Consider the following 54,148-nt stretch of genomic DNA (forward strand, 5'->3'; position numbering starts at 1 on the left):
TGGCGCGGCGGGCTCCGCTGCGGGCGCGCGAGGTTCAATCTCCACCGAAGCAGGCCGTGCGGCAGGCGTGCCGGCCTGTGCAGGGCTTGCGGCCGGACCGTTCGAACGCCATTCGATGATGCGGTAGAACGAAACTGCCTCGCCCGGGGAGGCGGATCCGGACCGGATCGGTCGCGCCGGAGGATGCACCGGCGCGGAGGCGGGGGATGGCGACGATTCGTTCAGGCGAGCCCGCGCCAGGCGCTCGGCGAGCAAGGGCATGCTGAATTCGAAAAACGCATCATCGGAAAGATAGGACCAGCGGAATTTCGGCGGCTGCGCCTTTTGCGCCGGAGTGGCGACCGCCCGCGGCGGAGCGGCGATGGCCTGAGGCGGCTTGGCGATGGCCTGCGGCGAGCTGCCGATGGCCTGCGGCGGCTTGGCCGGAGCAGTAGAGGGCGCAGCAAGGATTTCCCGGGCCGGCGCGACCGGCCGGGGGGCCGACGGCGCGGGGCGGACGGAATCGCCGCGGGAAGGCGTCGCCTTGGCCGGTGGTTCATCATCCGGCTGCGCCGTGGGCCGCTTGTCGGACTCCGGCGTGCGGGTGAAACGCACATTGGGCGCGAGGAAGAAATATTGCTGCCAGGTCGGGCGGCCGAACTCGCCGCCTTCAGTCGAATCCAACGAGGCGGCGGCGTCCGAATCGCCTTCATCGGCGGCTCGCAGCGTGACGACCTGCCCGGTTTGCCGCTGCGGCGGCGCGGCCGCGCCATGGTGCCGGGCATCTTCCGGATGACTGCCATCGTTGTCGCCGTAGGGGGAACCGCCGGAAGGATTGGCACGGGTAAAACGCATGGATGTCACACTCGAGATTCGTCGAACAAACGTGTCCCGAGACATAGGAACCGATGGTTAACAAGCTCTTCCGGCGAGCTCCGATCGACAGTCGATTTAGGCGGGAGCACGGACCTGCCCGGCGGACATCGAGGCCCGTTACGACGCTGTCTGCGTCGCGTCGTCAAGGCACGTCGATCCTTCGCAACCGCTCCGCGCGCTTCAGGTTTTCATGCCGACTGCGCCTGCTCCTCGGCCGCGAGCTTCTCGGTCCCGTAGGCCTTCAGGAACATGCCGACGCCCGACCTGACGACATGGTCGATCTCCTCCTGGCTGGGGGCCTTGGTGCGGTAGGAGAATATGCACTGCCGGAAAATACCGGCCAGGCAGAGTTCGGTGAACTGATAGGCAGCAAGATCGACATCGTCGATCTTGAGCAGGCCGCGCTCGATGGCGGCATTGAGGAAGGCCATGACCTTGTCATGGCCGCGTTTCGGGCCGCGCTCGTAAAACCGGGCGCCCATGTCGGGTATCCTGTCCGCCGCGCCGATCACCGTGCGCTGCGCCTGGATGACCTTGGCCGAGGTGATCTTCAGAGACAGCACCTTGCCGAACTTGACCAGTGTCTCGCGCAGATCGCCGGCGCGATCGAGCATCTCGTACATGTTCTTGAAGATGGTGCCGCGCTCTTCCTCGATCAGCGCCTCGAACAACTCTTCCTTGTTGGCGAAGTAGACATAGATGGTGCCCTTGGAGACGCCGGCCTCGCGGGTGATGTCGTTCATCGACGCGGCCTCGAAGCCCTTGTCGATGAAGACACGGCGCGCGCCCTCGATGATCTGGCTGCGCTTGACCGGATCCTGCCCGGCCGCCGGGCGGCCGCGACGCAGGCTGTCCAGCACGTCGCACTGGTCGTTGCCGGGGTCCGACACTGTTTCGCCCATAAAAGTCACACCTCGCAAAATAATTCGAACCAACCGGTTCGATTGCCTCTTGATATGGGCCTGTTTTAGCGCTAAGTCAATCTCCAGATCGAACCGAACGGTTCAGTATAACAGAATTTCATATAAACCTGCTGAGAGATATCATGTCCTCGAACGCGCCCGCCACCGCCGAAGTCCGCACGTTTCCCAACGCCAAGGTCCAACCATCGACCGAAGCGCCGGAAGCGCTTCCGCAGCCCGCCACCGTGACCCCTGCCGAGGCGCCCGCCAAGAAGAAGCGTTCGGTGCGCTCGCTGCTTCTGCCCATCATCGGGCTTGGGCTGCTCGGCGCCGCTGGCTGGTACGGCTACGACTACTGGACCGACGGCCGCTTCATGATCTCAACCGACGACGCCTATGTCCAGGCCGACATGTCGTTCGTGTCGCCGAAGATTTCCGGCTATGTCGACAAGGTCCTGGTGAGCGAGAACCAGCAGGTCAAGGCCGGCGACCCGCTGCTGACCATCGACGACGGCGACTACAAGATAGCCGTTGCCCAGGCCGAGGCGCAGATCGCCACGTTGGCGAAGACGCTCGACCGCATCGACGCGCAGACCAAGGCCGCCCAAGCGTCGCTGCAGCAGGCGCAGGCGTCGAAGGTGGCCGACCAGGCCGCGGCCGACAATGCGGCGCGCGCCCAGGACCGCGCGGCGCAGTTGCTCAAGACCCATGTCGGCACGCAGGCGCAGCTCGACGACGCGCAAACCGCGCTCGACCAGGCCAAGGCGGCGCTTGTCGGCGCCGACGCGCAGATCGCCGCCGCGCAGGCCAATATCGGTGTGCTCGAAGCGCAGCGCGCGGAGTCCGCAAGCACGCTGGCCTCGCTGCAGCTCGGCCGCGACAAGGCGGCGCGCGATCTGTCCTTCACCGTCCTCAAGGCGCCCTATGACGGCGTCGTCGGCAACCGCTCGGTCGAGCAGGGCGACCTCGTCAGCCCCGGCCAGAAGCTCGCCGTCGTCGTGCCGATGGACAAGCTCTACATCGTCGGCAACTTCAAGGAGACGCAGCTCGGCCATCTGGTGGCCGGCGAGAAGGTCCGCATCACGGTCGATGCGATCGACGGCCAGAGCTTCGAAGGCACGGTGTCGTCGCTGGCGCCGGCTTCGGGTGCGGTGTTCTCGCTGCTGCCGCCGGAAAACGCCACCGGCAACTTCACCATGGTGGTGCAGCGCGTTCCGGTCCGCATCGACGTGCCGGCCGACGTTCTGAAGACCGGCAAGCTGCGCGCCGGCCTGAGCGTCATCGTCGCCGCAGACAGCCGCACCGCGCCGGCCGCGACTGCCAACTAGGCACTTTTGGGGGGCGGCCCGGCGGCTTGTCGAGCGCCGGGCCGCCCAGCCAGCCCAAGTATTTGTTTTGACGCAATTCCGGACGGAAAGCCCCGCGCGCCTTTCCTGGAATTGCCGCAGGGAGGCCATGACATGGCAACCGCAACCGTCACCGCAGGATCGATACCGGCACGGCCGGCGGCACCCGCCCTACCGGCCGACCATATGCCGGTTCGCCGCGTCATCGCCTTCCTGGCGATGGTGTTCGGCATGTTCATGGCGATCCTGGACATCCAGATCGTCTCGGCCTCGCTGGCCGAGATCCAGGCGGGCTTGAGCGCCAGCTCGGACGAGATCCCGTGGGTGCAGACGGCCTATCTGATCGCCGAGGTGGTGATGATCCCGCTGTCAGGCTTCCTCAGCCGGATGCTGTCGACGCGGGTCCTGTTCACAATCGCTGCCGCCGGCTTCACCGCGGCCAGCGCGCTGGCCGCGACCGCCACCAACATCGACCAGATGATCGTCTACCGCGCCATCCAGGGCTTCATCGGCGGCGGCATGATCCCCAGCGTCTTCGCTGCCGCCTTCACCATCTTCCCGCCGTCGCGCCGCGCCGTCGTCTCGCCGATGATCGGCCTGGTGGCGACGCTGGCGCCGACGATCGGCCCGACGGTCGGCGGCTATATCAGCCACGCCATGTCCTGGCACTGGCTGTTCCTGATCAATGTCGTGCCCGGCATTTTGGTGGCGACGGCGGCCTGGACGCTGATCGATTTCGACAAGCCCAACCTCAAGCTGTTCTCGAAGTTCGACTGGTGGGGCCTCGCCGGCATGGCCGCCTTCCTCGGCTGCATGGAATATGTGCTGGAGGAAGGCCCCAACAACGACTGGCTGCAGGACCAGGCGGTGTTCATCTGCGCCGCCGTCATGACCATCGGCGCAGTGCTGTTCTTCTGGCGCGCCTTCACCGCCGAGGAGCCGATCGTCGACCTGCGCGCCTTCACCAACGTCAACTTCGCCTTCGGCTCGCTGTTCTCCTTCGTCGTCGGCATCGGCCTCTACGGGCTGACCTATCTCTATCCGGTGTTCCTCGGCCGTATCCGCGGCTACGATTCGATGATGATCGGCGAAGCGCTGTTCGTCAGCGGCCTGGCGATGTTCTTCACAGCGCCCGTTGCCGGCATCCTGTCGAACAAGATCGATCTCAGGCTGATGATGATGATCGGCTTCTTCGGCTTCGCCACCGGCACCTGGTGGATGACGCATCTGACCGCCGACTGGGATTTCTACGAGCTGCTCATCCCGCAGATCCTGCGCGGCTGCTCGATGATGCTGTGCATGGTGCCGATCAACAACATCGCGCTCGGCACGCTGCCGCCGGAGCGGCTGAAGAATGCGTCTGGCCTGTTCAACCTGACCCGCAACCTCGGCGGCGCCGTCGGCCTTGCCGTCATCAACACGGTGCTGATCGACCGCAACGCCTTCCACTACGCCAGGCTCGCCGAGCATGTTCAGTGGGGCAGCGCCGAAGCGCAGCAGAAGCTGCAGAACATGACCATGAACTTCGAGCAGACCGCCGGTCTCGACGCCACCAAGGCGGCGATCTCCAAGCTGTCCGGCATGGTCCAGCAGCAGGCATCGCTGCTGTCCTTCATGGACGTGTTCTACATGCTGACGGTGCTGTTCGCCACGCTCGGCCTGTTCGTCCTGTTCATCCGCAAGCCGGCCGACCAGGCCGGCGGTGGTGGCGGAGGCCATTGAGGCGCGCCGGAACCCCCGCCTGGCGCCCCTCGTGCATGACCCCGGAAATCGGCGACGATTCCGGGGTCATGCTTTAACTCCACCCGTTTGGCGGCGACGGCGTCGGTGGCGATCGTGCCCTGGATGAGTGCCACCTGACCTGGTTTCGGCTGAAGTGGTTTCAGCTAGAGTTCCGGCATGAACATCCTGATTCTCGGTGCGACCGGCTTCATCGGGTCCGCCGTCACAAGAAGACTTGCGGAGGAAGGCCACCAGGTCACTGGGCTTGGACGCGAGCCGGCGCGCGCGGCGCTGAAGATGCCGCAGGTGCGCTGGCTGAAGGCCGACCTCGCCGGCATGACGCGGAGTGTGGACTGGCAGACCGCACTGGATGGCCAGCAGGCGGTGGTCAATTGCGCCGGCGCGCTGCAGGACGGGCTCGCCGATGACCTGACGGCCACCCAGGAAAAGGCGATGCTCGCTCTCTATGAGGCTGCGCGCGACCGGGAATTGCTGATCGTCCAGATCTCGGCGGACACAGGGGGAACCGGCCGCGACCTGCCCTTTCTCGACACCAAGAGGCGGGCCGACGGGGCGCTCGCGGCAAGCGGCGTGCGCTATGTCATCCTGCGGCCGGCGCTGGTGCTCGGCCGCAATGCGCATGGCGGCTCCGCCTTGTTGAGGGCGCTGGCGGCCTTCCCGTTGGCGATCCCTCTGGCTTACGCCGACAGCCAGGTCACGGCGGTCGCGCTCGACGATGTCGCCGGCGCGGTCAGCGCCGCGATCGGCGGCGTCTTGCCCTCCGGCTCGGACCTCTCGCTCGGCGGCGATGAAGGCCTGACGCTGAAGGACCTAGTCCTTTTGCATCGCAACTGGCTCGGCCTGCCCCCGGCCCCCTGTGATTGCCGTTCCGCCGATGGCCGCACGGCCGGTGACGTGGCTGGCCGATCTCGCCGGCCGGCTCGGCTGGCGCTCGCCGCTCCGCTCGACCGCACTTGCGGTCATGGCGGGCGGTGTCGAGGTCCGGCGGCAGCCAGGCACAGGCCGGCGCCTTTCGTCGGCGGCCGAGACGCTCGCCGCCGCTCCTCCGGGCGTGCAGGATCTATGGTTCGCCCGCCTCTATCTGTTGAAGGCGCCGATCATCGTGACGCTGGCGCTGTTCTGGCTCATTTCCGGCCTCGCGCCGTTCCTGGCATTCGAGGCGGCGCGCAGCCATTTCGCGAGCTTCCTGCCTGGCCGCGCCGCGAGCGCGATGGTGGCGGTGACATGTCTTGCCGATGTCGCGTTGGGGCTTGCGGTGCTCTTCCGGCCCTGGGCGCGGCGCGCTCTGATCGGCATGCTTGTGCTGACGCTCGCCTACCTGCTTGCCGCGACATTCGCGGAGCCGGCGCTCTGGCTCGATCCGCTCGGCCCCCTGGTCAAAGTGGTGCCGTCGATCCTGCTGGCGCTCACGGCCCTTGCCATTCTGGACGAACGCTGATGGCGCTGGAAGACGTGCTGCGACTTGTCCATGTGCTCGGCGCGACGGTGCTGTTCGGAACCGGCATCGGCATCGCCTTCTTCATGGCGATGGCCGTCAGGACCCGCGACCCCCGCATCATCGCCCATGTCGCCAGCATCGTGGTGATCGCAGACACCGTCTTCACGGCGACTGCCGTGGTGCTGCAGCCGCTGACCGGGTACGGGCTGGCGCGCGTCGTCGGATGGCCGCTCAACGAAGGCTGGATCCTGCTGTCACTGGCGCTCTATGTGATCATCGGCCTGTTCTGGGTGCCGGTGGTCTGGATCCAGATCCGCTTGCGCGACATGGCCAGGCACGCAGCGGCGGAAGCGACCGCCCTGCCGCCAGGCTTCGACCGGCTCTACCGCGTCTGGTTCGCGTTCGGCTTTCCGGCCTTCTTCGCCGTCGTCGCCATCTTCTGGCTGATGCTGACCAAGCCCACCATCATGCTTCTCGGCCTGAACTAGGCGCGTCTCAGGCGGCGGCCGGCTTGAAGCTCAGCGCCACGCCGTTGATGCAATGGCGCAGGCCCGTCGGCGCCGGACCATCGTCGAAGACATGGCCGAGATGGCCGCCGCAGCGGCGGCAATGCACCTCGGTGCGGGTCATACCGAGCGAGCGGTCCGCGGTCGTGCCGATGGCCTTGGGAATTTCCTGCCAGAAGCTCGGCCAACCGGTGCCGGAATCGAATTTGGTCTCCGAGGGATAGACCGGCAGGTCGCAGCCGGCGCAGGCGAAGATGCCCTTGCGGTGCTCGTTGAGCAGCGGGCTGGTGCCCGGATATTCGGTGCCTTCCTTGCGCAGCACATTATACGCCGCGTCGGACAGGATGGCGCGCCATTCGGCGTCGGTCTTGGTCACTTCGAAGGTCTCGGCGGCGCGGGCGTCTGGCGCGCCACCAATGCGCAGCAAGGCAGCCGTGCCGGCCAGCACCGCGGCGGCCGCGGCGCCGCTCAGGAGAAGATCGCGACGGTTCATGGGACAATTCCTCCAATGCCGGTTTGCCAGATTTTCGCGCCAAGCGAAAATCAAAAGCGGTTGACGCCTCCCAACGAAAACTCCGCGCCGGCTCCACTTCACGTGGACGGCGCGGAGCAAGCGGTCAGTCGCACGGCCTACAGGAGAGGAGCCGCGCAACCGGGGAAGGCCTTTGCCATGTCTTCGCTGGCAGCGGCCTCTTTGTTACATCTTCGGCAGCAGCACCTTGTCGATGACGTGGATGACGCCGTTAGACTGCCGGACGTCGGCGATGGTGACATTGGCGACATTGCCGTTCTCGTCGGTCACGGTGACCTTGCCCTTGTCGGCCTTGAGCGTCAGTTCGCAGCCGCCGGCGGTCTTGACCTTGTGCGCGCCGCCATCGGCCTTGGCCATCTTGGCGACGTCGGCGGCCATCGCCTTGGCGGCGATGACGTGGCAGGTCAGGATCTTGGTGAGCTTGTCCTTGTTCTCGGGCTTGAGCAGCGTCTCGACCGTGCCGGCGGGCAGTGCGGCGAAGGCCTCGTTGGTCGGCGCGAAGACGGTGAACGGGCCGGCGCCCTGCAGCGTGTCGACCAGGCCGGCGGCCTTGACGGCGGCGACCAGCGTGGTGTGGTCCTTCGAATTGACGGCATTCTCGATGATGTTCTTCTTGGCATACATCGGCGCGCCGCCGACCATCGGATTGGCGGCAAAGGCGGCGGCACCGAGCGCGGAAAGACCAATGGTACCGGCGAGCAAAAGGGTGGCGAATTTACGCATGATTTCTATCTCCTCTGGATATCGTTGCCCGTCTTTGGGAACACCAGGAGATACGGGGTAGACTTTTAGGAGTTTCGTCGGGCTCTCAAAAAATTTTATCTGGCCTTGCGCGCGACGAAATTACGTTGATGAGCGCGCAGTCGGAAAGAAACTTTCCTCGCTTCAACCTGACGCAGGATAGATTTCGATTATTCTTTCAGGCAGATCTCCCGGCCCTCGAAGAGACTAGATGCCCTTCAGGTCGCCCGCGGCGACAACCGGCCCGGTCGGCTGGCCGGTCGGCGAGCCCCCGACAGGCTCCACGCTAACCGCGAGCACGGCGCCTTGCGCGAGCTTCTGCTCGACGGCCGGGGTGACCGCCATATGCGTGATCTGGCCGGCGGGGATGACGCCCATCGAGACCGGCGCGTTCTTGCCCTCGATCATCCACAGCTCGAAATCCTTGCCGGCGGCGCGCTCGCCGGAGACAAGGGAGAGGCCGACATCGCGCCGCGCCGCGTCGTAGACGACGAGATATTTGACGTCGCTGCCGTCGGCGGCCAGCGAGGCGACCAGCCGCGCCTGCGGCTCGACCACCGGCGGATTGACGTAGGGCAAGGCAATGGCGATCGCCAGCGCAGCGACCGCCGCGGCGGCGAGGCCGCGCCAGAAGGCGAGGCTCGACCAGAGGCCGGGGCGCGATTCCTGCGCGAACAGCCGGCGATCGATCGCCTCCTTGACCCTGATCGGAGGCTCGGTCTCCGGAAAGGCAGCGGCCATCGGCGAAAGGTGAACCTCCCAGCGGTCGACAAGGCGAGCGAAGGCGGCGTCTGCCTCGATGCGGCGGGACGCGATCTGGCGTTCGTCCGCGGCCAGGACGCCAAGAACGTATTCGGCGGCGAACAGGTCGTCGCCTCCACGTTCCGGTCCGTTTTCCTCTGCCAGCGTCATCTTTCCAGGCATTCCCTGAGTTTCAACAGGCTGCGCCGCAGCCAGGTCCGCATCGTGTTCAGCGGCACGCCATGGCGCTCCGCCAGCTCGGCATAGCTTTCGCCGTTCAGATAGGCGCCCCGGACGGCCGCCGCCCGGTCTTTCTCCAATTCATCGAGGCAATGGTAGATGCGCACGGATTCACCGCCCGCCACGGCCATGGCCTCCGGTCCCGGCGCCGGATCGGCCACGTCGAGCGCGGCATCGATATAGGCGGCAGGCTCTCGCCGCGCCCGGATGCGATCGATCGCATGATTGCGCGCAATGGCCACCAGCCAGGAAATCGGGCTTAGATCGGAGACCGCGAAACGATCCGCCTTCGTCCAGATTTTGACGAAGACCTCCTGAAGCGCTTCTTCCGCATCTCCCCTGTCCTTCAATACACGAAGGCAGACGCCGAAAAGTTTCGCGCTGGTCTGCCGGTAGAGCAGATCAAACGCTGCCCGGTCCTTCATTGAAGTCCGGACGATCAGCTGGCTGATATCCTGCGGCGCCATGGCGGCAAATTAGAGGATTGCCATACATTTGCAACGGCGCAGGCAATACTGTCCTCCTCAAAGCTTGCGATGATCTTTGCTGACGATGGGTTCGCGCGCCGTTGCCAAGCAAATCGGCTGCCGCTAGCCTCCGGGCCGGCGGAGGACAGCGGCGATGTCGGTCGAGCGGGTGCTGTGGGAAGAGGATGCGACCGGCCTGGCCGGCCTTGTCCAGAAGGGTGAGCTCTCGCCGCAGGAGCTTGTCGACGCGGCAATCGCGCGCGCCGAGGCGACGCGCCCCGACATCAATGCCATCGCCGAGCCGCTTTATGATGCGGCGCGGGCACGCGCCAGGACGGTCGACCGCACGCTGCCGCTCGCCGGCGTGCCCTTCGCGCTGAAGGACCTCGGCATCGGCCTGAAGGGCGTGCCGATCCATGGCGGCAGCCGCATCCCGGCTTTCACGGCCGACTACAATTCGGTGATGGTCGAGCGCCATCTCGCCGCCGGCCTGATCCCGATCGCCACCAGTACCTCGCCCGAGCATGGGCTGCGGCTGATGACGGAATCGGCGGCTTTCGGCATCACCCGCAATCCGTGGAATACCGGCCACACCACCGGCGGCTCGTCGGGGGGCGCGGCGGCACTGGTGGCTGCCGGCGTGGTGCCGGCGGCGCATGCCTCCGATGGCGGCGGCTCGATCCGGGTGCCTTCGGCCTGCAGCGGGCTGGTGGGCCTGAAGACCTCGCGCGGCCGCGTGCCGCTGACGCCGCTCACCAGCGAAAGCTGGTTCGGCATGGTCGTCGACCACGCGATCGCCCGATCGGTCAGGGATTCGGCGCTGTTGCTCGACCTGACGCACGGGCCGGATCCGCTGTCGCCCTACGGCGCGCCGGCGCCGAAAGGCAGCTTCGCCGCGGCCGCGGCGCGCGATCCCGGCAAGCTCAGGCTCGCCGTCTACCGCAAGTCGCCGCTCGGCCTGCCGATTTCGGCCGAGACGCTGAGGGCGCTGGACACGGCGATCGCGCTGGCGCGCGAGGGCGGCCATACGGTCGAAGAGATCGACCTGCCCTATATCGGGCGCGATTTCATGGCCGATTTCTGCAAGACGGTGACCTCGGCGGTGGCCGGCACGATACGCGCCGAGGCGTTGCGCGTCGGCCGCGGCGTTCTCGGCGAGCGGGCCACGCGCGTGCTTGCCCGCTTCGGCGATATCATCCCGGCCGGCGAACTCTATGAGATCCTGCAGCGGCTCAATGCCACGTCGCGCCGGCTGATCGCCGAGACGGCGCCGTACGACGCCGTGCTGATGCCGATCATCGCGCACCCGCCGCTGGCCTGCGGCGCCATGGACCCGAAGGGCGCCGACGAGTTGATCGAGAACCTGCTGGACAAGCTGCATTTGACCAGGCTGCTCAGGATCAAATCGTTCCTCGGGCAGCTGATGGACAAAAGCCTCTGGTTCACCCACTGGCCGGCGATCCAGAATGTCACCGGCCAGCCGTCGATCGCGCTGCCGGTGCATGTCACCGAGGCCGGCCTGCCGCTCGGCATCCAGGCGGCGGGGCGCCCGGGCGACGAGGAGACGCTTTTGTCCTTCGCCGCGCAGATGGAGAAGATCTCGGGCTGGCAGAAGCGGCGGGCGCCGCTGAAGGTGCCCGGCTAATTTCATAAATTGTGACAGCAAAGCCGTTTGCGACCCGAACCAATTCCCGCTAAGACGCGCGCCATCCTTGCCACTTTGGGAACGAGACCGATGACGGACATCGCCGCCACCGCCGAAATGCAGGCCGCGCTGCTTTCGCGGGCGCTGCCCTATATGCAGCGCTACGAGAACAAGACCGTCGTGGTGAAATATGGCGGCCACGCCATGGGCGACAGCGAGCTCGGCAAGGCCTTCGCTCGCGACATCGCGCTGTTGAAACAATCCGGCGTCAATCCGATCGTGGTGCATGGCGGCGGACCGCAGATCGGCGCCATGCTCAACAAGATGGGCATCGAATCCAAATTCGAAGGCGGCCTGCGCGTCACCGACCAGAAGACGGTCGAGATCGTCGAGATGGTGCTGGCCGGCTCGATCAACAAGGAGATCGTGGCGCTGATCAACGCCGAGGGCGAATGGGCGATCGGGCTGTGCGGCAAGGACGGCAACATGGTGTTCGCCGAAAAGGCGCGCAAGACCATGATCGACCCGGACTCCAACATCGAGCGGGTGCTCGATCTCGGCTTCGTCGGCGAGCCGGTCGAGGTCGACCGCACGCTGCTCGACCTGCTCGCGCGCTCCGAGATGATCCCGGTGCTGGCCCCGGTGGCGCCCGGCCGCGACGGCCACACCTACAACATCAATGCCGATACTTTCGCCGGCGCGATCGCCGGCGCCTGCAAGGCCTCGCGGCTCTTGTTCCTAACCGACGTGCCCGGCGTGCTCGACAGGAACAAGACGCTGATCGACGAGCTGACGGTTTCCGAGGCCAAAGCGCTGATCAGGGACGGCACGGTGTCGGGCGGCATGATCCCGAAGGTCGAGACCTGCATCGAGGCGATCGAGCGCGGCGTCGAAGGCGTCGTCATCCTCAACGGCAAGACGCCGCACTCGGTGCTGCTTGAGCTGTTCACCGAGCACGGCGCCGGCACGCTGATCGTGCCCTGAAGCGGCCTGCCGATCAGCCTGGCTGTTCTGTCAGGCGGGTTGAGGCAGGCGGGCGATGACCTTTATTTCGAAATCAAAGCCGGCCAGCCAATTGACGCCGACCGCAGTCCAGTTGGTGTAAGGCGGTTCGCCAAACACTTTCAACCGAACGGCATCGAACGCTGCCCATTGCGCTGCAGGATCGGTGTGGAAGGTGGTGACGTCGACAATATCGTCGAACGTGCCGCCGGCGGCTTTCAGCACAGCTGCGAGGTTGTCGAAGGCCAGCTGGACCTGCTTCTCGAAGATCGGCTCGGGCGAGCCGTCCTCACGGCTGCCGACCTGGCCCGAGACGAACAGAAGGTCGCCCGAGCGGATCGCCGCCGAATAGCGGTTGATTTCATAAAGGGCCTGCCTGCCGGCAGGGAAGATTGCGTCACGTTTGCTCATTGTCATTCCATTCAGATGTGGCAGACCAAATCTGCTGGCGATCCGGGCCTGCGTTCCATGGTCCGGGACAATTCACATACGCCCCGTATGCCTGAGATGGGTGCATACGTGACGTATGTCAATACGCATACGTTACGTATGTCTGTAAATGGCAGCGAACCCCTCAGGCGCCGGGTGAGATTGCAACGGTCGCTTCGGCCGGCTTGCGCGGCGGCCGCATGACCACCATCGATTCTTCCTCGGCGTCCTGCGGCGCGCCCCAGAATTCGGCGAGCGTCGGCCCGTCCGTCACGCGGCGGTCGCGGGCCAGAAAACCCCAGACTTCGCGAAACCAGACGCGGCGGCCCATCTTCGTGTACCAGCGCATCGAATGGCGCTGCTCGGGATCGCGGTGGAAGAGGATTCGCGCCAGCGCCTTCGGCCGCGACTGCACGGCGAGCTCGATCAGCTTGACGCTGAAGAACAGCATCCAGGGTTTTAGCCGCGTCATCCTCAGCACCTGGTGCTTGTAGTCCCACAGCCGGACGTCGCTCTGGATCACCGTCCGATCCTTGGCGATGCGGAAGAAAGGCGTCCAGCGGTGCGGCGTGACATAGAGCGCCTGGATCTGGTCGGGATCGTAGGCGATCAGCTGGCGGAAGCCGCGCCAGAGGTCGCGAAAGCCCTCGTCCTCGAAGCCGGCCACCCAGGTCGCCATCGACAATATGCCATGCTGACGCAGCAGGCGGATCGCCTCGCGGTCTGAAGCCGTGCTGCCACCCTTGCGGATCAATGACAGCGTCTCCTCGTCGGTGTTCTCCATGCCGAGCAGCCAGCGGATGACGCCGGCCTTGCGGTAAAGATGCAGGATATCGGCATCGCGCACGATGTCGTCGGCGCGGGTCGAGCCGACGATCAGCACCGGCACGTCTTCAGCGATCATGGCGTCGAGAAAGGCGCGCCAGGCTTTCTTCGACGAGGTCGGGTTCTCGTCGGCGAGATTGATCAGCTCGACGCCGTGCTCGCGGTGCAGCCAGGCAATCTCGCGCGCGAAGTTCTTGGGGTCGCGATGGCGCCAGCGGGTCCAGAAGCCGCGCTGGCCGCAATAGTTGCATAGATGCGGACAGCCTCGGGAGAACTGCATGACCACGGCGCGCTTGCCGCCCCAGTAGCTGTAGCGGCGGTGGTCGATCAACTCCCAGCCGACGCGGTAATCATCGAGCGTGGCGATGGTGCCTGCCGAACGGGTGGCGAACGGACGGCCGAGATCGTCGCGATAGGCGATGCCGGCCACATCGGCGAGCGGCCGCCGCCGGTCCAGCGCCTCGATCAGCGACACGATGGTCGCCTCGCCCTCGCCGCGCACGATGACGTCGAAGGCTTCCGTTCCCGCCAGTATGTCGCGCCAGTGATAGGTCGGGAAGATGCCGCCATACACCAGCGTCGCCGGCGCGCGGCCCTTGACCATGCGCGCGATTTGCAGCGCGGTCGGATGCGCCGAGGTGGAGCCGGAATGGCCGATCAGGATGCAGTCGGGACCGTCGCCCAGGGCATCCTCGACGAGCGCGGGAAGCGACATCGGCCCGAACTCGGCATCGACGAGGCGGACCTGATGGCCGGCATCGAGCAGCGGGCCGCCGAGCGCCAAAAGGCCGAGCGGCGGCAGATGGTCGTCCGGCACGCGGCTGCCGATGGCGGTGTGCGGCGGGTTGATCAGCACGATCTTCATGGCGGACCTTCCTGTTCGATGGTCCACCTGACCTAGCCGGCGATCTGGATGCCGACTTGGCCCTGTTCAGCAGTTTCGGTGCAGCTTTTCCGCAAAAAATGGCGCGTGGCTACTTCCTGAGATGCCCGAGCGGCACGTGGCCGGGCCCCTTGATGTTCTGCAGCACGAGTTGGGTGTGGACGTCGCGGACGCCGTCGAGCCGCATCAGCCGGTGCATGACGAAGGAGTTGAGCTCGTCGACCGAAGGCACCATGACATGCAGCAGGAAATCGTGGTCGCCGGTCATCGTCCAGCACGACGAAACCTCGTCCATGCGCTGCACGGCGGCGATGAAGCTCTCGGGCGAGCCGTCGCTGTGGCTGACCAGCCGCACCTGGATGAACACCTCGACCGTCAGGCCGACGGCGCGGCGGCTGATGACGGCGGCAAAACCCTTGATGATGCCGGCGTCCTGAAGCGCCTCGAAACGCCGCGCGCAAGGCGTGGTCGAGAGGCCGATCTGCTGCGCCAGTTCCGACACGGGCTTGCGTCCGTCGCGCTGCAGGATGTCGAGCATCTTGATCTCGAAATCGTCAAACTGAGGCATTTTCACTCTCCAGCAGCTTTTCGATAGCTTCTTTTACCTCAAATAGCGCGAGCGGACCATTAGGAAAGCGGAATTGCCTCGCCGCCTCCGGCTAAATTGGCGACACGATTGCCACTCATGAATCCGCCAGGAGAACAGCCATGACGATCAGCGTTGCCGATTACGCCCGCGAATGCGAGGCGCAGGGCCTGCGCGGCGACTATTCGGTCTGCCGTGCCGATTTCACCGTGGCGCAGGGCTACGATTACAGCGCCGACGAGCAGGCGGTGTGGCGCACGCTGTGCGACCGCCAGACAAAGCTGACGCAGAAGCTCGCGCACCGCTCCTATCTCGACGGCGTCGCCGCACTCGGCCTGCTCGACCGGATCCCGGATTTCGACACGATCAGCGAGAGGCTGCGCAAGCTGACCGGCTGGGAGATCGTCGCCGTGCCGGGCCTCATCCCCGCGGCCCCCTTCTTCGACCACCTCGCCAACCGCCGCTTCCCGGTCACCAACTGGCTGCGGACGAAGGAAGAGCTCGACTACATCGTCGAGCCGGACATGTTCCACGACTTCTTCGGCCATGTGCCGATCCTGACGCAGCCGGTGTTCGCCGACTTCATGCAGATGTACGGCGAGAAGGCGGAGGACGTGATCGCGCTCGGCGGCGACGAGATGATCACCCGTCTCTATTGGTATAGCGCCGAATATGGGCTGATCCGGGAAGCCGGCCAGCCGCTGAAGGCTTTCGGCGCCGGGCTGATGTCGTCGTTCACCGAATTGCAGTTCGCCGTCGAGGGCAATGACGCGCACCACGTGCCCTTCGACCTCGAGACGGTGATGCGCACCGGCTACGAGATCGACAAGTTCCAGCGCGCCTATTTCGTGCTGCCGTCCTTCGACGTCCTGCGCGATGCCTTCGGCAGCGCCGATCTCGCCGGCATCGTCGCCCGCCACAAGGGCAAGCCGGCGCTTGACCCGGCGACGGTCTAACGCTCTCAAAGAGCGCGCAGCGGTCTTGAGAGCCATGCATCAAACAAGGTCTTGAAGCGCGGCGGCTCTGCGCGTCGCGCCTCGAGGTCGGCGTCGCCCCGCCGGCGTTCAGAGCGGTTCAGTTGCTGATTGGGCGGCTGAACCGCTCCGAATATTTGCGGACAAGCGCCGCTCGGACAGCTCCGGCGCTTCGGGGTCAGCCGGCTTGCGGCGCCTCGGCCTTCAGCCGGGCAAGCTGCTCGCGCTGCAGGTCGAGCGCGGCGGTGATAAAGCGCTGGACGGCGGCGAGTTCGGCATCGCTGAAGCTGGCGATCAACCTTTCGCCATCACGCGCGATGGCGCCATAGTAGCGCGCCGAGAGCTGGCGGGTCAGGTCGGTCGCCTCGATCACCACCTTGCGCCTGTCCTCCAGGCTGCGCGTGCGCGTCAGCAGGCCGCGCGCCTCCAGCCGGTCGATCAGCGCGGTGACCGCGGCCGGGGTCAGCCCGGTCGCCACCGCGATCGCGCCCGCCGATTGGGCGCCGCCATGGAGCAGCCCGAGGCACTGGCGCTCCGCCGCGTTCAGCCCGAGCCTCGCCCCCACCGCCTCGTCATAGGCCTGTGTCGCATCCTGCCAGCGCATGATGGCGAGACTGATGGCTGCCGTCATATCGGCGCGATTCGTGCTTGACGATTTTATTTCGATCATCTAACTATCAATCTGTCTAACATTAAGACGACGGTAGCAATATGCGACCGCAGCCTGCGCAAGGCAAGGTCCCGGTCGCTGACAAGGAGCGAAAAATGAGCTTGATTCAGCAGCGGACTCCCCTCTCGCACGAGGAGGAGTTCAAATACGCCAAGCTGGCGATGGAATGGTATGGCTGGGGTTCGCCGATCGGCCTCGGCATCCTTCTGGTGGCGCTGGCGGCGGCAGCCGTGCTGGTGCGCATCGCCGTCTACGGCCTTTAAGCCGGCGGCAGACGATTCTCCCCATAGGCGCGGCAAGGGCGACGCCGGCGGCCTATCCGGCTGCCGGCGTCGCTTGCCTTTGGGGATGATCTTTTCGCAATTCCGGACGGAAAACCGCGATGCGCCGTTGCTGGAATTGCTCAGACGGTGATGACCTTGCTCAGATGATCGCCCAGCCGGCAGGCCAGCGCGGTGATCGTCGTCGTCGGATTGCATTCGCCCGAGGTGCAGAACACCGAGGAGCCGCCGACATAGAGATTATCCATGCCGTGCACCTTCGAATTGGCGTCGACCACGCTCTTGGTCACATCCGTGCCCATGCGCGTGCCGCCCATATGATGGTGTCCGGCCAGCTCCTCATTCGTCGGATAGTCCTCGCCATTGGTCAGCCAGTCGGCGATGCGCACCCGGCCGAGGTTCTTCTCGGCCAGCGTCTTGCCGAACAGCCGAAGGCCTTCGAGAATCGTGCGGCGCTCCAGCGGCGATTTCTTCCAGTGCAGTTCGATGCGCGGCACGCCGGCGTGGTCGACATCGGCCTTCGACAGCTCGATCTGGTTGGAGGCCAGCGGCGCCTGTTCCCAGGCGACATAGAGCTGGGCGGCGCAACGCAGGCGCTGGCTGAGCTTGGCTGACATCCATTCGGCCATGTCGGGCGCCGTGCAGGCGAGGTCGGCGATCAACCGCTTGACGCTCGGATAGGGCGTCTCGATCAGCCGGATGCCGAAATTCATAATCTGCAGCCGTTCCATGGCGGGCAGTGTCGGCGAAAAGAAGGCCTCGTTGACGGCGTCGACCTCGAACTCGCCATAGTCGGCGAGGATGGCATTGCCGCCCTCGAAGGTTGGGTGCTCCATCCAGTAGCGGCCGAGCGCCGCGGCGTTCGGCACGACGCCGCCGTTCGAGCGCTGGTTCGACCACAGAAGCAGCCGCGAATTCTCCAGCCCACCGGTGCAGACGATGAAGTAGTCGGCGCTGAAGGTTCCGGCATCCTGCCCGTTCGACCACAGCCTGGCGCCGGTCACCCGCTTGCCGTCGCCGGCAAGTTCGGTCGCATAGGTGTTGAGCACGACGGCGATGTTCTTGCTCTTGTCCAGCTCGTCGGCGAATTTCTCGCCGAAGCGCACGGCCGAGCTCTTGATCAGCTGCACCCAGCGGATGTCGTCCGAGATTGGCACATCGGGCCGGAAGTCGGGAAGCTCGAGGATGTCGTGGACTTCTCCCAGATAGGGCTCGATGTCGGTGCGGCTGATCGGCCAGCCGGTGTCCGGCGCCCAGGCCTTGGGCTCGAAGTCCTGGCTGTCGAGCACCCGGCACCAGCCCGCCCAGTGGTTGGACGAACCGCCCATGAAGCGCAGCCGCGTGATGTCGAGATCGAAATAGGGATCGCCGACGGTGGCGCCGCGATAGAAGTCCTGCGATTCGTCGCTGAATTCGCGCGATCCGGCCTCCAGCACGACGACGGGAATGCCGGCGGCGCCCAGCTTTCTGGCGATCGTGGTGCCGGCCGGGCCGGATCCGAGGATGCAGGCCCTGGCGGCGAAATTCGACGCGCGGAAGGCCTCGTAGCTGTCGAAGATCATGCGAGGTCGCTCCGCTTCAGGATCCAGCCATTGACCTCGACGATCTCATTTGGGTCGGCGTTGGGGGGATCGACGACGGGCTGGTTGCGGAACAAGGACAGGGCCGGCAGCGCGATCAGCGCCTGCACGATGGCGCGGCGCGACATTTTCTTGATGAAGAAGCTCATGACACGTCTTTCGATGGGGGCCTCGATCCACGCATGGCGTTCCTGAACGGCACACGCCCGCCAGGAAAAGCCAGTTTCGTGCCAATGCTAGCGCAGGCTTCCCTCACAACCGGATAAGCGTCCCGGTTGAATGCGAACATGGTTAGGATTTCGCGAGCCTGCCGCCGGGGGCGCGCTCTTGGCGGGTGGATCTCAGGCGGCTTCCGAGACATCGCGGTCGAGGATCGACAGGTTGCGGCCACGATGCTTGGCCTCGTAGAGCCGCCGGTCGGCGGCGCGCATCAGCTCGGACACGTTGATGCCCTCGCCGCATATGGTGCCGCCGATTGAGACGGTGAGTGGCACGGTGCGTTCGTCGACCGGGCGGAAGCGGATCAGCTCGACCTCGCGGCGGACGCGCTCGGCGACGCGCTTGGCCTCCTGCGTGGTGGCGCCGACCAGGAAGGCGGCGAATTCCTCGCCGCCGATGCGGCCAAGCACGTCGCCGCTGCGCACGCCGCGCTCGATGGCGCTGGCGATCAGCAGAAGAGCGTCGTCGCCGGTCAGATGGCCGTAGCTGTCATTGATCATCTTGAAGTGATCGGCGTCGATGATCAGCAGCGCGCCGCGATCGGATTTGCGCCGGGAGCCGTCGAGGGCGGCAAAGAAGCTTTCGCGGTTGAGCATGCCGGTCATGTCGTCGCGGCTCGCCTTTTCCGACAGGCGCCGGTGCGCGGTGGCAAGCTGGGCATGCGCCCGGGCGAGTTCGCGATGCGCGCTTTTCAGCCTGTCGGTTTGCCAGAAGGTGGTGGCGCTGGCGATCCAGGCCAGGATCAGCGGGAACACGGTGGAGGTCAGCCAGATCGCGCGGCTGAGCGGGACGCCCAGTGCCGGCATGATGATCAGCGTCAACAAAAGCGAGATGGCTACCGAGGCGCACGCGACCGCGGCGGACTTCAGAAATAGGCGATTCATCGCTGACTCCCACAGAACCGCTTCTGTGCCAGCAAGCGCTGAAGGCGACCTTTCGGCGATGGCTAAAATTTGAAACGACACGCGATTTTCGCCGCGCGCGGCGCGCATAAGTTGTGGATAAATCCCCTGTCGAAGATTCTATTTCGTGCCATAAGGAGCCCATGACCACGCTGCCAGACCCCGCCCGCTTCGCCCATGTCACGGACTGGGTGTTCGATCTCGACAACACGCTTTACCCGCACCATTCGAACCTGTTCGCGCAGATCGACGTGAAGATGACGGCCTATGTCGGCGAGCTGTTGACGCTGCCCCGCGATGAGGCGCGCAAGCTGCAGAAGGAACTCTACCTGGAGTATGGCACCACGCTGAACGGGCTGATGACGCGCCACGGCATCGACCCGGACGACTTCCTCGAAAAGGTGCATGACATCGACTATTCCTGGCTGGTGCCCGACCCGGTGCTCGGGGCAGCGATCCGCCAGCTTCCCGGGCGCAAGTTCATCTTCACCAATGGCGACCGCAGGCATGCCGAGCGCACCGCGCGACAGCTCGGCATCCTCGAGCATTTCGACGACATCTTCGATATCGTCGCGGCCGGGCTCAACCCCAAGCCGGCGCGCCAGACCTATGAGCGGTTCGCCGAGCTGCATTCCGTCACCGGCCACAATGCGGTGATGTTCGAGGACCTTGCCCGCAATCTCTCGGTGCCGAAAGCGCTGGGCATGACGACGGTGCTGGTGGTGCCGCGTAATTTCGAGCCGACCTTCGCGGAGATCTGGGAGCGCGACCCGGCCAATGAGGACGACGTCGATTTCGTCACCGACGACCTCGCCAGCTTCCTGACGGCGATCGTCGAAGTTACGGCGTGACCGGATCGCCGGCGCATGCCGCCCGTGCGCAGCGGCGCAGGCGGCATGCTGAACGTTGGGCATCGGCTATTTCAGCGTGAAGTCCGGGATCGTGCCGGGCGGCAGTCCCAGCCGGCCATTCAGGTCCTTCAGGAACCGGCACCAGTCTGGAGTGCCGCCAGTTCCTTGGCCGTTGCCATTGCCGTCCGACGCGCTGCCGTTGCCGAAGCCGTTGCCGCAATTGGCGTTACCGTTGAAGTTGCCGCCATTGAAGTTGCCGCTGAAGCTCCCGGCATTGCCGTTGCCGTTGAAATTGCCGCGATTGCCATTGCCGTTGAAGTTGCCGGCGTTTCCGTTGCCGTTGAAGTTGCCGGTGTTGCCAAGGCCGTTGGCAACACCGATCGGAAGGTCGGCAATCCTGACCAGGGCCGAGGCGTCGGCGGCAAGCATCGCGGCAAGCAGCGTGCCGAGCGCGAGGCTGTTTCCATCAAGCAGCCTCGCCGCCAATTGGCGCTTGCGAGGCGAAGCGGACCTCGGCGATCTCGGACCGGTCATCGGTTGTTTCCCCGGCCGTTGAAATTGCCGTTGAAGGCCCCGACATTGCCATTGCCGTTGTAGGAGCCGCCGTTGAAGTTGCCGTTCCCGGCGCCGATATTGCCGTTGCCGTCATATTCGCCGGTGTTGCCGTTGCCGTTGAAGGCACCGACATTCTGATTTCCGCTCGTCGACGATGTGTTGTCGTTGCCGTTGAAGGCGCCGACATTGCCGGTGCCGCTGTTGAAGGCGCCGACATTGCCGCTGCCGCTGTTCTTGTAACCGACATTGCCGCCCGAGAAACCGAGCGGATTCATGCCGCGGACATCCGAACCGATGGACTGGCCGTAGCGGCCGACGCTTTGCTGGACGCGTGACATGCTGAAGGCCTGGGTGCCTGTCGTGCCGTCGGCTTTCGCGGCGGTGACGCTGAGCAGGCCCAGGCACAGCGCCATTGGGACGCGCGATTTCATGTGCGAACTCCTTCCATAACTTCGCTTTGAAAAAACTGGGACCGCCGGCGACACGTCGCGAAAGCCTTGCGCGGGGGGACGGCGCTGGCTCGGCGATCCCAGAAGCGTCAGCATCTTTCGATGCTACTGGTTGGCGTTGCCGTTGCCGTTGCCGTTGCCCATGCCCCAGTTTCCGTTGCCGTTGGCATTGCCATTGCCGAGGCCGAAGTTGGCATTGCCGTTCAGGTTGCCGTTGCCGAGGCCGAAATTCCCGTTGCCGTTGCCGTTGCCGTTCGCGGCGCCGGCGTTGAGGTTGCCGTTGTAGTTGCCGTTGAAGGCGCCGGCATTCGCGTTGCCGTTGCCATTGCCGTTGCCGAAGCCGAAATTGCCGTTGCCGTTGAAGTTGCCGTTGAAGGCGCCGGTATTGGCGTTGCCGTTGCCATTGCCGTTGCCGACGCCGACGTTGCCGTTGCCGTTGCCGTTGCCGCTGCCGATCGAAACAGCGGACGCCGTACCGGTCAGAGCCGACAGGACAACCGCAGCCAGAATGATCTTCCTCATGACGTTCTCCTTGGTTTGCGTTGAACTTCCCGGCCGCAACAAAGATGGCCGAGACGACGCAAGAAGAATGCGCGCAGAAATGGCGACCGGACATTCGGGCTGATCGGCATGTCCTGTCAGTTTTTCAGCTGATGTCCTTGTCGGGAAAAGCCGACGGGACCGGGAAAAAACTGACAGGCATAAGGGCGTATGTGGGTGTATATTACACAGAGAGACAGAAATTCGGGGCCTTTTCTCACAAATCCGTGAACGGCAAGTCCTATCGAGCAATTCCAGGAAAAGCGTGGAACGGTTTTCCGCCTGGATTTTCTTCAAACAAGGGGACGTAGCGGCAAGAGAACAGAAGGGGCGATGCGGGCTGGTATCGACACGCGCGAGAGCGACACTTCAAAGTCCCGGCGCCGGAGACTGGCGCGGCGCTTGATCGCCGTGCAGGAAGAACAGTGCCGGCGCCTGTCGCGCGAGCTTCACGACGATCTCGGCCAGATGCTGGCCAGTGTCGCGCTCGAACTGCACGGCATCCGCGCAGGGTCCCCGGCACAGGGTGAGCGCCTCACGCGGGCTGCCATGCTCGTCGATCAGTTGAGCGCCAGGGTACACGCCGCCGCCTGGAATTTGCGGCCCGCCGACCTGGATCACCTGGGGCTTCGCGCCTGCGTCGAGGACCTCGCCGCCATGCTGTGCGCTCAGCTCGATATCCCTTGCGACATGGACCTGGAAGCGCTTTCGCGGTCACTCGCCCCCGAGATTGCCCTGACCCTGTACCGTGTCGCGCAAGAGGCGCTTACCAACATCGGCAAGCATGCTCAGCCGCGCCGCGCGAGCGTGACGGCCCATATCTGCGATGGCCGGCTGCGCCTTACGATCGAGGACGATGGCCGCGGGTTCGATCCCGACGCCACGCTCGGCTCCCACGCCCTGGGGCTTGCGGGAATGAGAGAGCGCCTGGCGCTGATCGGAGGCGAGCTGTCGATTGAAACCGCCAGGGGCAGGGGGACCACCCTCTATGCCGATGTGCCCCTCTTTGCCGATATGCCCTCGACGGACTGAGGGTCGGCCTGGCCGCAGGCGGCACGATCTTCGACGGCAATGTGATCCGCTCCAGGCATTTGTTCTCGCACGATCCTGAACGAAACCACGACAGCGCTCCAGCTTCGCGACGGGCTACGTGAAGCGCGCCACATCCGAGACCACTGGCTGCGGCTTACAATCAGCGCGAGGGTTCGACGAGATGTCCGACCCACTGCTCCCGCTCAGGGTTTGCAGGCATAGACGCGCTCCTCCCGTCGTCCGGGACGAGCTGTCATGAACCATCAAGGGCAAGGGGATCTCTCCACGTGATGGACCTTTGACAGGCTGATGGAGGTTAAGGGTGTCGCGTAGAAGGATATTCGTGGTTGATGACCACCCGATCGTCCTGTCCGGCATCGGCGCGATGATCGATGGCCAGGTGGACATGACGATCGTCGGACTTGCGGCGAATGCGGACGAGGCCCTCGAAACCATCGGCAAGGCCCTGCCTGACGTCGCGGTGATCGATATCTCGCTTCCTGGCGTCAATGGGGTCATGCTCATCGAGCGGCTTCTCGAAAGGTACCCCAGCCTCAAGTGCATCGCGCTGACGGCTCATGAGGATCCCGGCTGCCTGCGTCAGGTGCTGGCCGCGGGCGGCAGGGGGTTTGTGGTCAAGCGGTCGACGACCACAGATCTGCTGCAAGCCATCCGCTGCGTGCTGGCCGGCGACAACTACGTCGACCCGGCACTGGCCGCGCGCATCCTCAGCCCACGCAGCAGCGTGCAAGGCGATGCCGGCAATTTGAGCGAACGGGAGCGATCGGTCATCCAGCTGGTGGCCTTCGGCTACAGCAACAAGGAGATCTCCTCGCGGCTCAATCTCAGCATAAAGACCATCGAGACCTACCGGACCAGGGCAACCGACAAGCTCGAACTCCACTCCCGGGCGGCCATCGTGCGCTTCGCGCAATCGGTCGGATGGCTGGCCGAGCTGCAATAGCGGACAGCGTCGGCCCAGGGGCGAGTTGCGGGGCCGGTCAGAGATTGTAGAAGCGGCTGATGATCGCCCAGGCCTCGTCGGCGGTGTCGACGAAATCGATGATGTCCTGGTCGCCGGGCGTGATGGTGCCTTGCTCGGCGAGGAAATCGAGATCGATCGCGCGCTGCCAGAAGGCCTTGCCGAACAGGATCACCGGCACGCGCTCCATGCGGCCGGTCTGGATCAACGTCAGCGTCTCGAAGAATTCGTCCATCGTGCCGAACCCGCCCGGGAACACCGCGACGGCCTTGGCGCGCATGACGAAATGCATCTTGCGAATGGCGAAATAGTGGAAGTTGAAGCAGAGCTCGGGCGTCACATAGGCGTTCGGCGCCTGCTCGTGCGGCAGCACGATGTTGAGGCCGATGGACGGCGCGCCGACATCGTCGGCGCCGCGGTTTCCCGCCTCCATGACGCCAGGCCCGCCGCCGGTGACGACGACGAATTCGCGATAGTAGGACCCCGCCGAATGCTGCGAGCAGAGACGGGCGAATTTACGCGCCTCTTCGTAATAGCGGCTGTTCAGCTCGAGGTTCTTCTTCTGCGTCTCGTTCTTCGCCGCCCAGGCGTCGCCGCCGGGCTCCGGAATGCGAGCGCCGCCGAACAGGATGACGGTCGACTGGATGCCACGCTCGGCGAGGATCATCTCCGGCTTCAGCAGCTCGAGCTGCAGCCTGACGGCTCGCAATTCGCGACGCGTCATGAAGTCGGGATCGTTCCAGGCCAGCCTGTAGGTGTCGGCGCGTGTCTGCGGCGTATCCGGCACGCTCTTTGCCCGCTCCAGATCCTCATCCGAATGCGGCAGCGGCGTCCATCCCGCCTTTTCCATGGGAGTCATCAAATCCACCCGTCCATTTTCTCCACTTGCGCCGTCCCGTGACGCAGTCGCGATTGACCCCTATCAGACCTTCACATAGGGTCCGCGCGACTTTGAAACAGGTTAAGGCGCTGCCCCTTAACAGCTTGGTAACGGAGCAAATTGATGTCGAAGCCCGATCTGGCGAGCCTCGAAAAGACCATCGAGAAGGCTTTTGACGAGCGCGACACGATTTCGACCGCGACGCGGGGCGAAACGCGCGACGCCATCGAGGCCGCGCTCGACCTGCTCGACCGCGGCGCCGCCCGTGTCGCCGAGCGCCAGGCCGACGGCAAGTGGCACGTCAACCAGTGGCTGAAGAAAGCAGTGCTGCTCTCGTTCCGGCTGAACCCGATGGAGATCATCAAGGGCGGTCCCGGCCAGGCGGCCTGGTGGGACAAGGTGCCGTCGAAGTTCGACGGCTGGGGCGCGGTGGATTTCGAGAAGGCCGGTTTCCGCGCAGTGCCGTCGTCGATCGTGCGCCGCTCGGCCTACATCGCGCCGGGTGCCGTGCTGATGCCATCCTTCGTCAATGTCGGCGCCTATGTCGATTCGGGCACCATGGTCGACACCTGGGTCGGGGTCGGCTCCTGCGCCCAAATCGGCAAGAACGTGCATCTTTCGGGCGGCGTCGGCATCGGCGGCGTGCTGGAACCGATGCAGGCCGGCCCGACCATCATCGAGGACAATTGCTTCATCGGCGCGCGCTCGGAAGTGGTCGAGGGCTGCATCGTGCGCGAGGGCTCGGTGCTGGGCATGGGCGTGTTCATCGGCCAGTCGACAAAGATCGTCGATCGCGCCACCGGCGAGGTGTTCTATGGCGAAGTGCCGGCCAATTCGGTGGTCGTCGCCGGCTCGATGCCGGGCAAGCCGCTGCCCAATGGCGAACCCGGCCCTAGCCTCTACTGCGCCGTGATCGTCAAGCGGGTCGACGCCAAGACCCGCTCCAAGACGTCGATCAACGAGCTGCTTCGCGATTGATCTTTTCCGCGAACAGACGCACCTTCCGCCGGCGCGACATTCCGTCGCGCGGGTTCAACACGGAGGGGCGTCATGGACTGGAAGTATCTTCTGACCAGCTTCGAGGGCCGCATCAACCGAGCCAAGTTCTGGGCCGGCATCGGCATATTCATTGCCATCGGCATCGTTGCCTTCATCCTCGATTCGATCCTCGGCACTCGTTTCACCACGGCCAGCGGCGGCCAGGTCGGCATCATCGGTATCATCGTCACGCTGGCATCGATCTATTTCGCGTTTGCTCTTTACGCCAAACGCTGGCACGACCGTAACAAGTCGGGCTGGTGGACGCTGATCGGCCTCATACCCATCATCGGCGGCATCTGGTTGCTTGTGGAACTCGGCATCCTTGAGGGCACCAGGGGCGCCAATCAGTATGGACCGGATCCGCTTGCCTGAAAAATCCGACCTTACCTGGCTTTTCTTCAAAACCTCGGGCCGCGTCAGCCGCGCGGCCTATTTTCTCGGCGGATTGCTGGTCGCCATCGTCCAGGCGTTTCCGCTCTATCGCTTCACGCTGGTGCCGGAGGGTTCGCCCGAGAGCAACATGTGGTCGTTCATCTTCCTGATCGCCTTTGTCGGCTCGCTCTGGTCGAACATCGTTCTGGCGGTGAAGCGGCTGCACGATCTCGACAAGCCGGGCATCGCGGCGCTGGTGCTGTTCGTGCCGGTCGTCTCGATCGTCGCCTTCCTCGTGCTGTGCCTGTTTCCGGGGCAACCCGGGCCCAACCGCTATGGCAGGCGCACCAACGCGCCGGCCGATTCCTGAGCGACCATCTTTCGCCATGCGCTACCGCACGCTCGATCCGAAACTGATCATCGAGACCGCCGAACGGCTGGAGGAGCGCGTCGCCGAGCGTTTTCCCGACGCCGGCCTTCGCGGCGTCGCCGCCGAACTGGTGTCGCTGTCGCGCGACCTGGCAAAGGGCGCCAAGGCGCTGGAGGCGCCGCTTTGGTGGCTGCGCGGCCTGATCGCCGCCGCCGTCGTCGCCGGCGCGCTGGTGTTCGTCTTCGTCGGCACCATCCTGCCGCTCGACCGGCTTTCGCGGACCAGCGACGCCGTCCAGTCGGTGCAAGGCATCGAAGCCTCGCTCAACATGTTCATCCTCGCCATCGTCGGCTTCCTGGCCCTCATCCGCACCGAGGAGCGCATCAAGCGCAAGCAGGTGTTCCGCCAGCTGCACGGCCTGCGCTCGCTGATCCACGTCATCGACATGCACCAGCTGACCAAGGACCCGGCGACGCTGTCGGCCAATTTCAAGCCGACCTCGCATTCGCCGGCCCGCATCACCAATGCCGCCGACCTCGCCCGCTACCTCGACTATTGCTCGGAGATGCTGTCGATCACCGGCAAGATCGCGGCGCTGTTCGCGCAGTCGGTCAATGACGACGTGGTCATCGACGGCGTCAACGACGTCGAGAACCTGGCCTCCAACCTGTCGCGCAAGATCTGGCAGAAGATCACCCTGATCGACGATCAGGTCTGACCGCTTCCGGCGCCAGCCCCGGCGGACCGCGCCGTGCCGCCTCGGCCTCGCGTACCAGGGCGGCGACGCGTTCCGTCATCGGCGCCGGCACGCCGGAGCGTTCGGCGAGCGCGAGCACCGCGCCCTGCAATTCGCCGATCTCCGTCGGCCGGCCGCGCCGCAGGTCGTCCCACATGGACGAACGCGCCTCGGGGTCGATGGCCAGCATGCGGCGCGCCAGCCGCCGGAACAGCCAGTCGGGCAGGCCGAGCACCTTGGGCAGCAGCGCCGGACGCAGGCCGGCAATGCGCGCCGGCCGGATGCCCGACGCCAGCATCGCCGCCAGCGCCTCGTCGATCTGGGCTGCCAGGATCAGCCGCCAGCGGCGGTCGGCCAGTTCGGTTGCCAACGGCTGATCGGACAGCGCCACCAAGGCGTTGTTGAGGTTCATCAAAAGCTTGCCCCACAGCACCGCCTTCATATCGACATGGGTTTCGACGCCAAGCCCTTCGACGTCGAGCAGGCCGGCAAGGCCGGCCACGCCGTCCTCGATCATCACCTTGCCCTCGCTGGCGCGATGCACGTGAAACGGCGCCTCGCCCTCCGGTGTCTGCACGACATTGAACGGCACCATGCCGGCAAGCACGTGTCGCCCGGCAAGCCTTGCCCGCAGTTTCTCGGCATTGTCGACGCCGTTCTGCAGGCTGACCACCACTGCTTCCGGGCTGGCATGCGCCGCAATGAGCGCGGCCATCTCCTCGGTGGCGCCGCTCTTGACCGTCACCAGGACGATATTGGCGCCGGCCAGGGCCTCGGCTGGATCGGCGGTGACGGAAAGCGCCGCGGGCGCGATGCGGCGGTCGCGGTCATCGAGGTCGCTGACCCGCAAGCCATCCTTGCGCAACGCCGCCTCGACGCGCGGGCGCGCCAGCAAAGCCACCTTGCGTCCGGCGAGCGCAAGGCAGCCGCCGACATAGCAGCCGATACTGCCGGCGCCGGCAATGGCGATGGTCTTTTCTTCCCTGGCCATGCGATAGTCTCACCTTGGTCTGCGACTATACGACATGAAAACCATAATGTCGGCGCCATGGCCGGCCATGACGTCTGGTCGTGACAGGCCTTTCGCTTTCGATTATCGCTTTGCCCATGAAATTGCCCACCGACCCCGCCGCAAACCTTGCCGCCCTGATCCGCTGCCCCTCGGTGACGCCCGCCGAAGGCGGCGCGCTCGCCGCGCTGGAGACGATGCTGAAGCCGCTCGGCTTCGCCGTCGAGCGTCCGGTGTTCTCTGAAGACGGCACGCCGGACATCGAGAACCTTTATGCAAGGCGCTCCGGCAACGGACCGCATCTGATGTTCGCCGGCCATACCGATGTGGTGCCGGTCGGCGACGAGACGGCCTGGACGCACCCGCCCTTCGCCGCCGAGATCGCGAATGGCGAAATGTATGGCCGCGGCGCCGTCGACATGAAGGGCGGCATCGCCTGCTTCATCGCGGCGGTGGCGCGCCATGTCGAGAAGGCGGGCGGGCCGAAGGGCTCTGTCTCGCTGCTGATCACCGGCGACGAAGAAGGGCCGGCGATCAACGGCACGGTGAAGCTGCTCGAGTGGGCGGCGGGCAAGGGCGAGAAATGGGACGCCGCGATCGTCGGTGAGCCGACCAATCCGGACACGCTCGGCGACATGATCAAGATCGGCCGGCGCGGCTCGATCTCCGGCAGCGTGACCGTCAACGGGCGCCAGGGCCACGCCGCCTATCCGCAGCTTGCAGACAATCCGGTACGCGGGCTGATCAGCCTGGTCGACACCCTGCTCCATCCGGTGTTCGACAAGGGGACCAAGGATTTCCAGCCGACCAATCTGGAGGTCACCTCGATCGACGTCGGCAATCCGGCCACCAACGTCATCCCGGCCAAGGCGACGGCCACCTTCAACATCCGCTTCAACGACACCTGGACGGCCGAGACCATCCAGGCCGAGATCCACAACCGCCTCGACCAGGCGGCCGGGCGCAAGAAGTACCGGCCAGGCAAGAAGACCCCGGTCGACTACGAGCTCGTCTGGCGCGACCGGCCGAGCCACGTCTTCCTGACCCGCGACGAGCGGCTGATCGAGACGCTGAGCGGTTCGGTCAAGGCGACGGTCGGCAGGAAGCCGGCGCTTTCCACCTCCGGCGGCACATCGGACGCCCGCTTCATCAAGGACTATTGCCCGGTGGTCGAGTTCGGACTGGTCGGCCAGACCATGCATATGGTCGACGAACGCGTCGCGCTTGCCGATCTGGAAACGCTGACCGGGATCTATCAGCGCTTCATAGAAGACTGGTTCGGGCAGGACCATGCTGTCGGCTGATGAAACCTACGCCTCGCTGGCCGGCGCCTGGCGGCTGATGCTCGGCAAGGTCGACGGGTTGCGCCTGCTCGACCTGTCGGCGGACGGTTTCTGGAACTCCTTCTTCGCCATCGTCGTGGCCGCGCCGGCGCTGATCGTCGGCTGGGTCGGCATCGCCAATGAGATCGGCGATCCGAACGCCTTTGCCGGCCGCTTCAGCATGCTTCTGCGGCTGGCGACCGTCGATATCGGCTCCTGGGTGCTGCCGCTGGTCGGCCTGGCGCTGATCGCGCCGCGCGTCGGCATTGGCGGCCGCTTCGTCCATTATGTCGTGGCCAGCAACTGGGCGTCGGCGATTATCGCCTGGCTGATGCTGCCGTCGGCGCTGATCCGGCTTTTCCTGCCGTCGACCGACGAGGTCCCCGGGCTGGTGTCGCTGCTCCTGTTCGCGGTCTCGATGATACTGACCTGGCGCATGACCAATGCCGTGATCGGCAGGGGCGCCGCCGTCGGCACCGCGGTCTTCGCCGGCATGTTCGTGGCCTCGCTGGCGGTGCTGTTCGGGCTGCAGGCGCTGCTCGGCATCACCATCCCGACGGGGGTCGAGGGCTAGGATCCTTCCGGATAATCGACGCCGATGAGGAACAGCCCGTCGGGCGGCGCCACCTGGCCGCAGGCGGCGCGGTCCTGGGCGTCGAGCGCAGCCTTGAGATCGGCGGCGATCCAGGAGCCGTCGCCGACGCGCCTCAGCGAACCGACCATCGAGCGCACCTGATTGTGCAGGAAGGAGCGCGCCGAGCTCCGCACCTCGATCATGTCGCCCGAACGGCTGACGTCGAGCCGGTCGAGCGTGCGAACCGGGCTTTCGGCCTGGCACTGGGTCGAGCGGAAAGTCGTGAAATCATGGCGGCCGAGCAGCACTTTGGCCGCCTCGTGCATGGCCTCGGCGTCGAGCCGCTTCGGCACCCACCAGACCTTGCCCTTCTCCAGCGCCGCCGGAGCGCGCCGGTTGAGGATGCGGTAGAGGTAGTGGCGGCCGGTGGCGGAGAAGCGGGCATCGAAGCCGTCGGCGACGACAGCGGCCTTGAGGATGGCGATGCGAGCGCCGGCGGCCTGCAGATGCGCGTTGACGGCGTCGCGCACCTTGTCGCCCGGCCAGGCTTTGACCAGGTCGACATGCGCCACCTGGGCGGTGGCGTGCACGCCTGCATCGGTGCGGCCTGCGGCGCGGAGCCTTACCGCCTCGCCGCAGAACTTTTCGATCGCCTGCTCGATCGCCTGCTGCACCGAAGGCTGATCCGCCTGCTGCTGCCAGCCGGCAAAAAGGCTGCCGTCATATTCGATGTCGAGGCGAAAACGCGGCATATCAGGCGGCGGCTCGCCACTTGAAGCGCGCCGCGCCTGAACGGCCTCGTGCGACGCGCTTCAAGTTCTTATTTTCATGCATGTCGTTGTCCCAAAACCGCCACGCACTTTTGGGCGACATGCGTCAGGCGGCAAGCGCGGTGAAGGCCGAAGCGTAGACCAGCTTGCCGGCCTCGGGAGCATCGCCCCAGGCCAGCGCCTGCAGCGCCTCGCCCTGGTACTCGCTCTCGAATTTCTCGGCGCGCGCATGGGTGTAGCCGAAGCGGCCGTAATAGGACGGATCGCCGAGCACCACGGCAAGCCGCTCGCCGGCTTCCTTGAGGCGGACATGCGCCTCGCGGATCAGGGCGCCGCCGATGCCGGTGCCGTGGAAGGACGGCTCGACTGCCAGCGGCGCCAGCGCCACGGCCGCGAACTGCTTGGCGCCCTTCTGGACGAAAAGCCGGGAGAACAGGATATGGCCGACCACCTGGCCGTCCTCTTCCGCCACCAGCTCGACGACGGCATCGCCGCCGGTGACCAGCGCGTCGACCAGTCCGGCCTCCGCCTGCTGGCCGAAGGCATGCTCTTCGACGAGGCGGATCGCCTCGCGATCCCGCGGCGTCGCCGCGCGTATCGACATCATGCTCATGAGAGTTTCGTTCCTTTTTCGATCTTGGCCCCGCGCAAGAACTCCTGCGCGGCGGCGGGCTTTCCGCCCGCCCGTTGAACTTCGACCAGCCGGACCGCGCCTGACCCGCAGGCGACCGTCAGCCGGTCATCGAGAATTCCTCCCGACTCGCCGACGCCATCCGAGAGCGTCGAGCGAAGCAGTTTCAGCCGCTCCATGCGGCCGCCAATGTCGACCTCGCACCACGCGCCCGGAAAAGGCGAGAGGCCGCGAATGTGATTGTGGACTTCGCCGGCAGGCCGCGTCCAGTCTACGCGTGTCTCCGATTTATCGATCTTTCGGGCGTAGGTCACCCCCACAGTCGCCTGTTGGGCAAATGTCAGATAATTTATCCCCAACTGCGCGAGCGCTTCCACCATCAGCGAAGCGCCCTGAGCCATCAGACGGTCATGCAGTTCGCCGGCGGTCATATCGGGTTCGATGGCGCATTTTTCAAGCAACGCCACCGGTCCGGTGTCCAAACCCTCCTCCATGCGCATCACCATCATGCCGGTTTCGGCATCGCCGGCCATGATGGCGCGCTGGATGGGAGCCGCTCCGCGCCAGCGCGGCAGAAGCGAGGCATGGCCGTTCAGGCAGCCGAGCCTGGCCCCCTCGAGAACGGCCTTTGGCAACAAAAGCCCATAGGCGACGACCACGGCGACATCGGCACGCAGCGCGGCGAATGCCTGCTGCTCGGCCTCGCCCTTGAGCGATGTCGGGGTGCGGACCTCGACGCCCAGCCGCTCCGCCTCGCGCTGCACGGGCGACGGCGTCAGCTCCAGCCCGCGCCGGCCGGCGGCACGCGGCGGCTGCGTGTAGACGGCGACGATTTCATGGCCGGCTTCGGCAATCGCGCGCAGCGTCGGCACGGAAAACTCCGGCGTGCCCATGAAGATGACGCGAAGGGGCATGACCCCTAGCCCACCAGCTTGCCCGGCGCCTTGTCCTTGGCGAGCTTCTTGAACTTCTTCACCACCATGTCGCGCTTCAGCTTCGAGATGTGGTCGATGAACAGCACGCCGTTGAGATGGTCGATCTCGTGCTGCAGGCAGGTCGCCATCAGCCCTTCGGCCTGCATCTCCTGCAGCTTGCCGTCGCGGTCGAGATACTTCACTCGCACCGCGGCGGGACGCTCGACCTCTGCGTAATAGTCCGGGATCGACAGGCAGCCTTCCTCATAGACCGAGCGCTGGTCCGAGCTTTCGAGGATTTCCGGATTGATGAAGACATGCGGCGCCGGCGTCTCGTCCTCCTTGGCGAGGTCGATGACCAGCATGCGCAGTGGCTCGCCGATCTGGATCGCCGCCAGGCCGATGCCGGGGGCGTCGTACATGGTGTCCAGCATGTCGCCGGCCAGTTTGCGCAAGGGCGCATCGACGCGCTCGACCGGTTTGGACAGCTGGCGCAGGACGGGATCGGGAAGGATGATGAGCGGCTTGATCGACATGGCGTCTCACCTAAGACGTCATGCGAAAAGCGTCAACCGGGGCGCTTTCGCCCTGTTCACGTTTTGATCTGTGCCGGAGAGCCGAATCATCTATGCTGCCCGCATGAACGACCTGAGCTCCATCCTTTCCGAACCCGTGGCCCGGCTCGGCGCCAGCACGTTCACGCTCGGCCATATGCTGGCCTTCGGCGCTGTCCTTTTTCTCGGCCTCTTCCTTGCGCTGGTCATCGCGCTGTGGCGCTCGGCCAGGGCGCGGACGATAGCAGCCGCGGAAGCCGCCGACCATGCCCGCGACGCCGAGGCGCGGATGGCGGGCATCCTACAGGCGCAGGCCGAGATGCAGGGCCGCATGGGCGCGATTGCCGAAGTGTTCGGGGCGCGGCAGGCCGAGCTCACCCAGTCGATCGGCCAGCGTCTCGACGCCATGACCGGCCGCATCGGCCAGACCATGACCGAGCAAACCAAATCGACGCATGAGAGCCTGGCCAAACTGCAGGAACGACTGGCGGTGATCGACACGGCGCAAGGCAACATCCAGTCGCTGGCCGGCCAGGTCGTGCAGTTGCAGGCGATCCTCTCCAACAAGCAGACGCGCGGCGCCTTCGGCCAGTCGCGCATGGAGGCGATCGTCGCCGACGGCCTGCCGCATGGCGCCTACGAATTCCAGGCGACCCTGTCGAACGGCAGCCGGCCCGACTGCCTGGTACGGATGCCGAACGGCGCGCCCTCGCTCGCCGTCGATGCCAAGTTCCCGCTCGAAGCCTGGAACGCGATCCGCGCCGCCGAAGGCGCGGAGATGCAGAAGGCCGCGGCGCAGGCCTTCCGGCGCGATATCGAGGTGCATATCCGCGATATCGCCGACAAATACCTGCTCCAGGGCGAGACGCAGGACACCGCCTTCATGTTCGTACCGTCGGAATCGGTGTTCGCAGAGATCCACGAGAATTTCGAGGCGGTGGTGCAGAAGGCGCACCGGGCCCGCGTCGTCATCGTCTCGCCGTCGCTGTTGATGCTGTCGATCCAGGTCATCCAGGCGATCCTGAAGGACGCCCGCATGCGCGAGCAGGCGCATCTGATCCAGGGCGAGGTGATCCGGCTGATGGAGGATGTCGGGCGTGTCGACGAGCGGGTACGCCGGCTGCAGACGCATTTTACCCAGTCGGCGAAAGACATCGACGACATCCTGGTCTCGACGTCGAAAGTGACCAAGCGCGGCCAGAAGATCGAGGCGCTGGAGTTCGGCGAAGGCGAAGCCGAGGCGCCGCGCAAGGCTGAAGCGGGGACGCGGGTGGCCGATTCCAAGACCGGCCAGCTCAGGCTGCGGGTTGTCGAGGACGGCGACTGAGGCGGGCGCCCTATTGCTCCTCGAGCGTCGTCATGCCTTCGAATTCAGGCAGCCAATGCAGCGCCGAGCGGTGCCAGACCTGTCTTCTGGGAACGAGCTCCTCGCGCTGACGGGCTGTGCCGACCCGGATGCCGTAGATTTTCGGCCCGTCGCCCACCGACGTGGCATAGAGATGCGAACCGCATTCGCCGCAAAAGCCCTGTGCGCGCTTGGCGCCGCTCGATCCTGTTTTGATGTAGACCTTCGGTGTGCCCTTGGTAATCCGGTATTGGTCTTCTGGCGCGCCAACTGTCACGCGAAAGGCTGTTCCGGTCAGCTGCTGGCAATCAGTACAGTGGCAGATACCGGTCTTTTCCGGGTCGACCTCAGCCTCATAGGTGATGGCGCCGCAATGGCACCCGCCGTCAATCCTCATCGGTAACCTCCTCCAGAATTCGCGACGATCTTAGCGGGACAAGGCCGCGAGGCAACAGCGCAGCGCTAGTCCAAAGCCGGATCGGAGGCAGCGTCGATCAGCTTGCGGCGGCGCTCCCAGGTGCCGGTGGTTTGCGGCTTGACGAACAGCCGGGTGATCTCCGGCATCTCGGTTTTCAGCAGCGCTTCCAGCCGCTCGACGCAGGCCTCGATCTCGGGCGCCGTCAGATGGTCTTCGAACTCGACGCTCAGACCGGCGACGATCTCTTGCGGTCCCATGTGGACGGTGAGAACGCCGTTCGCCCGCTGCACCGCCGGATCCCGCTGCACGATGGCAAGCACCTTGTTCTGCACCTGCGGCGATGCCGGCTCGCCGATGAGCAGGCCCTTGCTTTCGCGCGCCAGGAAGATCGCGGTCGAACCGAGGATCAGCGCGATGCCGATCGAGGCGGCGCCGTCGAGCTCGGGCATTGCAAAGACTTCCGCCGCCAATATGCCGGCAAAGGCGACGATCAGGCCAAGCAGTGCCGCGCTGTCCTCGAACAGCACCGTATAGACGCTCGGATCCTTGCTGAGCCGCACCGCCTCGAACCAGCCCAGTCCGCCCTTCTCGCGGCGGAATGCGGTCAGCGCCACATACCAGGAACTGCCCTCGAACAGGAAGGAGAGGCCGAGCACGACATAATTCACCCTGACATTGGCGACCGGCTCCGGCGCCATGATGTGCACCACGCCTTCGTAGAACGACACGCCGGCGCCAAGCGCGAAGACGAGGAGGGCGACGATGAAGCTCCAGAAATAGAGCTCACGGCCATGGCCGAGCGGATGGCTGCGGTCGGGCGGGCGGGCGGCGCGATGCATGCCGTAGAGCAGCAGGCCGCCATTGCCGGTGTCGACCAGCGAATGCACGCCCTCCGAAAGCATTGCCGAGCTGCCGGTGAAGGCCGCGGCGGCGAATTTGGTCAACGCGATCGCCAGATTGCCGGCAAGCGCCGCGTAGATGACCTTTTTCGATCCGCCATGCCCTGCCATGCCGCGCTGTCCCGGTTGACGCCTTGAGCTTAATGCATGTCGTCCAAAATCGCGCCGCGGTTTTGGGGGAACGCATCAAGACAGAGACTTAAAGCGCGACGCCCGAATCCGTTTCGTCATGACGCGCAATAACGACCGGGGCCGTCGGAGCTCCCCAGGCGATTCGCCGGCGAAAACCGGTTGACAGCGGCCAGGCCGCCGCGCGCGTCCGACAATGTCCTCTTGCAGTCCGGCTTTTCTCTTGTTTCACTTCGTTGCCCACAATCGGAGGAACGAATCATGGCTAAAGGTGCGATGAAGGCGGGCAAGGAAGCCCGTAAGCCGAAGAAGGACGCGAAGAAGCCCGCCGCGGCCCCGGCCCTCAAGGCGCCGCCGGTCAAGGCGACGCGGCTCAAGGACAAATAGGCCTCGGCTGATCCGTCCTGGCGCGGATTTTCAACCGGCGGCATGGAGCCATGCTGCCGGTGTTTTGTTGATTGGGGCCGAGGACCGCCTATATCCGCGTGGCGAGGACGACCTCGCTCCTCCCAAAACCCGGCCGGGACGACCCGTGCTTGAATGTGCTGCTCCGCGCGCCGGTTTCGCAAGATCGTGCGCCGTGAGGGCACGCAGCGAATGGAGCGTTGCCGATGTCGTGGATCTATCTGTTTTTCGCCGGCCTGTTCGAGATCGGCTGGGCGATCGGCCTGAAATACACTGACGGCTTCTCGAAGCTGGTGCCGACGGTGCTGACCGTCGCCTCAATGATCGTCAGCCTCGGCCTGCTCGGCCTGGCGCTGAAGGAGCTGCCCGTCGGCACGGCCTATGCGGTGTGGACCGGCATCGGCACCGTCGGCACCGCGCTGCTGGGCATCTGGCTGCTCGGCGAGCCGGCGACCGTGGTTCGGCTCGCCTGCATCGGCCTCATCGTCTGCGGCATCGCCGGCCTGAAGCTGGTGGCCTGATGTTTGCCGCGAGGCAAACGCGTTCGGGGCCGCCCCTGGCGACCCTGAACCTGTTCTTCGAACGAAACCGCTGTTAGCGGGCCGAGAACCCCGGAGGCGTCCGGCCGACACGCGCCTTGCGCGCGGCATAGCGCGCATCGCGCTTGGCCTTGCGTTCGGCCTCGTCGGCGAGCACGCGCGAAATGCGATCGTTCTCTTCGGCTTCGCGGATCTTGGCCTCCGCCGCAGCCGCCTCTTCGGCGGCAATGCGCGCCGCTTCGGCAGCTGCCTCGCGCTCGGCCTTCTCAGCCGCTTCGCGGGCCAGCTTTTCCTGCTTCAGCCTGGCCTTTTCGGCTTCGCGTATCGCGCGCGCCTCGAGGATCGCCTTGCGTTCGGCCTGTCGCGCCAGCACCGCGGGATCATCCGCGGCCGGCTTTGACTTGAAGCGCTCCAGAAGCGCCTTCTTTGCCTCGTTCGCGGCATTGCGCCGCTCGAAAATGTCTTTTTCCCTGTAGATAGCCAAGTCCACTTCCCTGAAGTCAATTCGCGACGCTTACATACGCGCGAAAACCGATAGTTCAAGCGCCAAAACGGTATGCCAGCTATGAAATTCTGGGCTGTTGCAACTGGGAGACGTCACAGTCCTGCGCGAAAACCGACATGCAGTGTTCACAGTCCGCGCCTCTGGCGGCGCGGCGGGCGGATCGCTATCTCCAGCGCGACGCACAAACATCGAAACAAGGCATCAGGATGGCACGGCATGGAACTCGGTCTCTACACTTTCGCTGACGTCAGCCCCGAGCCCGGGCCGGGCGCCATCGGCCCGCATGAGCGGCTGCGCAATCTGATCGAGGAGATCGAGCTGGCCGACCAGGTCGGCCTCGACGTGTTCGGGCTGGGCGAGCATCACCGCCCCGACTATGCCGCCTCCGCGCCGGTCGTGGCGCTGGCCGCGGCGGCCGAGCGCACCAGGCGCATCAAGCTGACCAGCGCGGTCACCGTGCTCTCCTCCGACGATCCGGTGCGCGTCTTCCAGCAGTTCGCGACGCTCGACCTGCTTTCCGGCGGCCGCGCGGAGATCATGGCCGGGCGCGGCTCCTTCATCGAATCCTTCCCGCTGTTCGGCTTCAATCTGGAAGACTATGACGAGCTGTTCGCCGAGAAGCTCGACCTGCTGCTTGCCATCCGCGATCAGGTCAAGGTGACGTGGCAAGGACGCCTGCGCGCGCCGATCAACGGCCGTGGCGTCTATCCGCGCCCGCTCCAGGAGAAACTGCCGGTCTGGATCGCCATTGGCGGGACGCCGCAGTCCGCGGCCCGTGCCGGCGCGCTCGGCCTGCCGCTGGCGCTCGCCATCATCGGCGGCGAGCCGGCGCGCTTCGCGCCGCTGTTCGAGGTCTATCGCCAGGCCGCCAGACGGGCCGGAACCGATCCGGCAAGCCTCGCCACCAGCCTCAACGTGCACGGCTTCATCGCCGAGACCACCGAGAAGGCGGCGGACGATTTCTACACGCCGCAGGCCGAGGTGATGAACCGCATCGGCCGCGAGCGCGGCTGGGGGCCGACCTCGCGGGCGCATTTCGACCAGTCGCGCGGTCCGAACGGCGCCTTGTTCGTCGGCAATCCCGAACAGGTGGCGGAGAAGATCGTCGCCCAGCACAGGATCTTCGGCAATGACCGCTTCCTGCTGCAGATGGCGATCGGCACCATGCCGCACGCAAAGGTCATGAAGGCGATCGAGCTCTACGGCACCAGGGTGGCGCCGATCGTGCGCAAGGAAACAGCGAAGGCAGCACCAGCCGAACCCGTCGCCTGACGGCGGGCCGGACGCGTTCCAACGACCGAAGCCGCGGCTCCATCTTCGCCGTCGGCGCATTTCCTGTCCGGCCGAAGTCATTGCCGGCTAACGGAACTTTGCCGTCGGAAGCACGTTTTCGCGAGGAAGCCGCATCATCATTTGCGGCGTGCCCGAGGGAAACGATGAAGGCCGAACCGACCGCTTCGGGCACCGGCGCCACCGGGACGCCTGATCCGCGCGAAGACACACGCGCGGATACGCATTTGATACGGTCGCTGCTCATCGGCATCTTCATCCTGATGGCGGTCTATGCGCTCTACTTCGGCCGCGCCTTCTTCATGCCGGTGATCCTAGCCTTCCTGCTGGCGCTGACGCTGACGCCGATCGTGCGCTTCCTGCGCCAGCACGGCGTGCCCGACGCGCTGTCGGCGACGCTCCTGGTGCTGCTGTCGCTGATTTTTGTTGCCGGCGCCGGCTATCTGCTCAGCGGCCCGGTCATCGAGCTCATCAACAACGCGTCCACGATCGGCATGCAGCTGACCGAGCGCCTTGCCCAACTCAGGCAGCCGTTCGAGAAGATCATGCAGATCTCGCACCAGCTGGAAGGCCTGACCCAGACGTCACAGGAGCCCGATGTGCAGAAGGTCGCGGTGGCGCAGTCCGGCATGTTGTCTTCCGCCGCCGGCAACATCCTGTCGGCGGGCACCGGCATCACCATCGTCTTCGTGCTGTCGCTGTTCCTGCTCGCCTCCGGCACGATGTTCTACGAGAAGATCATCCAGTCCTTCGCCAGCCTCAGCGAGAAGAAGCGGGCGCTGCGCGTCGTCTACGACGTCGAGCGCGAGATTTCGCATTACCTGCTCACGGTCACCATCATCAATGCAGGCCTCGGCACGGTGATTGGCCTTGGCCTGTGGGGGCTCGGAATGCCCAACCCAATGGTCTGGGGCGCGGCCGCCGCCTTGCTCAATTTCCTGCCCTATGTCGGCGCGTTGATGACGATCATACTTGTCACCGTCATCGCGCTGATCAGCTTCGACTCGATCTCCTTTGCGCTGCTGGCGCCGGCCTTCGTGCTGCTGTGCGACATCGTCGAGGGCCAGTTCGTGACGCCGCTGGTGGTCGGCAGGCGGCTGGAGATCAACGCGGTGGCGATCTTCATCGCCATTGCCTTCTGGTCGTGGCTGTGGGGTTTTGTCGGCGCGCTGATGGCGGTGCCGCTGCTGGTCGTCGTCAAGGTCTTCTGCGACCATTTCGAAGGACTGAGCCATGTCGGCAATTTCCTGGCGGCACAGCACAGCCTCGTCGTCGAAGAGGATACGGCCGAGCAGAACGGCAAGATCCGGACCTGACCCGGCCCGGCAATTGTTACCGCGCCTGTTTGTCGGACGCGGAGCGAGTGCCTATATCGAGCCGGTCAAAGCCGGACCTCCTTCATGACCGACGCCTCCTTCGACCTCGATGCCTATTTCGCCCGCATCTTCTATCGCGGCCCGACCGAGGCCTCGCTGGCGACGCTGAAGGCGCTGCACCGGCAACATCCGCAAGCGATCGCGTTCGAGAATCTCGATCCGTTCCTCGGCCATCCGCCCAAGCTCGACCTCGCCTCGCTGCAGGACAAGATCTTCACGCGTGGCCGCGGCGGCTATTGCTACGAGCACAATCTGCTCTTCATGCATGCGCTGACGGCGCTCGGCTTCGAGGTCAGCGGCCTCGCCGCGCGGGTGCTGTGGGGCCAGCCGGACGACGCCATCACCGCGCGCAGCCACATGCTGCTCAGGGTGGAATTCGACGGCTATACCTATCTCGCCGATGTCGGCTTCGGCGGATTGACGCTGACGGCGCCGCTGCTGCTCGAAGCCGGACCTGAGCAGCAGACACCGCATGAACCCTTCCGCCTCGTCGAGACGGAGGATCATTTCCGCCTGCAGGCGCAGATCGGTGGCGACTGGCGCAGCATCTATCGCTTCGACACGCAGCCGGCCTACGCGGTCGACTATGCGGTCAGCAACCACTTTTTGTCGACGCATCCGAGCTCGCATTTCCTGTCCTCGGTGATCGCGGCGCGCGCCCTGCCCGACCGGCGCTACGCGCTGCGCAACAACCGGCTGTCGACGCATCATCTCGGCGGCCGCACCGAGCAGCGGGAGATCTCGACAGCGGCGGAGCTCGCCGGTGTGCTGGAAGACCAGCTCGGCATCGTCATCCCCGACCGGCCCGCCTTCGCCGCCAAGGTGCGGGAAAAGAACATCGTGGAGCGCTGAGAAATGACCGCCCTGTCCGTACTCGACCTGTCGCCGATCGCCGAAGGGAGCGATGCCTCGCGCTCGCTGGCGAACTCGCTCGACCTCGCCCGCCATGCCGAGCGCCTCGGCTACAGGCGTTACTGGCTGGCCGAGCATCATAACATGCCGGGCATCGCCAGTGCCGCGACTTCGGTGGTCATCGCCCATGTCGCCGGCGGCACCAGGACGATCCGCGTCGGCGCCGGCGGCATCATGCTGCCCAACCATGCGCCGCTGGTCATCGCCGAACAGTTCGGCACGCTGGCGGCGCTATTTCCCGGCCGCATCGACCTCGGGCTCGGCCGCGCGCCCGGCACCGACATGGCGACGGCGCGGGCGCTGCGCCGCAATCTGGAAGCCAGCGATAATTTCCCGCAGGATGTCGTCGAGCTGATGGGCTATTTCCAGCCGGCCGAGGAAGGCCAGCGCATCCGCGCCGTGCCCGGCGAAGGCCAGAAGGTGCCGGTCTGGATCCTCGGCTCCAGCCTTTACGGCGCGCAGCTCGCCGCGCTGCTCGGCCTTCCTTACGCCTTCGCCTCGCATTTCGCGCCGGCTGAGCTCGACCATGCGCTGGAAGTCTACCGCTCGCGCTTCCAGCCGTCGGCTGAGCTCGACAGGCCCTATGTCATGCTCGGCCTCAACGTCTTTGCCGCGCCGACCGATGCAGAGGCGCGGCTCTTGTTCACCTCGCTGCAGCAGGCCTTCGTCAATCTGCGCACCGGCCGGCCCGGCCGGCTGCCGCCGCCGGTCGAGGGCTACGAGCAGACGCTGGACCCGATGGCGAAGACCATGCTCGGCCAGGCGCTGTCCTGCGCCGTGGTCGGGTCGCCGGAAACGGTGCGGCAAGGCATCGACGCCTTCGTGCGTCGCACCGGCGCCGACGAGCTGATGGTGACGGCGCAAGTCTTCGACCATGCGGCCAGGGTGCGCTCGTTCGAGATCCTTGCCGACGTCCACAAATCGCTGTCGCAAGCGGCCTGAGACCGACAAGGCGCTTTTGCTGCTTTTGCCGGGCAACGGCTTTTGCTATGGCGGACCACCCATCCCGACCGCGAGCACCCCTGTGACAAATGACCTCGACGCGCGAACGCTCTTTGCCATCGACCTCGCGCGACGGGCCGGCGAGCTCGGGCTCAAGTATTTCCGCGACCTGGAAAACCTGACCATCGAGAGCAAGGGCCATCAGGACCTGGTCTCGGACGGCGACCGCGAGGTCGAGCTGTTTATCCGCGCGGCGATCGCCGAAGCCTATCCGCAGGACGGCATCGTCGGCGAGGAACATGCCGCGGTCGCGGGGACGACAGGCCATGTTTGGGTGATCGACCCGATCGACGGCACCGCCAATTTCGTGCGCGGCATTCCGGCCTGGTGCGTGGTGATCGCCTGCGCCAGTAACGGAGAGACGGTGGTCGGTGTCATCCACGAGCCCTCGACGGGCGAGACCTTCCACGGCCATCGCGGCGGCGGCGCCTTCGTCAACGGCAGGCCGATCACGGCGAGCAAGGCCGCGAGCCTTACGGAAGGATCGGTCGGAACCGGGCTGTCGAACCGGGCCAACACCGAGCATGTCGCCGTGCTCATCCGCGCCATCATGGCCGAAGGCGGCGTCTTCTACCGCAACGCGTCGGGCGCGCTGATGCTCGCCTATGCCGCCTCCGGCCGGCTGCTCGGCTATGTCGAGGAACATATGAACGCCTGGGATTGCCTGGCCGGCATGCTGCTGGTCGAGGAAGCCGGCGGCACGGTGCTCACGGCTGATCCGGCAACCGTCATCGGCCAGGGGACGAAGGTGATCGCCGGTGGAAAGGCGATCTTCCCGAAGCTGCAGGCACTCTGCGTCGAGGCATTCGGGCGCTGATTGCGGCGGCTGCGACGTTTTTGCCCGCCTCGGATTCTGCAAGTTTGGCCATGTCCGGCGGCAAATCGGCTGCGGTACGCGTGATTTAGGCCTTTTCCCTGCCGTGGACCGGGATAGTGGACGCCTTGCGCAGAATGCTTGCGCGCCGTCCGGCCTGTTCTTATATACGCGCCAAGCCGTTCGGCGCCGGAAAGCCGGTTGCCGGAACGGGATTTCTTGTGAACAGGGGCTTTCGTCGGAACGCCTTCACGGGTCCTGAGAGCCTGCTTAGCGGAGAGACTAGAACAATGGCAAAAGTAATCGGTATCGATCTGGGAACGACCAACTCCTGTATCGCCATCATGGATGGCAAGGAGCCGAAGGTCATCGAGAATGCGGAAGGCGCGCGCACGACCCCTTCCATCGTCGCCATCAGCGGCGACGGCGAGCGCCTCGTCGGCCAGCCGGCCAAGCGCCAGGCGGTCACCAATCCTGAAAACACCATCTTCGCGGTGAAGCGCCTGATCGGCCGCCGCTATGACGATCCGGTGACGGAGAAAGACAAGAAGCTTGTCCCCTACAAGATCGTCAAGGGCGACAATGGCGATGCCTGGGTCGAGGCCGGCGGCAAGAAGCAGTCGCCGTCGCAGATCTCGGCCATGATCCTGCAGAAGATGAAGGAGACGGCGGAAGCCTATCTCGGCGAGAAGGTCGAGAAGGCGGTCATCACCGTTCCGGCCTATTTCAACGACGCCCAGCGCCAGGCGACCAAGGACGCCGGCAAGATCGCCGGCCTCGAGGTGCTGCGCATCATCAACGAGCCGACCGCGGCAGCCCTTGCCTACGGCCTCGACAAGAAGGACGGCAAGACCATCGCCGTCTATGACCTTGGCGGCGGCACCTTCGACATTTCCGTGCTCGAGATCGGCGACGGCGTCTTCGAGGTGAAGTCGACCAATGGCGACACCTTCCTCGGCGGCGAGGATTTCGACATGCGCCTGGTCGAGTATCTGGCGGCCGAGTTCAAGAAGGAACAGGGCATCGACCTGAAGGCCGACAAGCTTGCCTTGCAGCGCCTGAAGGAGGCGGCCGAGAAGGCCAAGATCGAGCTGTCGTCGACGACGCAGACCGAGATCAACCTGCCCTTCATCACCGCCGACGCCACCGGCCCGAAGCACCTGACGCTGAAGCTGACCCGGGCGAAGTTCGAGAGCCTGGTCGAGGATCTCGTCCAGCGCACGATCGATCCCTGCAAGGCGGCGCTCAAGGACGCCGGCCTGAAGGCCGGCGAGATCGACGAGGTCGTCCTGGTCGGCGGCATGACCCGCATGCCCAAGATCCAGGAGATCGTGAAGCAGTTCTTCGGCAAGGAGCCGCACAAGGGCGTCAACCCCGATGAGGTCGTGGCGCTCGGCGCCGCCATCCAGGCCGGCGTGCTGCAGGGCGACGTCAAGGACGTGCTGCTGCTCGACGTGACGCCGCTGTCGCTCGGCATCGAGACGCTGGGCGGCGTGTTCACCCGCTTGATCGAGCGCAACACGACGATCCCGACCAAGAAGAGCCAGGTGTTCTCGACCGCCGAGGATAGTCAGTCGGCGGTGACCATCCGCGTCTTCCAGGGCGAGCGCGAGATGGCGGCCGACAACAAGATGCTCGGCCAGTTCGACCTGGTCGGCATCCCGCCGGCGCCGCGCGGCGTGCCGCAGATCGAAGTCACCTTCGACATCGACGCCAACGGCATCGTCAACGTCTCTGCCAAGGACAAGGGCACCGGCAAGGAGCACCAGATCCGCATCCAGGCGTCCGGCGGTCTTTCGGACACCGACATCGAGAAGATGGTCAAGGATGCCGAGGCCAATGCCGAGGCCGACAAGAAGCGCCGCGCCGTGGTCGAGGCCCGCAACCAGGCCGAGGCGCTTGTGCATTCGTCGGAGAAGTCGCTGAAGGAATATGGCGACAAGGTCTCCGAGACCGAGCGCACGGCGATTTCCGATGCGATCGCGGCGCTGAAGACCGCCACCGAGGGTGACGACGCGGCCGAGATCGAGGCCAAGACACAGGCGCTCGCCGAAGCTTCGATGAAGCTTGGCCAGGCCATGTACGAAGCCTCGCAGAAGGAAGCGGCCGAGGCCGACGCCAAGGCGGACGCCGCCAAGGACTCGGACGTGGTCGATGCCGACTTCGAGGAAATCGACGAGGATGACGACAAGAAGAAGTCGGCCTGAACCGTCTGACGCCAGATAAAGCGAAAAGCCCGGCGCAAAGCCGGGCTTTTTTGCAACCCTGGCTGAAAAAGTGCTAGGCGCGGCCGAAAAAACGCGGGCAAACCCGCGTCAAGGCTGGCATACGGCCACCATCGCACCTAAATCGAAACGACGTGCCGGCAAACGACGCAACAGTGCATCAAGACGTTGAGCATCCGGACTGCGGGAAAAAATGAAAGCTGATTTCTACGAGACGCTGGGCGTGCAAAAGGGCGCCGACGAGAAGGAGCTCAAAAGCGCTTTCCGCAAGCTCGCCATGCAGTTCCATCCCGACCGCAATCCCGGCGACCACGCCTGCGAGCACAAGTTCAAGGAAATCAACGAGGCCTACGAGACACTGAAGGACCCGCAGAAGCGCGCGGCCTATGACCGTTTCGGCCACGCCGCCTTCGAACATGGCGGCATGAATGGCGGCGCGCAGGGCTTCGGCGCCGGCGGCTTCGCCGACATCTTCGAGGATATTTTCGGCGACATGATGGGCGGCCGCCAGCGGCGCTCGTCGGGCGGCCGCGAGCGCGGCGCGGACCTGCGCTACAATATGGAAATCTCGCTGGAGGAGGCGTTCTCCGGCAAGACCGCGCAAATCCGCGTGCCGGCCTCGATCTCCTGTTCGGAATGCTCGGGCAGCGGCGCCAAGCCGGGCACCCAGCCGGCGACCTGCTCGATGTGCAACGGCCACGGCAAGGTGCGCGCAACGCAGGGCTTCTTCTCGATCGAGCGCACCTGTCCGCAGTGCCAGGGCCGCGGCCAGACGATCAAGGACCCGTGCCCGAAATGCGCCGGCCAGGGCCGCGTCACCGAGGAGCGCTCGCTGTCGGTCAACATCCCGGCCGGCATCGAGGACGGCACCCGCATCCGGCTTGCCAATGAGGGCGAGGCCGGCTTGCGCGGCGGTCCGTCTGGCGACCTCTACATCTTCCTCGCGGTCAAGCCGCACGAATTCTTCCAGCGCGACGGCGCCGATCTCTATTGCAAGGTGCCGATCTCGATGACGACGGCTGCTCTTGGCGGTTCGTTCGAGGTGACGACGCTGGACGGCACGCAGACCAAGGTGAAGGTGCCGGAAGGCACGCAGAACGGCCGCCAGTTCCGGCTGAAGGGCAAGGGCATGCCGGTGCTGCGCCAGCCCAATGTCGGCGACCTCTACATCCAGACCGCGGTCGAGACGCCGCAGAACCTGTCGCGCCGCCAGCGCGAGCTGCTGGAAGAATTCGAGCAGTTGTCCTCGCAGGACAATTCGCCCCAGTCGAGCGGCTTCTTCGCCCGCATGAAGGACTTTTTTGAGTCGTTCGGCGATCGGTGACAGTTTGAAACGGCATGCATCCGGGATGCTTCCCGAGCGTCATCAACACCTTATGCCAGGTTGACGCCTTGCCTTGTCCCACCTAGCTGCTAATTAGCGGGTCGGGGAGCGTTGAGGAGAGCTCGCATGGCACGTGGTCCCGGATTGCGCAAGTCGCTGGCGGAGAAGTTCGACGACGAGCTGAAGTTCTTCCGGGGCTGGATCGACAAGCCGAAGACGGTCGGCTCGATCGTTCCCACGAGTTCCATCACCGCCCGCAAGATGGCCTCGATCGTCAACCCGAGATCCGGCCTGCCGGTGCTCGAGGTTGGACCGGGCACGGGCGTCATCACGCGTGCCATCCTGGCCCAGGGCGTGAAGCCGGAAAATCTCTACGCCGTTGAATACTCGACCGATTTCGTGCGCCATCTGCGTCAGCTCTATCCCGGCGTCAACGTCATCGAGGGCGACGCCTTCAATCTCAACGCGACGCTCGGCGACAAGCGAGACATGGTGTTCGATTCGGTCGTCTCCGGCGTGCCCCTGCTCAACTTCCCGGTCGCCCAGCGCATCGCCTATATCGAAAGCCTGCTCGACCGCATCCCCGCCGGCCGGCCGATCGTGCAGCTGACCTACGGTCCGCTGTCGCCGATCCCGCCCGGCCGTGGCGACTACACGGTCAAGCATTTCGATTTCATCATCCGCAACATTCCGCCGACGCAGCTGTGGATCTACCGACGCGAGGCGCATTAGATGAGAAGGGAATAGGGGAGTACGGCAGTAGGGGTAGGGAAATCGAGCCGTACATTCCCCCTGCTGCCCTACTCCCTTATTCCCCTACTCCCGGTTCCTCATCCAACCGTTGATTTGAACGCCCCCTTTCTGTACCTGTCCGGGAACAAGGGTGGGCAATGCCAGTAATCCCGAAAATCCTCGTCTTCGCCGGATCGGTCCGGTCGGGCGCCTTCAGCGGCAGGACCGCCGACGTGGCGCAGCGAGAGCTTGCCATGCAGGGCGCAGAGGTGACGCGCATCTCGCTCGGCGACTATCCGCTGCCGATCATGGACGAGGACCTGGAAAAGGAAGAAGGCATTCCGCAGAATGCCATGCGGCTCGGCCGGCTGATCGCCGGCCATGACGGGCTGTTGATCGCAACGCCGGAATATAACGGCTCGATCCCGCCGCTGCTCAAGAACAGCGTCGACTGGGTGAGCCGGATACGCCGCGATGGCAGCCGCTCGTTCAGGCCGTTTCCGGGCAAGCCGGCCGGCCTTTGCTCCTCCTCCGACGGCAAGTTCGCCGGCATACGCTGCATCAATCATCTGCGTGCCGTGCTGGTGCGCTGCCAGGTCGAGGTGGTCACGCCGGAATGCTCGGTCTCGGGCGCCAGCGACGCCTTCGACCAGGATGGACATTTCCGCGACGACAGTCTACGCCAATCGATGGAGCGCCTATGCCGCACACTGATCGAAACCTCGCGCATGCTGTCCAGCCGGATCGAGGCATGATTCCCGAACATGCCGACACCATGCGCGACAGGCTGATCGTTGGCCTCGACGTGCCGACGCTGAAAGAGGCCGAGAAGGCGGTGCGCGAGCTTGACGGCACTGTGTCCTTCTACAAGATCGGCTATCAGCTCGCCTTCGCCGGCGGGCTCGACTTCGCCCGCGAGCTTGCCAGCGGCGGCACCAAGATCTTCCTCGACATGAAGCTGCTCGACATCGACAACACGGTGGCCAAGGGGGTCGAGAGCATCGTCAGGATGGGCATGTCGATGCTGACCATCCACTCCTATCCGAAGGCGATGCGGGCAGCGGTGGAAGCGGCCAGGGGCAGCGATCTCTGCCTGCTCGCTGTCAGCGTGCTGACCTCGATGGACGAGCAGGACATGATCGATGCCGGCTACGAATACGATCCGCACACGCTGGTGCTGAGGCGCGCGGAACAGGCGCTGCATGCCGGCATGGGCGGCGTCGTCTGTTCCGCGGAGGAAGCGGAAGCCGTGCGCCGGATCGTCGGGCCGAACATGGCCGTGGTCACGCCGGGCATACGGCCCAAGGGAAGCGACCACGGCGACCAGAAACGGGTGGTGACGCCGGCCCAGGCGATCCGCAACGGCTCCAGCCATCTCGTGGTCGGCCGGCCGATCGTCGCCGCCGACGACAGGCGCGCGGCGGCCGCAGCGATACTTGACGAGATGCGCTCGGCGTAACGCCGCAACCGGGAGAAGAAGCATGCCAAAGGGATACTGGGTCGCCCGCGTCGATGTGCGCGACGCCGAGGGCTACAAGGACTATGTCGCCGCCGCGAAGCCGGCGTTCGAGCGGTTCGGCGCGCAGTTCCTGGCGCGCGGCGGCGAGCATGAGAAGGCCGAGGGGGCGGGCCGCGCGCGCAATGTCATCATCGAGTTTCCGTCGCTCGCCGCGGCGCATGACTGCTACCACTCGCCGGAATACCAGCGCGCCGTCGCCATCCGCCAGAAAGTGGCCGATGGCGAGATCGTTCTGGTCGAGGGCGTCTAGCCTAGCCGGGTCCTCGCGGTTTCAGCCATCGCATCGGCGAGGCCCAGCCCCCATTGCGAGGCGCAATAGGCGCGAAAATCGAAGCAGGGCAGGCCGGGGCAGACCTCGAACTCGATGAGATGGACGGTGTCGTCGGCCTCGAGCCTGAGATCGATCGAAAAGACGTCCTTCAGGCCAAGCCCGCCAATCAGCTTTTGCGCCATGGCGCGGATCGCCCGATCGGCCGCCGGCTGGCTGGCGGCGACAGGCTGGAGCTCAGGCTCGGCATAGGTTCCAGCCGCCTTCGCGACCACGCCGGTGTCGCCATAGAGCGCCAGGCTGTCAGCCATGGTCTGGAAATCGCCACCGGACTCGACAAAGGCGATGCCGAGCGCCTCGACGCCGGTGTCTGGCTTCAGGCCGAGGAAGCTGGCGCGAACATTGCGGCCGGCGACATAGGGCTGGACGACGACATCGTCGCGATAGTGGGCAAAGACACGCCGGCTAAGCTCCAGCGCATGGCCAAGATCATCGACGCGCGAATCCGGCCAGATTCCGATCTTGGCACCGAGCCGGTTCGGCTTGACGAACCAGCCGGCTTGCGAGGCCGGGGGCGCGACCAGCCAGTTGCCGTCCCGCGCCAGGCCGGCCCGCGGCACCGGCAGGCCGAGCGCGTCGAGCACGGCGCCCGAGCGGAACTTGTCCTGGCAGAGCGCGAACACGGAATCATCGGCGCCGATCGTCCGCAGCCCGTTCAACCTGGCCAGCGCGGGCGCGGCGCCACCACGGAAATAGGCGACGCCGTCGGTCAACGTCCAGACCAGGGTGGCCTCCCGATCAGCGCCGGCAAGCACGCCGGCGGCTTCATCCAACTCGACCGGCGCGAAGGCGAGGCCGCGTTTGTCGCAAGCCGCGGCCAGCGCGTCGAACTCCCCCGCCAGATCGGTCGACTGCGCCAGATAGGACGAGATTTCGGCGGCACGCTCCGGCGCATGGCCGTCAGCGACAAGCCGTTCGCAACAGGCTCTTTCCGGCTCGTGGACAAGGATCAGTCTCGGCTGGTTGCGCGGCATCGAATGGCAAGGCTCCCGGCGGTCATGCCGCTACCATCGCACGACTGCTGCGATCGGCTTTCGCGAAACCGACCGGGGCGGGCGGATGCGTGACAGAACCAGGTCCCAGCCCGCAAAGCGGGCCGGTGGCCCGTATCAGGCGATCAGCACGCGCGGCTCGAAGCGGCCGTTGACGGGAATGCCGAGCAGGAAGGTCATGCCAGCTTGGGGATCGAGCTTGCGCTGCTTGTCGTCCTTGCCCTTCCACGCCGAGGTCACCGCCAGCCTGTCGGCCTTGGCGCCGACAAAGGCCGGGCAGGAGGGCTGCGTCACCGGCATCGGGATTTCGCGCAGCAACGCGCCGTCGGGCGCATAGGCCTTGACCACCTTGCCGCCCCAGACAGCGTTCCACAGCACGCCGTCGCGGTCGACGACGGAGCCGTCGACATAGCCCATCGATTTGCGATGGTCGACGAACACTTTTGGTTCACCTACGGGCAGGCCGGTTGACGCATCGCAGGCGACGCGCATCAACAGCCCGGTCGAGGTGTCGGTGTAGTAGGCGATCTTTCCGTCCTCGGAGAAGCAGATCGAGTTCGACACGGTGATGTCGGAAAACAGCCGGCGCAACTCGCCCTTGAAGAACCAGTAGATCGCCCCGGCGCCCTTGCCCTCGTCCTTGCCCATGGTGCCGACCCAGAAGGCGCCGCAAGGATGGACGCGCGAATCGTTGGAGCGGGTCAGCGGATTGTCGGCCTCGATCGCGGTGTGCAGCGTCAGCCTGCCGGTCGCGACGTCGCGGACATGCAGGCCGGTCTCGGTGGCGATCAGCTGGCGGGCGTCGTCGATGATGGCGAGCGCGCTGGCCATCAGGCCGAGCTCATGCACCTTCAGGACGCCGGAGCCCACGCCCTGCTCCAAAAGCAGGCCGTTGACGATGTCGAACCAGAACAGGGCATCGCTGCCGGGGTCGTAGCTCGGCCCCTCGCCTAGCTGGCAGATATGGTCCGAGAAAACCGAAACGCCGTTGTCCATCATGCCTCTCCCCCGAATGCCGCGTCCCAGGCGGTTACGGCGGCGCGGGCACGGGTCGCCACCTCCTCGACGCTCATGCCAGGATTGAACAGGCTGGAGCCGAGGCCGAAGGCGCTGACGCCGGCCGATTTATAGCCGGCGAAATCCTTGTCCGACACGCCACCGACGGCGCCGACCACAATTTCGGCCGGCAGCACCGCGCGCATGGCCGAAATGCCGCCGGCGCCAAGCACGCTTGCCGGGAAGAATTTCAGCGCCGAGGCGCCGAGCCTTATCGCCAGGAAGGCCTCTGTCGGCGTGAACACGCCGGGCATCGTCACCATGTTGTAGGTCATGGCGCGCCCCATCACCTCGGCATCGATGTTGGGGCTGACCAGCAGGCGCCCGCCGGCCTTGTGCAGGGCGTCGACATCGGCCACCGTCAGCACGGTGCCGGCGCCGACCAGCGCCGTCTTCGGCAACGCCTGCACAAGGCTGGCGATCGAGACGAAGGGTTCCGGCGAATTGAGCGGCACCTCGATCGCCTCGATGCCGGCATCGAAGATCGCCTGGCCGATCGCCACCGCTTCGCCGGGTTTCAGCCCGCGCAGGATGGCGACGAGGCCGCGCTTGAGGTTCGGAAACGGTGCGGTCTGGGTCACGCGGCGGCTCCAATCATGCCGTTCTCGCGCGCCGCCTCGACGAGGCCGGCACGCACTGCTTCATCGGCGTCAACGGTTCTGAGGGCAAGGCCCGCGACGCCCAGCGCGGCGCCATAGAGCACAGCGAGGGCGCCGGAGGCGACCAGCACGACCGGCTCATCGCCGGCGCCATAGCGGCGTTTTGCCGAAGCGATCTCGCCGCCGAGCAGCAACCCCGACAGGCACGCCGCCGCATCGTCGGACTGCAGGTCGTGCAGCAGGCCGGCGGCGCGGATGGCAAACAGCTTCGAGGTGACGTCGCCGCCCTCGCCGAGCGCTCGTTCGCACCATTGACGGAAGAAGGGATTGTCAGCCGCCACCGCTGCCGGATGCTCGCCCAGCGAATGGCGCAGGATCGAATGCGCGGCCAGAACCGAGAACAGCTCGCCCGTCGGCCAGGTGCCGAAGCCGGCGACGGCGCCGTCCTCGACGGCCACCCATTTCGAATGCGTGCCGGGCATGCAGACGAGATGGCGACCCTTTGCCGGCAAACCGGCGCCGGCAAGCTGGGTTTCCTCGCCGCGCATCACGTCGGGCGCATCGGCCAGCCGCTGGGCAAGGCCCGGCACGATGCGGATGTCGCGGCCCTGGCCGGGAACCCTGATAGCGCCGGCCAGGATGGCGCCGATCGGCGCCGGCACGGTGACATAGGGCGCTTCCAGCCAGCCCTGGCGGGATCCGGCCATGCCGCAGATGATGACCGGCAGCGTTTCCGGCGCGCCCATGGCGGCCAGGTGGCCCTCGAGAACCGTCGAAAACCCTTTCTCGCGCGCGGTGATCAGCCCGTCGTCGCCGCGACGCTCGGCAAGCACCTTGCCGGCGTCGTCGAGCAACCAGGCCCTGAGCCTGGTCGTGCCCCAGTCGAGCGCCGCGACCGCGGGCGCCGCGCTCACAGGAAGCCTCCATCGACGATCAGCATCTGCGCAGTCAGCATGCGCGAGGCATCCGAGGCGAGGAACAGCACCGTGCCGACGATGTCGTCGGGCAGCATGACGTCCTTGATGCACTGTTTGGCGACATGGGCGGTGAGCGACCCTTCGGTGACCCAGAGCTCCTTCTGCCGTTCGGTGATCACCCAGCCCGGTGCGATAGCGTTGACCCGGATGCGGTCGGCGCCGAGCTTGCCGGCCAGGCCCTTGGTGAGGCCGAGTATGCCGGCCTTGGCGGCGGTGTAGGCCGGCATATCCGGATGGTTGATCAGATAGGAGGTCGAGGTGAAATTGATGATCGAGCCGCCGCCGGCCCGCTTCATGCCCGGCGCCACCGCCTGCGCGGTGAAGAAATGCGGGCGCAGGTTGACGGCGAGGTTGTTGTCCCAGAACTCGACGGTGACGTCCTCGACCGCGTGGCGGTCGTCAAGCGCGGCGTTATTGACCAGGACGGTGACGTCGCCATGCGCTTCAGCCGCCCTGGCAGCCGAGGCGCGCAGCGCCTCGATGTCGCGCAGATCGGTCTTGAGGTAGAGCGGCCGCCGGCCTTGCTCCTTCTCGACGCGGTCGGCAAGCGCGATGCTCGGACCGTCGGCGATGTCGATGAAGGCGACCTTCGCGCCTTGCCGGACAAAGCCCTCGGTCAGCGCCGCGCCAATACCGGAACCGCCGCCGGTGATCAGCACCGAAGCGCCTTCGAGATCGGCAAAACGCGCCGATGGCATCATGTTTTTTCTCCCTGGCCAAGTCGGCGCGCATCCTATCCAGACAAGGCGCGCGGGCAAGGGATAAACGTCAGATTTTCGAGCTTATGTCTGACAAAAAGGCAAATCACGCCCGCACCGGATGAAGGGGCTGGCTGAATCCGTGCGGAACGGCGTTCAGATCGCCTTGGCGTGCAAGGCGCCGCGATAGGAATCGCGCAGATAGCCGAGCGTGGCGTCGGCATCGACCGGCTTGCCGAACAGGTAGCCCTGGCCGCCGGCGCAGCCGAACTGGACGAGGCGGTCGGCCTGCGCCTCTTCCTCGATGCCCTCGGCCACGACATCCATGCCGAGCCCCTCGCACATGGCGAGGATGGCGCGGATGATGTGCTCGGACGGGCGGTCGTCGAGGATCGAGGAGACGAAGGCGCGGTCGATCTTGAGCTTGTCGAAATGGAATTCGCGCAGGCGCCCGAGCGAGGACTGGCCGGTGCCGAAATCGTCGAGCGAGACGCGGATGCCGACGCGGCGCAGGTCCTCGACGATCTTCTCGGCCGAGGCCGGATCGTTCATCAGGCCGGTCTCGGTGATTTCGATCTCCAGCCGGCGCGGATCGAAGCCGGTGCGGTCGAGGATCGCCAGTATGTGCAGGCCGGTGTTCTGGTCGACGAGCTGCGACGGCGACAGGTTGAAGGACAGGAACAGGTCCTTCGGCCAGCTGCGGGCTGCCTCGGTGGCCTTGCGCAGCACCAGCTGCGACAGCGGACCGATGATGCCGCGCTCCTCGGCGATCGGGATGAACACGGTCGGCGGCACGGTGCCGAGATCGCGGTCGGTCCAGCGCGCCAGCGTCTCGAAGCCGATGGTGCGGCGGGTGTTCAGGTCGACGATGGGCTGGAAATGCGGCTCGACCTCGCCGGCCGAGACGGCGCGGCGCAGCGCCTGCTCGATGCGGGTGACGCGCTTGGCCGCCTCCTCCATCTCGCGGGTGTAGAC

Annotated in this window: 61 protein-coding genes and 1 pseudogene (2 of these 62 running past the window's edge); 31 read left to right on the top strand and 31 right to left on the bottom strand. The window is 65.5% G+C overall.

The annotated features are described in order from the left end of the window. Both EN846_RS25255 and EN846_RS25260 read right to left on the bottom strand, forming a co-directional pair. Nucleotides 1-834, bottom strand: partial view of a DNA translocase FtsK gene (locus tag EN846_RS25255; protein ID WP_127391943.1) — the 5' end (the start) only. The gene continues 1,632 nt to the left of window position 1, outside the view; the window shows 834 of its 2,466 coding nt (coding positions 1-834); the start codon lies at nt 832-834; its stop codon lies off the left edge, out of view. Nucleotides 835-1,043: 209 nt separating this feature from the next. Continuing rightward, complete coding sequence (locus tag EN846_RS25260) at nt 1,044-1,757, bottom strand: TetR/AcrR family transcriptional regulator (RefSeq protein WP_127391944.1); 714 nt, start codon at nt 1,755-1,757, stop codon at nt 1,044-1,046. A 143-nt stretch (nt 1,758-1,900) separates the two neighbouring features. On the opposite strand from EN846_RS25260, the gene EN846_RS25265 reads away from it, so the two are divergent. The 4 genes and pseudogenes from EN846_RS25265 to EN846_RS25280 all read left to right on the top strand — a co-directional run bounded on the left by EN846_RS25265 (nt 1,901) and on the right by EN846_RS25280 (nt 6,772). Further along, complete coding sequence (locus EN846_RS25265) at nt 1,901-3,085, top strand: HlyD family secretion protein (protein WP_135913963.1); 1,185 nt, start codon at nt 1,901-1,903, stop codon at nt 3,083-3,085. A 132-nt stretch (nt 3,086-3,217) separates the two neighbouring features. Then, nucleotides 3,218-4,825, top strand: a complete 1,608-nt coding sequence (locus EN846_RS25270) for a DHA2 family efflux MFS transporter permease subunit (RefSeq protein ID WP_127391946.1) — start codon at nt 3,218-3,220, stop codon at nt 4,823-4,825. 177 nt (nt 4,826-5,002) lie between these two features. After that, nucleotides 5,003-6,284: pseudogene (locus EN846_RS25275) on the top strand (SDR family oxidoreductase). Further along, entirely contained in the window at nt 6,284-6,772 is a 489-nt protein-coding gene (locus tag EN846_RS25280; RefSeq protein ID WP_127393659.1) for a DUF2269 domain-containing protein, read from the top strand. Before EN846_RS25275 ends, EN846_RS25280 begins: the two are co-directional and overlap by 1 nt. A 7-nt stretch (nt 6,773-6,779) precedes the next feature. On the opposite strand, the gene msrB is transcribed toward EN846_RS25280, so the two are convergent. From msrB to EN846_RS25300, 4 genes are all read right to left on the bottom strand, one after another. Continuing rightward, the gene (msrB, locus tag EN846_RS25285; RefSeq protein WP_127312013.1) at nt 6,780-7,283 is read right to left on the bottom strand and encodes a peptide-methionine (R)-S-oxide reductase MsrB; all 504 of its coding nucleotides are present in this window, start codon (nt 7,281-7,283) and stop codon (nt 6,780-6,782) included. 204 nt (nt 7,284-7,487) lie between these two features. Continuing rightward, nucleotides 7,488-8,045: a fasciclin domain-containing protein gene (locus EN846_RS25290; protein ID WP_127393658.1), complete on the bottom strand. Its 558-nt coding sequence runs from the start codon at nt 8,043-8,045 to the stop codon at nt 7,488-7,490. Between the two features lie 225 nt (nt 8,046-8,270). Further along, nucleotides 8,271-8,975 carry an anti-sigma factor gene (locus tag EN846_RS25295; protein ID WP_127393657.1) on the bottom strand — a complete coding sequence of 235 codons (705 nt, stop codon included), beginning with the start codon at nt 8,973-8,975 and terminating at the stop codon, nt 8,271-8,273. Beyond that, nucleotides 8,972-9,511: a sigma-70 family RNA polymerase sigma factor gene (locus tag EN846_RS25300; protein WP_127284062.1), complete on the bottom strand. Its 540-nt coding sequence runs from the start codon at nt 9,509-9,511 to the stop codon at nt 8,972-8,974. The genes EN846_RS25295 and EN846_RS25300 overlap by 4 nt, the downstream gene beginning before the upstream one ends. Nucleotides 9,512-9,665: 154 nt before the next feature. Here EN846_RS25300 and EN846_RS25305 point away from each other — a divergent pair, with 154 nt between their 5' ends. Continuing rightward, nucleotides 9,666-11,156: an amidase gene (locus EN846_RS25305; RefSeq protein ID WP_128346687.1), complete on the top strand. Its 1,491-nt coding sequence runs from the start codon at nt 9,666-9,668 to the stop codon at nt 11,154-11,156. A gap of 90 nt (nt 11,157-11,246) precedes the next feature. Next, nucleotides 11,247-12,140 carry an acetylglutamate kinase gene (argB, locus tag EN846_RS25310; protein ID WP_127284064.1) on the top strand — a complete coding sequence of 298 codons (894 nt, stop codon included), beginning with the start codon at nt 11,247-11,249 and terminating at the stop codon, nt 12,138-12,140. Nucleotides 12,141-12,170: 30 nt separating this feature from the next. On the opposite strand, the gene EN846_RS25315 is transcribed toward argB, so the two are convergent. The 3 genes from EN846_RS25315 to EN846_RS25325 form a co-directional block, all read right to left on the bottom strand. Beyond that, entirely contained in the window at nt 12,171-12,569 is a 399-nt protein-coding gene (locus EN846_RS25315; protein WP_127391856.1) for a RidA family protein, read from the bottom strand. Between the two features lie 163 nt (nt 12,570-12,732). Continuing rightward, a complete protein-coding gene (gene bchE, locus EN846_RS25320; RefSeq protein ID WP_135899025.1) occupies nt 12,733-14,277 on the bottom strand; it encodes a magnesium-protoporphyrin IX monomethyl ester anaerobic oxidative cyclase in 1,545 nt (514 codons plus the stop codon). Nucleotides 14,278-14,386: 109 nt separating this feature from the next. Further along, nucleotides 14,387-14,863 carry an Lrp/AsnC family transcriptional regulator gene (locus EN846_RS25325; protein ID WP_127310941.1) on the bottom strand — a complete coding sequence of 159 codons (477 nt, stop codon included), beginning with the start codon at nt 14,861-14,863 and terminating at the stop codon, nt 14,387-14,389. Nucleotides 14,864-15,003: 140 nt separating this feature from the next. On the opposite strand from EN846_RS25325, the gene phhA reads away from it, so the two are divergent. Next, complete coding sequence (phhA, locus tag EN846_RS25330; RefSeq protein WP_127310940.1) at nt 15,004-15,837, top strand: phenylalanine 4-monooxygenase; 834 nt, start codon at nt 15,004-15,006, stop codon at nt 15,835-15,837. Nucleotides 15,838-16,033: 196 nt separating this feature from the next. Here the strand turns inward: phhA and EN846_RS25335 are convergent, their stop codons facing one another. After that, nucleotides 16,034-16,525 carry a MarR family transcriptional regulator gene (locus EN846_RS25335; protein ID WP_127391854.1) on the bottom strand — a complete coding sequence of 164 codons (492 nt, stop codon included), beginning with the start codon at nt 16,523-16,525 and terminating at the stop codon, nt 16,034-16,036. Between the two features lie 95 nt (nt 16,526-16,620). Between EN846_RS25335 and EN846_RS35265 the strand changes: the two genes are divergently transcribed. Then, on the top strand, nt 16,621-16,788 hold the full coding sequence (locus EN846_RS35265; RefSeq protein WP_187331341.1) for a hypothetical protein: 168 nt from the start codon (nt 16,621-16,623) through the stop codon (nt 16,786-16,788). Between the two features lie 140 nt (nt 16,789-16,928). On the opposite strand, the gene EN846_RS25340 is transcribed toward EN846_RS35265, so the two are convergent. From EN846_RS25340 to EN846_RS25350, 3 genes are all read right to left on the bottom strand, one after another. Then, the gene (locus EN846_RS25340; protein WP_127391853.1) at nt 16,929-18,368 is read right to left on the bottom strand and encodes a GMC family oxidoreductase; all 1,440 of its coding nucleotides are present in this window, start codon (nt 18,366-18,368) and stop codon (nt 16,929-16,931) included. Next, entirely contained in the window at nt 18,365-18,535 is a 171-nt protein-coding gene (locus tag EN846_RS25345) for a hypothetical protein (RefSeq protein WP_127284071.1), read from the bottom strand. Before EN846_RS25345 ends, EN846_RS25340 begins: the two co-directional genes overlap by 4 nt. Before the next feature lie 192 nt (nt 18,536-18,727). Continuing rightward, a complete protein-coding gene (locus EN846_RS25350; RefSeq protein WP_127284072.1) occupies nt 18,728-19,489 on the bottom strand; it encodes a GGDEF domain-containing protein in 762 nt (253 codons plus the stop codon). Between the two features lie 161 nt (nt 19,490-19,650). Here EN846_RS25350 and EN846_RS25355 point away from each other — a divergent pair, with 161 nt between their 5' ends. Continuing rightward, nucleotides 19,651-20,358 (top strand): pyrimidine 5'-nucleotidase, encoded by a 708-nt coding sequence (locus tag EN846_RS25355; RefSeq protein WP_127284073.1) that lies wholly within the window; start codon nt 19,651-19,653, stop codon nt 20,356-20,358. A 66-nt stretch (nt 20,359-20,424) separates the two neighbouring features. On the opposite strand, the gene EN846_RS25360 is transcribed toward EN846_RS25355, so the two are convergent. The 3 genes from EN846_RS25360 to EN846_RS35270 all read right to left on the bottom strand — a co-directional run bounded on the left by EN846_RS25360 (nt 20,425) and on the right by EN846_RS35270 (nt 21,884). Continuing rightward, nucleotides 20,425-20,892: a hypothetical protein gene (locus EN846_RS25360; protein ID WP_127311781.1), complete on the bottom strand. Its 468-nt coding sequence runs from the start codon at nt 20,890-20,892 to the stop codon at nt 20,425-20,427. Further along, entirely contained in the window at nt 20,889-21,344 is a 456-nt protein-coding gene (locus EN846_RS25365) for a hypothetical protein (protein WP_127391852.1), read from the bottom strand. Before EN846_RS25365 ends, EN846_RS25360 begins: the two co-directional genes overlap by 4 nt. Before the next feature lie 123 nt (nt 21,345-21,467). Next, nucleotides 21,468-21,884, bottom strand: a complete 417-nt coding sequence (locus tag EN846_RS35270) for a hypothetical protein (RefSeq protein WP_189379635.1) — start codon at nt 21,882-21,884, stop codon at nt 21,468-21,470. 429 nt (nt 21,885-22,313) lie between these two features. Between EN846_RS35270 and EN846_RS25375 the strand changes: the two genes are divergently transcribed. Both EN846_RS25375 and EN846_RS25380 read left to right on the top strand, forming a co-directional pair. After that, nucleotides 22,314-22,934, top strand: a complete 621-nt coding sequence (locus EN846_RS25375) for a sensor histidine kinase (protein WP_245493379.1) — start codon at nt 22,314-22,316, stop codon at nt 22,932-22,934. A gap of 343 nt (nt 22,935-23,277) precedes the next feature. Beyond that, nucleotides 23,278-23,898 carry a response regulator transcription factor gene (locus EN846_RS25380; RefSeq protein WP_245493378.1) on the top strand — a complete coding sequence of 207 codons (621 nt, stop codon included), beginning with the start codon at nt 23,278-23,280 and terminating at the stop codon, nt 23,896-23,898. Between the two features lie 37 nt (nt 23,899-23,935). Here EN846_RS25380 and EN846_RS25385 read toward each other — a convergent pair whose 3' ends face one another. Then, complete coding sequence (locus EN846_RS25385; RefSeq protein ID WP_127284657.1) at nt 23,936-24,775, bottom strand: LOG family protein; 840 nt, start codon at nt 24,773-24,775, stop codon at nt 23,936-23,938. Nucleotides 24,776-24,919: 144 nt separating this feature from the next. Here EN846_RS25385 and dapD point away from each other — a divergent pair, with 144 nt between their 5' ends. The 4 genes from dapD (at nt 24,920) to EN846_RS25405 (ending at nt 27,297) form a co-directional block, all read left to right on the top strand. Continuing rightward, nucleotides 24,920-25,774 (top strand): 2,3,4,5-tetrahydropyridine-2,6-dicarboxylate N-succinyltransferase, encoded by an 855-nt coding sequence (gene dapD, locus EN846_RS25390; RefSeq protein WP_127391850.1) that lies wholly within the window; start codon nt 24,920-24,922, stop codon nt 25,772-25,774. Nucleotides 25,775-25,846: 72 nt separating this feature from the next. Then, a complete protein-coding gene (locus tag EN846_RS25395; protein WP_127284659.1) occupies nt 25,847-26,209 on the top strand; it encodes a DUF805 domain-containing protein in 363 nt (120 codons plus the stop codon). Further along, nucleotides 26,202-26,579 (top strand): DUF805 domain-containing protein, encoded by a 378-nt coding sequence (locus EN846_RS25400; RefSeq protein ID WP_245478396.1) that lies wholly within the window; start codon nt 26,202-26,204, stop codon nt 26,577-26,579. The genes EN846_RS25395 and EN846_RS25400 overlap by 8 nt, the downstream gene beginning before the upstream one ends. 16 nt (nt 26,580-26,595) lie before the next feature. Continuing rightward, the gene (locus EN846_RS25405; protein WP_127284661.1) at nt 26,596-27,297 is read left to right on the top strand and encodes a hypothetical protein; all 702 of its coding nucleotides are present in this window, start codon (nt 26,596-26,598) and stop codon (nt 27,295-27,297) included. On the opposite strand, the gene EN846_RS25410 is transcribed toward EN846_RS25405, so the two are convergent. Further along, on the bottom strand, nt 27,272-28,306 hold the full coding sequence (locus tag EN846_RS25410; protein WP_128271912.1) for a 2-dehydropantoate 2-reductase: 1,035 nt from the start codon (nt 28,304-28,306) through the stop codon (nt 27,272-27,274). The genes EN846_RS25405 and EN846_RS25410 overlap by 26 nt on opposite strands. A gap of 116 nt (nt 28,307-28,422) precedes the next feature. Between EN846_RS25410 and dapE the strand changes: the two genes are divergently transcribed. Beyond that, the gene (gene dapE / locus EN846_RS25415) at nt 28,423-29,628 is read left to right on the top strand and encodes a succinyl-diaminopimelate desuccinylase (RefSeq protein ID WP_128271910.1); all 1,206 of its coding nucleotides are present in this window, start codon (nt 28,423-28,425) and stop codon (nt 29,626-29,628) included. Next, entirely contained in the window at nt 29,615-30,220 is a 606-nt protein-coding gene (locus EN846_RS25420) for a transporter (protein ID WP_127284664.1), read from the top strand. The genes dapE and EN846_RS25420 overlap by 14 nt, the downstream gene beginning before the upstream one ends. Here EN846_RS25420 and truA read toward each other — a convergent pair. The 4 genes from truA to def form a co-directional block, all read right to left on the bottom strand. Beyond that, a complete protein-coding gene (gene truA / locus EN846_RS25425; RefSeq protein WP_127392740.1) occupies nt 30,217-30,972 on the bottom strand; it encodes a tRNA pseudouridine(38-40) synthase TruA in 756 nt (251 codons plus the stop codon). The genes EN846_RS25420 and truA overlap by 4 nt on opposite strands. Nucleotides 30,973-31,096: 124 nt before the next feature. Next, nucleotides 31,097-31,603: an N-acetyltransferase gene (locus EN846_RS25430; protein WP_127284666.1), complete on the bottom strand. Its 507-nt coding sequence runs from the start codon at nt 31,601-31,603 to the stop codon at nt 31,097-31,099. Continuing rightward, nucleotides 31,600-32,535 (bottom strand): methionyl-tRNA formyltransferase, encoded by a 936-nt coding sequence (gene fmt / locus EN846_RS25435; RefSeq protein WP_127392741.1) that lies wholly within the window; start codon nt 32,533-32,535, stop codon nt 31,600-31,602. Before fmt ends, EN846_RS25430 begins: the two co-directional genes overlap by 4 nt. A gap of 5 nt (nt 32,536-32,540) precedes the next feature. After that, nucleotides 32,541-33,071 (bottom strand): peptide deformylase, encoded by a 531-nt coding sequence (gene def, locus EN846_RS25440; protein WP_127284668.1) that lies wholly within the window; start codon nt 33,069-33,071, stop codon nt 32,541-32,543. A 103-nt stretch (nt 33,072-33,174) separates the two neighbouring features. On the opposite strand from def, the gene EN846_RS25445 reads away from it, so the two are divergent. Next, the gene (locus EN846_RS25445) at nt 33,175-34,416 is read left to right on the top strand and encodes a DNA recombination protein RmuC (RefSeq protein WP_135913964.1); all 1,242 of its coding nucleotides are present in this window, start codon (nt 33,175-33,177) and stop codon (nt 34,414-34,416) included. 10 nt (nt 34,417-34,426) lie between these two features. On the opposite strand, the gene EN846_RS25450 is transcribed toward EN846_RS25445, so the two are convergent. Further along, nucleotides 34,427-34,831 (bottom strand): GFA family protein, encoded by a 405-nt coding sequence (locus EN846_RS25450; RefSeq protein WP_127392742.1) that lies wholly within the window; start codon nt 34,829-34,831, stop codon nt 34,427-34,429. Between the two features lie 65 nt (nt 34,832-34,896). Continuing rightward, complete coding sequence (locus EN846_RS25455; RefSeq protein WP_127392743.1) at nt 34,897-35,862, bottom strand: cation diffusion facilitator family transporter; 966 nt, start codon at nt 35,860-35,862, stop codon at nt 34,897-34,899. 279 nt (nt 35,863-36,141) lie between these two features. On the opposite strand from EN846_RS25455, the gene EN846_RS36420 reads away from it, so the two are divergent. Then, complete coding sequence (locus tag EN846_RS36420; protein ID WP_126059281.1) at nt 36,142-36,267, top strand: hypothetical protein; 126 nt, start codon at nt 36,142-36,144, stop codon at nt 36,265-36,267. A gap of 224 nt (nt 36,268-36,491) precedes the next feature. Then, nucleotides 36,492-36,806 carry a quaternary ammonium compound efflux SMR transporter SugE gene (gene sugE / locus EN846_RS25465; RefSeq protein ID WP_127392744.1) on the top strand — a complete coding sequence of 105 codons (315 nt, stop codon included), beginning with the start codon at nt 36,492-36,494 and terminating at the stop codon, nt 36,804-36,806. Nucleotides 36,807-36,879: 73 nt separating this feature from the next. Here sugE and EN846_RS25470 read toward each other — a convergent pair whose 3' ends face one another. Beyond that, a complete protein-coding gene (locus EN846_RS25470) occupies nt 36,880-37,308 on the bottom strand; it encodes a DUF6481 family protein (RefSeq protein ID WP_127284673.1) in 429 nt (142 codons plus the stop codon). 237 nt (nt 37,309-37,545) lie between these two features. Here EN846_RS25470 and EN846_RS25475 point away from each other — a divergent pair, with 237 nt between their 5' ends. From EN846_RS25475 to EN846_RS25525, 11 genes are all read left to right on the top strand, one after another. Beyond that, complete coding sequence (locus EN846_RS25475) at nt 37,546-38,601, top strand: LLM class flavin-dependent oxidoreductase (RefSeq protein WP_128271908.1); 1,056 nt, start codon at nt 37,546-37,548, stop codon at nt 38,599-38,601. Nucleotides 38,602-38,765: 164 nt separating this feature from the next. Then, the gene (locus EN846_RS25480) at nt 38,766-39,935 is read left to right on the top strand and encodes an AI-2E family transporter (protein WP_127394029.1); all 1,170 of its coding nucleotides are present in this window, start codon (nt 38,766-38,768) and stop codon (nt 39,933-39,935) included. A gap of 84 nt (nt 39,936-40,019) precedes the next feature. After that, nucleotides 40,020-40,847, top strand: coding sequence for an arylamine N-acetyltransferase (locus EN846_RS25485; RefSeq protein ID WP_135913965.1), 828 nt, complete (start codon nt 40,020-40,022; stop codon nt 40,845-40,847). A gap of 3 nt (nt 40,848-40,850) precedes the next feature. Continuing rightward, complete coding sequence (locus EN846_RS25490) at nt 40,851-41,849, top strand: LLM class flavin-dependent oxidoreductase (RefSeq protein WP_127309297.1); 999 nt, start codon at nt 40,851-40,853, stop codon at nt 41,847-41,849. An 82-nt stretch (nt 41,850-41,931) separates the two neighbouring features. Next, nucleotides 41,932-42,726 (top strand): inositol monophosphatase family protein, encoded by a 795-nt coding sequence (locus tag EN846_RS25495; protein WP_127392652.1) that lies wholly within the window; start codon nt 41,932-41,934, stop codon nt 42,724-42,726. A 287-nt stretch (nt 42,727-43,013) separates the two neighbouring features. After that, a complete protein-coding gene (dnaK, locus tag EN846_RS25500; RefSeq protein ID WP_127285100.1) occupies nt 43,014-44,930 on the top strand; it encodes a molecular chaperone DnaK in 1,917 nt (638 codons plus the stop codon). A gap of 211 nt (nt 44,931-45,141) precedes the next feature. Beyond that, nucleotides 45,142-46,272, top strand: a complete 1,131-nt coding sequence (gene dnaJ / locus EN846_RS25505; RefSeq protein ID WP_127285099.1) for a molecular chaperone DnaJ — start codon at nt 45,142-45,144, stop codon at nt 46,270-46,272. A gap of 126 nt (nt 46,273-46,398) precedes the next feature. Beyond that, nucleotides 46,399-47,004, top strand: coding sequence for a phospholipid N-methyltransferase PmtA (pmtA, locus tag EN846_RS25510; protein ID WP_127285098.1), 606 nt, complete (start codon nt 46,399-46,401; stop codon nt 47,002-47,004). 158 nt (nt 47,005-47,162) lie between these two features. Further along, entirely contained in the window at nt 47,163-47,759 is a 597-nt protein-coding gene (locus EN846_RS25515; protein ID WP_127392653.1) for an NADPH-dependent FMN reductase, read from the top strand. Further along, entirely contained in the window at nt 47,756-48,463 is a 708-nt protein-coding gene (pyrF, locus tag EN846_RS25520; protein WP_127392654.1) for an orotidine-5'-phosphate decarboxylase, read from the top strand. The genes EN846_RS25515 and pyrF overlap by 4 nt, the downstream gene beginning before the upstream one ends. Nucleotides 48,464-48,485: 22 nt before the next feature. After that, complete coding sequence (locus EN846_RS25525) at nt 48,486-48,773, top strand: DUF1330 domain-containing protein (RefSeq protein WP_127285095.1); 288 nt, start codon at nt 48,486-48,488, stop codon at nt 48,771-48,773. Here EN846_RS25525 and EN846_RS25530 read toward each other — a convergent pair. The 6 genes from EN846_RS25530 to EN846_RS25555 form a co-directional block, all read right to left on the bottom strand. Beyond that, nucleotides 48,770-49,825 carry a D-alanine:D-lactate ligase-like protein gene (locus tag EN846_RS25530; protein WP_127392655.1) on the bottom strand — a complete coding sequence of 352 codons (1,056 nt, stop codon included), beginning with the start codon at nt 49,823-49,825 and terminating at the stop codon, nt 48,770-48,772. The two genes, EN846_RS25525 and EN846_RS25530, sit on opposite strands and share 4 nt — an antisense overlap. Nucleotides 49,826-49,960: 135 nt before the next feature. Continuing rightward, a complete protein-coding gene (locus EN846_RS25535) occupies nt 49,961-50,842 on the bottom strand; it encodes an SMP-30/gluconolactonase/LRE family protein (RefSeq protein WP_127285093.1) in 882 nt (293 codons plus the stop codon). Then, complete coding sequence (locus EN846_RS25540) at nt 50,839-51,480, bottom strand: 2-dehydro-3-deoxy-6-phosphogalactonate aldolase (protein WP_127392656.1); 642 nt, start codon at nt 51,478-51,480, stop codon at nt 50,839-50,841. Before EN846_RS25540 ends, EN846_RS25535 begins: the two co-directional genes overlap by 4 nt. Further along, entirely contained in the window at nt 51,477-52,412 is a 936-nt protein-coding gene (locus EN846_RS25545) for a 2-dehydro-3-deoxygalactonokinase (protein WP_127285091.1), read from the bottom strand. The genes EN846_RS25540 and EN846_RS25545 overlap by 4 nt, the downstream gene beginning before the upstream one ends. After that, on the bottom strand, nt 52,409-53,176 hold the full coding sequence (locus EN846_RS25550; RefSeq protein ID WP_127285090.1) for an SDR family oxidoreductase: 768 nt from the start codon (nt 53,174-53,176) through the stop codon (nt 52,409-52,411). Before EN846_RS25550 ends, EN846_RS25545 begins: the two co-directional genes overlap by 4 nt. Before the next feature lie 153 nt (nt 53,177-53,329). Beyond that, nucleotides 53,330-54,148 carry the 3' portion of an EAL domain-containing protein gene (locus tag EN846_RS25555; protein WP_128346123.1) on the bottom strand. Its footprint extends 531 nt past the window's final position, so only the last 819 of its 1,350 coding nucleotides appear in the window; its start codon lies off the right edge, out of view; the stop codon is at nt 53,330-53,332.

The organism is Mesorhizobium sp. M4B.F.Ca.ET.203.01.1.1, from assembly GCF_004791025.1.
Taxonomy (GTDB): domain Bacteria; phylum Pseudomonadota; class Alphaproteobacteria; order Rhizobiales; family Rhizobiaceae; genus Mesorhizobium; species Mesorhizobium abyssinicae.

Excerpts from the sequence above, each read along its gene's own strand:
- EN846_RS35265 (WP_187331341.1), top strand. The coding sequence starts at position 16,621 with ATGAGCTTGATTCAGCAGCGGACTCCCCTCTCGCACGAGGAGGAGTTC.
- EN846_RS25450 (WP_127392742.1), bottom strand. The coding sequence starts at position 34,831 with ATGAGGATTGACGGCGGGTGCCATTGCGGCGCCATCACCTATGAGGCT.
- EN846_RS25480 (WP_127394029.1), top strand. The coding sequence starts at position 38,766 with ATGAAGGCCGAACCGACCGCTTCGGGCACCGGCGCCACCGGGACGCCT.
- EN846_RS25455 (WP_127392743.1), bottom strand. The coding sequence starts at position 35,862 with ATGGCAGGGCATGGCGGATCGAAAAAGGTCATCTACGCGGCGCTTGCC.
- EN846_RS25535 (WP_127285093.1), bottom strand. The coding sequence starts at position 50,842 with ATGATGGACAACGGCGTTTCGGTTTTCTCGGACCATATCTGCCAGCTA.
- EN846_RS25265 (WP_135913963.1), top strand. The coding sequence starts at position 1,901 with ATGTCCTCGAACGCGCCCGCCACCGCCGAAGTCCGCACGTTTCCCAAC.
- EN846_RS25475 (WP_128271908.1), top strand. The coding sequence starts at position 37,546 with ATGGAACTCGGTCTCTACACTTTCGCTGACGTCAGCCCCGAGCCCGGG.
- dapE (WP_128271910.1), top strand. The coding sequence starts at position 28,423 with ATGAAATTGCCCACCGACCCCGCCGCAAACCTTGCCGCCCTGATCCGC.
- EN846_RS25305 (WP_128346687.1), top strand. The coding sequence starts at position 9,666 with ATGTCGGTCGAGCGGGTGCTGTGGGAAGAGGATGCGACCGGCCTGGCC.
- EN846_RS25300 (WP_127284062.1), bottom strand. The coding sequence starts at position 9,511 with ATGGCGCCGCAGGATATCAGCCAGCTGATCGTCCGGACTTCAATGAAG.
- argB (WP_127284064.1), top strand. The coding sequence starts at position 11,247 with ATGACGGACATCGCCGCCACCGCCGAAATGCAGGCCGCGCTGCTTTCG.
- EN846_RS25385 (WP_127284657.1), bottom strand. The coding sequence starts at position 24,775 with ATGACTCCCATGGAAAAGGCGGGATGGACGCCGCTGCCGCATTCGGAT.
- pmtA (WP_127285098.1), top strand. The coding sequence starts at position 46,399 with ATGGCACGTGGTCCCGGATTGCGCAAGTCGCTGGCGGAGAAGTTCGAC.
- EN846_RS25525 (WP_127285095.1), top strand. The coding sequence starts at position 48,486 with ATGCCAAAGGGATACTGGGTCGCCCGCGTCGATGTGCGCGACGCCGAG.
- EN846_RS25325 (WP_127310941.1), bottom strand. The coding sequence starts at position 14,863 with ATGCCTCAGTTTGACGATTTCGAGATCAAGATGCTCGACATCCTGCAG.
- dnaK (WP_127285100.1), top strand. The coding sequence starts at position 43,014 with ATGGCAAAAGTAATCGGTATCGATCTGGGAACGACCAACTCCTGTATC.
- pyrF (WP_127392654.1), top strand. The coding sequence starts at position 47,756 with ATGATTCCCGAACATGCCGACACCATGCGCGACAGGCTGATCGTTGGC.
- EN846_RS35270 (WP_189379635.1), bottom strand. The coding sequence starts at position 21,884 with ATGAGGAAGATCATTCTGGCTGCGGTTGTCCTGTCGGCTCTGACCGGT.
- msrB (WP_127312013.1), bottom strand. The coding sequence starts at position 7,283 with ATGAACCGTCGCGATCTTCTCCTGAGCGGCGCCGCGGCCGCCGCGGTG.
- EN846_RS25420 (WP_127284664.1), top strand. The coding sequence starts at position 29,615 with ATGCTGTCGGCTGATGAAACCTACGCCTCGCTGGCCGGCGCCTGGCGG.
- EN846_RS25515 (WP_127392653.1), top strand. The coding sequence starts at position 47,163 with ATGCCAGTAATCCCGAAAATCCTCGTCTTCGCCGGATCGGTCCGGTCG.
- EN846_RS36420 (WP_126059281.1), top strand. The coding sequence starts at position 36,142 with ATGGCTAAAGGTGCGATGAAGGCGGGCAAGGAAGCCCGTAAGCCGAAG.
- EN846_RS25485 (WP_135913965.1), top strand. The coding sequence starts at position 40,020 with ATGACCGACGCCTCCTTCGACCTCGATGCCTATTTCGCCCGCATCTTC.
- EN846_RS25290 (WP_127393658.1), bottom strand. The coding sequence starts at position 8,045 with ATGCGTAAATTCGCCACCCTTTTGCTCGCCGGTACCATTGGTCTTTCC.
- EN846_RS25295 (WP_127393657.1), bottom strand. The coding sequence starts at position 8,975 with ATGACGCTGGCAGAGGAAAACGGACCGGAACGTGGAGGCGACGACCTG.
- EN846_RS25530 (WP_127392655.1), bottom strand. The coding sequence starts at position 49,825 with ATGCCGCGCAACCAGCCGAGACTGATCCTTGTCCACGAGCCGGAAAGA.
- bchE (WP_135899025.1), bottom strand. The coding sequence starts at position 14,277 with ATGAAGATCGTGCTGATCAACCCGCCGCACACCGCCATCGGCAGCCGC.
- EN846_RS25355 (WP_127284073.1), top strand. The coding sequence starts at position 19,651 with ATGACCACGCTGCCAGACCCCGCCCGCTTCGCCCATGTCACGGACTGG.
- EN846_RS25350 (WP_127284072.1), bottom strand. The coding sequence starts at position 19,489 with ATGAATCGCCTATTTCTGAAGTCCGCCGCGGTCGCGTGCGCCTCGGTA.
- EN846_RS25260 (WP_127391944.1), bottom strand. The coding sequence starts at position 1,757 with ATGGGCGAAACAGTGTCGGACCCCGGCAACGACCAGTGCGACGTGCTG.
- EN846_RS25430 (WP_127284666.1), bottom strand. The coding sequence starts at position 31,603 with ATGAGCATGATGTCGATACGCGCGGCGACGCCGCGGGATCGCGAGGCG.
- EN846_RS25490 (WP_127309297.1), top strand. The coding sequence starts at position 40,851 with ATGACCGCCCTGTCCGTACTCGACCTGTCGCCGATCGCCGAAGGGAGC.
- fmt (WP_127392741.1), bottom strand. The coding sequence starts at position 32,535 with ATGCCCCTTCGCGTCATCTTCATGGGCACGCCGGAGTTTTCCGTGCCG.
- EN846_RS25335 (WP_127391854.1), bottom strand. The coding sequence starts at position 16,525 with ATGATCGAAATAAAATCGTCAAGCACGAATCGCGCCGATATGACGGCA.
- EN846_RS25550 (WP_127285090.1), bottom strand. The coding sequence starts at position 53,176 with ATGATGCCATCGGCGCGTTTTGCCGATCTCGAAGGCGCTTCGGTGCTG.
- EN846_RS25270 (WP_127391946.1), top strand. The coding sequence starts at position 3,218 with ATGGCAACCGCAACCGTCACCGCAGGATCGATACCGGCACGGCCGGCG.
- EN846_RS25340 (WP_127391853.1), bottom strand. The coding sequence starts at position 18,368 with ATGATCTTCGACAGCTACGAGGCCTTCCGCGCGTCGAATTTCGCCGCC.
- EN846_RS25345 (WP_127284071.1), bottom strand. The coding sequence starts at position 18,535 with ATGAGCTTCTTCATCAAGAAAATGTCGCGCCGCGCCATCGTGCAGGCG.
- EN846_RS25280 (WP_127393659.1), top strand. The coding sequence starts at position 6,284 with ATGGCGCTGGAAGACGTGCTGCGACTTGTCCATGTGCTCGGCGCGACG.
- EN846_RS25395 (WP_127284659.1), top strand. The coding sequence starts at position 25,847 with ATGGACTGGAAGTATCTTCTGACCAGCTTCGAGGGCCGCATCAACCGA.
- sugE (WP_127392744.1), top strand. The coding sequence starts at position 36,492 with ATGTCGTGGATCTATCTGTTTTTCGCCGGCCTGTTCGAGATCGGCTGG.
- EN846_RS25405 (WP_127284661.1), top strand. The coding sequence starts at position 26,596 with ATGCGCTACCGCACGCTCGATCCGAAACTGATCATCGAGACCGCCGAA.
- EN846_RS25315 (WP_127391856.1), bottom strand. The coding sequence starts at position 12,569 with ATGAGCAAACGTGACGCAATCTTCCCTGCCGGCAGGCAGGCCCTTTAT.
- phhA (WP_127310940.1), top strand. The coding sequence starts at position 15,004 with ATGACGATCAGCGTTGCCGATTACGCCCGCGAATGCGAGGCGCAGGGC.
- dapD (WP_127391850.1), top strand. The coding sequence starts at position 24,920 with ATGTCGAAGCCCGATCTGGCGAGCCTCGAAAAGACCATCGAGAAGGCT.
- dnaJ (WP_127285099.1), top strand. The coding sequence starts at position 45,142 with ATGAAAGCTGATTTCTACGAGACGCTGGGCGTGCAAAAGGGCGCCGAC.
- def (WP_127284668.1), bottom strand. The coding sequence starts at position 33,071 with ATGTCGATCAAGCCGCTCATCATCCTTCCCGATCCCGTCCTGCGCCAG.
- truA (WP_127392740.1), bottom strand. The coding sequence starts at position 30,972 with ATGCCGCGTTTTCGCCTCGACATCGAATATGACGGCAGCCTTTTTGCC.
- EN846_RS25360 (WP_127311781.1), bottom strand. The coding sequence starts at position 20,892 with ATGACCGGTCCGAGATCGCCGAGGTCCGCTTCGCCTCGCAAGCGCCAA.
- EN846_RS25445 (WP_135913964.1), top strand. The coding sequence starts at position 33,175 with ATGAACGACCTGAGCTCCATCCTTTCCGAACCCGTGGCCCGGCTCGGC.
- EN846_RS25365 (WP_127391852.1), bottom strand. The coding sequence starts at position 21,344 with ATGAAATCGCGCGTCCCAATGGCGCTGTGCCTGGGCCTGCTCAGCGTC.
- EN846_RS25410 (WP_128271912.1), bottom strand. The coding sequence starts at position 28,306 with ATGGCCAGGGAAGAAAAGACCATCGCCATTGCCGGCGCCGGCAGTATC.